Below are 57,396 nucleotides of genomic sequence, written 5' to 3'. Positions count from 1 at the left end.
GCGTTGATCCTTCGATACTCCTGCCAGCCTACCTCTCCCGTTGGCTACAACTGCAATTCGATCGCGGGACCTTCAAGGCCATGTGTCGCCAGTGGGTAAACCAGGCGACGGTAGGGCGGGACGCCCTGTTGCGGCTGGCGGTACCGCTTCCTTCGCTGGCTGAGCAGCGGAGAATCGCGGAGGCGTTGGATCGGGCGGACGATCTGCGAGCCAAACGCCGCGAAGCCCTCGCCCACCTCGACGAGCTAGCCCTGGGCATCTTTCTCGACCTATTTGGATCGTCGGAAACCAATCCGCATGGCTGGCCTTCGATTAGGCTCGCGAACGTTCTAGGCATACCTCTTCGAAACGGTATTTCCCCTGCCACTCGCGGGGAGATTGAGGGGTATGTGCTCACACTTTCTAGCATCACAGGGCAACAATTCAACCCTACGGCAAGAAAGTCAGCGACCTTCCTCGTGCCGCATTCGGCCGCCCAGGTCGTGCACCCTGCCGATTTTTTTATCTGCCGGGGAAACGGTAATATTAACCTCGTCGGTCGAGGCTTTTTTCCTTTACAGGCGATGCCGGACACCGCCTTCCCGGACACGATTATCGCCGCACGGGTCAGAACCGAGCTAGTGCGCCCCGCCTTTCTAGAGCACGTTTGGCGGTCGGCTGGCGTCCGGCGGCAGATCGAGCTCTCGGCGCATACCACCAATGGCACTTACAAGGTCAACCAGAAGGGATTGGGAGGCATCTCATTCTTTTCGCCACCGCTGGAGCTGCAAGATCGGTTCACGGCCCGGGTTGCGGCTGTTGATGCACTTCGTGCCACCTACTCCTCTGGTCTGGCGGAGTTGGATGCGTTGTTTGCGTCGTTGCAGGATCGGGCTTTTCGGGGGTTGCTCTGATGTGAGATGCTCTGGGGCTGTCCACTGTGGGGGGTCGAAGTCCGGTGAGCAACTTCGCGTTCCTGCGGGCCGAGTGGCCCGAGCTGCTTGACGAGGCCCTGCGGGCCGAGCGACTTGCCGTCGCCGATCCGCGGGGCTCGTGTTTCTACGCCCGGCGCACATTGGAACTCGCGCTCGGCTGGCTCTTCGACGCCGACGCCACACTTTCCCGGCCGTACAGGGATGATCTTTCCGCGAAGATCCACGAGCCGACGCTGCGCAACCTGGTGGGCAACGGTCTCCAGACCAAGATGAACGTCATCCGCAGGCAGGGCAACCGGGCCGTGCACGAGCGGACCCCGGTGACGACGAAGGAGTCGGTGCCGGTCCTGCGGGAGCTGTTCCACGTCACGTACTGGATCGCCCGGCACTACACCCGCGACCCGGCGCACGTCCCGGCGGGCGCCCTCGCCTTCGACCCGCAGCTCATCCCCCGACCGGTCCCGGCCGAGGTGCGGCAGCAGACCCAGGCCGAGTTGAAGGCGCTCGCCGACCGGCTCGCCGCCCGGGACGCGGCGCTCGCCGCCGAACGCGAGAAGAGCGCCACCCTCGACGCCGAGCTGGCGCGGCTGCGCGCCGAGATCGCCGCCGCGAAGGCCGCCAACGAGGCCCGTCCCGACGACCACGACTACGACGAGGCGCAGACCCGCGACCTCTTCATCGACCTGCTGCTCAACGAGGCCGGCTGGCGGCTCGACCGTCCGGAGGACCGCGAGTTCCCGGTGACCGGCATGCCCAACACCACGGGCACCGGTTACGTCGACTACGTCCTCTGGGGTGACGACGGCAAACCGCTCGCGGTGGTCGAGGCCAAGCGCGCCCGGCGGGACCCCACCGCCGGCAAGCAGCAGGCCAAGCTCTACGCCGACTGCCTGGAGCGACGGTACGGTCAGCGCCCGGTCATCTTCTACACCAATGGCTACGACACCTGGCTCTGGGACGACACCACCTACCCGCCCCGCCCGGTGCAGGGCTTCCACACCAAAGGCGAGTTGGCGCTGCTGATCCAGCGTCGCGCCATCCGCCGGCCGCTCGCGGACGTACCCATCAGGAACGAGATCGTCGAGCGGCACTACCAGCACCGGGCGATCCGCAAGATCGGTGAGGCGTTCGAGCGGGACCGGCAGCGTCAGGCGCTCCTGGTGATGGCCACCGGTGCCGGCAAGACCCGTACCGTGATCGCCCTGGTCGACGTGCTGATGCGGGCCAACTGGGTCAAGCACGTCCTCTTCCTCGCCGACCGTAACGCCCTGGTCCGGCAGGCGACCAACGCGTTCAAGGAACACCTGCCCTCGGTCGCCACGGTCAACCTGGTCGAGGAGAGGAACGCCGAGGGCCGGGTGTACGTCTCGACGTACCCGACCATGATGGGCCTGATCAACGAGACCGCGAGCGGCGGGCGGCGCTTCGGGCCCGGCTACTTCGACCTGGTCGTCATCGACGAGGCGCACCGGTCGGTCTACCAGAAGTACCGGGCGATCTTCTCCTGGTTCGACAGCCTGCTGGTCGGGCTCACCGCCACCCCGCGCAACGAGATCGACCGCAACACCTACAGCCTGTTCCACCTTGAGGACGGCGTCCCCACCGACCACTACGACCTGGAGGAGGCGGTGAACGAGGACTACCTCGTCCCGCCGCGTGCGGTCTCCGTACCGCTGAAGTTCCAGCGCGACGGCATCCGCTACGACGACCTCAGCGAGGAGGAGAAGGACGCCTGGGACTCGCTCGACTGGGGTGACGACGGGCCGCCGGAGAGCGTCGACGCGGACGCGGTCAACAAGTGGCTCTTCAACGCCGACACCGTGGACAAGGTCCTGGAGACGCTGATGACCCACGGCCACCGTGTGGCCGGTGGTGACCGGATCGGCAAGACGATCGTCTTCGCCAAGAACGAGGCCCACGCGAACTTCATCCAGGAACGGTTCGACCGCGCGTACCCGACGCACACCGGTCACCTGGCCCGGGTCGTCACCCACCGGACGAAGTACGCGCAGAGCCTCATCGACGCGTTCGCGCAGCAGGAGAAGGAGCCGCACATCGCGATCTCGGTGGACATGCTCGACACCGGCGTCGACGTACCCGAGGTCGTCAACCTGGTCTTCTTCAAGATCGTCCGGTCCAAGTCGAAGTTCCTCCAGATGATCGGCCGGGGTACCCGGCTCTGCCGGGACCTCTACGGCCCCGGGCAGCACAAGAAGGACTTCTACGTCTTCGACTTCTGCCAGAACTTCGAGTACTTCAACCAGAACCCCGAGCCGGCACAGGGGAAGCTCACCGAGCCGCTGACCGCGCGGGTGTTCAAGGCCCGGCTCGACCTGATCCACCGCCTCGACCAGCGTCTCCCCACCGACGCCGGCCCGGAAACGGATGCCGACGGGACGCAGGGCGAGGCGGGCCTGCGCTGGGAGCTGGCCCGCGACCTCCACCGCCGGGTGGCGAGCATCCACCTCGACAACTTCGTCGTACGCCCTAAGCGGCGCCTGGTGGAGTACTACGTCGACTTCACGCACTGGCACCGGCTCACCCCCGAGGCGGTGGAGGAGATCGGCAGCAACCTGGCCGACCTGCCCAGCGCGGTGCGGGACGACGACGAGGCGGCGAAGCGGTTCGACCTGATGGTGCTCCGCCTCCAGCTCGGCCAGTTCGACGTGGTGCCCGACTACGAACGACTGCGCCGGCAGGTGCAGGAGATCGCCTCGGCGCTGCTGGAACAGACCAGCATCCCGGCCGTACGCGAACAGCAGCGGCTCCTCGACGAGGTGGCCGGCGACGGGTGGTGGCAGGACGTGACGTTGCTGATGCTGGAGCTGATGCGTCGACGCCTGCGCGGGCTGGTCAGGTTGATCTCGCGGTCCAAGCGGGCCATCGTCTACACCGACTTCAGCGACGAGCTGGGTGAGATCTCGCTCGTCTCGCTGAACGACATCAGGATCGGTACCGACTTCGAGCGGTTCCGCGCCAAGGCCCGGGTGTACCTGCGCGACCACGAGAACCATCTCGCGTTGCAGAAGCTGCGCCGCAACAGGCAGCTCTCCCCCACCGACCTCGACGAGCTGGAACGGATGCTCGTGGCCAGCGGTGGCGGCACCGAGGACATCGACCGAGCCCGCCGCTCGTCCGACGGGCTCGGGCTCTTCGTCCGCTCCCTGGTCGGACTCGACCGGGAAGCGGCCAACGAGGCGTTCAGCGAGTTCCTGAAGGGTCGTACCCTGACCGCCAACCAGATCAGCTTCATCGACCTGATAGTCGACCACCTGACCCGGGACGGGGTGATGGCACCCGAGCGGCTCTACGAGTCCCCGTTCAGCGACATCGCGGCGTACCCGGATCTGATCTTCCCCTCCGCCGACGTGGACCGCCTGGTCACGATCATCGACTCCGTACGGGACACCGCCGCCCCGACGAGTGACGTGGCGTGACCGGGCAACCATGGCATAGTCAGATCGGGTCGGACTAAGACCTTAGCTAACCAGGGAGGTGAAGCCATGTCGGCAGAGGCCGTGCACTACAACATGCACGACGTGAAGACGCACCTGTCTCGCATCATCGAGCGGGTGGAACGTGGGGAGGAGATCATCATCGACCGGGCGGGCACCCCGGTAGCCCGGGTCGTTCCACTGGTCCGTCGAGTCAACCGCACCGCTGTCGGCTCCCTTGCCGGACAGGTGGACCTGTCGGGCGACTGGGATTCGCCGGACACCAACGACGAGATCGCCGACGACTTCGGTATCAGCGCATGACACTGCTGCTGGATACCCACATCGCACTCCGGGGCATTACCGGCGATGCCACCCTGGGCGAGGAGTTCCTTGATCGGCTACGGCCGCCGGCAAGCTCCCAGGGCCGGCTGACCTTGCCGAACAGATCCGGAACATGGGCTTTCGTGAACTACCGGTGACCCACGACCACGCTATCGCTGCCGGCCGCCTTCCCTCTCATCATCGCGACCCCTTCGATCGCATGCTCGTGGCACAAGCGGTGACCGAAGGGCTGACGCTGGTCACCCGCGACGCGTCGATCATGCTCTACGACGTGGACCTCCTCAAAGTGTGAGGGGCGATCGGCGCAGCAGCGGGCACCCGTCAGCGGGGCGTTAAGAAGGGGCCCTTCCTCTACCGAAAACGTTAATAGGGGGCCCTTCCTTACGCCGGCCGAAGGCCGGTGTAAATCGCGATAAGCTGGCGGGTGACCACGTCCGGATGGAAGGTGCGCTCGTAGCGGGCCCGGGCGGCACCGGCGAGCGCGGCGGCACCGGACCGGGCGGTGGGTAGCGCGGCGGCCAGTGCGGCCGGCTCGGCGGGTACCACCCAGCCGGCGGGACCGGCCGGATCGTCCACGCCGACCAGGTAGGGGATGCCACCGAGCGCGGTCCCGAGTACCGGCCGGCCACTGGCCAACGCCTCGATGATCACGGTGGGCAGCACGTCGTGCCAGGTGGAGGTGGCCAGAACCACGGAGCTGGCGTCCAGCGCCGCCCGGACCCCGGCCCGGTCCAGCGGCCCGAGGAAGGTGACGTCGGCCCGTTCGGCCGCCGCCGCCTCGACCAGCGGGCGCAGTTCACCGTCCCCGGCGATCCGCAGCGGCCCGAGTGCGCCGTCCGGGTGCCGGCGCCACGCCGTCAGCAGCAGGTCGAGCCCCTTCTCTGGGGAGAGCCGGCCGAGGAAGAGGAAGCCGTCGCCGAGCGGGGCCGGGGTACCCGGGTCGGGGATGCCGTTCGGCTTGACCACGATCCGCTCCGCCGGGATGCCGTAGTCCTGCAGGTGGGCGGCGATCCCCGAGGTGAGCGCGATGTACCGGTCGACCGACTTCCAGGTCCCCCGGTGCACGGCGAGCGTGGTGGCCATCAGCGCGCTCTGCGCCCGGGAGCCCCGGTAGCAGCGGTGCACGATCGCCGGTACGCCGAGCACCTTGCCCCGGCAGTCCTGGCAGATCATGCCGTCGCGGAAGTAGAGGCCGGAGGAGCAGACCTGCCGGTAGTTGTGCACCGTCTGCACCACCGGCACGCCGTGCTTGTGCGCGGTCCGCACCACCCAGGGCGAGAGCAGCGGGTACGGGTTGTGCAGGTGCAGCGCGTCCGGCCGGTGCCGGGTGATCAGCTCGTCCAGGTCGTGCTGGGCGCGGGGGGCGTAGATCGGGGAGAGCGGCAGCAGCGCCTTGGCGGCGCCGGACATCGACGGGATCTCGTCGGAGCTGCGCAGGAACGGCAGCACCTCCACCCCGGCCGCGCCGAGCTGGGCGATCTCCGCGTCGACGATGGTGTTCTCGCCGGACGGCTGGGCCTGGCGGTACCGGTTGTGCGCCACCACGATTCTCACGGGTCAAAAGGCTACCGTTGGGGGATGCCTGAACTGCCGGAGGTGGAGGCGCTCGCCGGTTACCTGCGTGAGCGCACGGTGGGGCGGCGGGTCGACCGGGTCGAGGTGACGGCGATCAACGCCCTGAAGACGTACGATCCGGACCCGTCGTCGGTCGCCGGTCGGGCGGTGGTGGACGCCCGACGGCACGGCAAGTTCCTCGACGTGGTCCTCGACGGTGGGCTGCACCTGGTGGTGCACCTGGCCCGGGCGGGTTGGCTGCACTACCGGGAGGCGTTCCCCTCGGCCGCTCCGCTGCGGCCGGGCAAGGGTCCGGTCGCCCTGCGGGTACGCCTGGACGACGGCTCCGGCTTCGACCTGACCGAGGCCGGTACGCAGAAGAAACTGGCGGTGTATCTGGTCTCCGACCCGGCCCAGGTGCCCGGGGTGGCGAAGCTCGGCCCGGATGCGCTCACCGCGGACCTGGCGACCTTCACCGAACGGTTGCGCAGCCGCCGGGGGCAGGTCAAGGGCGTACTCACCGACCAGCAGGTGCTGGCCGGGGTGGGTAACGCGTACTCGGACGAGATCCTGCACGCGGCCCGGCTCTCCCCGTTCGCGCTGACCGACCGGTTGACCGATGCGCAGCTCGTGGCGCTGCACGAGGCGACCCGTCAGGTGCTCGGGGACGCGGTGACCCGGTCGGTCGGCCAGCGGGCGGCCGAACTCAAGGGGGAGAAACGTGCCGGTCTGAAGGTGCACGCCCGGACCGGCCTGCCCTGTCCGGTCTGCGGAGACACGGTGCGGGAGGTGTCGTTCGCCGACTCCAGCCTCCAGTACTGCCCCGGCTGCCAGACCGGTGGGAAACCATTGGCTGACCGTAGGTTGTCGCGGCTCGTACGCTGAGTTAGCTTGCCCGCCGCCCGCTGGGGGAACCGCCCAGCTCGCCCCAAACTGCCCAGTACGCCGATCTGGCGAACCCGGCATCCATCGGTATAGTGGCCGGGTCCCCGGTTCCCTGAGTTCCGGCGGAACCGAACAGGATCCCCCACCAACAATGATCAGGCGCGATGTGCCTCAGGTCGGCGTCGGTGCCGGGGCCCCGCGTGGGAAACTGAGACGGTGGGCGGCCCGCGCTCTCACCACTGGTGAGCAGCGTGTGCCATGCGGGAGGACATGGGTGAGGTGACGGCAAGCCTCCAGCGCCCGGTAACCAACACAGGCCGGAGCAAACTCGTGCGGCACGTCGACAGCTTCGAAATCCAGCCGCCGACAGTACCGTCGCCCAACGGCGTACCGAGGTCGGCGTGGGCGCGGGCCCGGCGTCGGGTCTCCCGCTGGCACCGTCCCTACACCTTCGCCCTGCTGCTGCTGGACTTCGCTGCGGCGGCGCTGGCGAGCTGGATCGCGATCCAGCTCTTCGACCAGGCCCGCTCGGGTTTCTACAAGGCGAAGGAGGACCCGACGTGGTTCTACACGGTCGCCTTCGTGCTCCTGCCGCTCGGCTGGTTGATCATACTCTGGGGTAACCGCGCCTACGACCGGCGTTATCTGGGCCTGGGACCGGACGAGTTCAAACGGGTGATCCGGGCGGCCGTCGCGGTGGCCGCCTCGGTGTCGTTCATCGCGTTCGCCTTCAAGGCCGAGTTGTCCCGTTACACCGTGGGTACGGCGCTGGTCGGCGCGATGGTGCTGGTCCTGCTGGGCCGATTCCTGGCCCGGTTCATCCTGCACGTGGTACGAAAACGGGCTGGTCAGGCCGCGCACCGGATGGTACTGATCGGCACCCTCCCCGAGTGCCTTGAGGTCTACACCGCGGTCACCCGCAGCCCGGCCGCCGGGTTGATGCCGGTGGCCATCCACATCACCGACGGGTACGCCGCCGCCCGGGGAATCCAGACCCCGGTACCGGTCTACGCCGGTCGGGACATCCTGGCCCTGGTCCGGGAGGTGGGCGGGGACACGATCGCGGTCTGCGGCTCGGCCAGCGCGGAGCCGGGTGAACTGCGCCGGCTCGCCTGGCAGTTGGAGGGCTCCGGCGTCGATCTGGTGGTCGCCCCGCAGCTCACCGACATCGCCGGTCCCCGGGTACACATCCGGCCGATCGAGGGTCTGCCGCTGCTGCACGTCGAGGAGCCGACCCTGTCCGGGCCGGCCCTGCTGATGAAGAACCTGATGGACCGGGTCGCCGCCGGCCTGGGCCTGCTGGCACTCGCCCCGGTCTTCGTGGCGATCGCGCTGGCCATCCGGATCTCCGACCCGGGTCCGGTCTTCTTCCGGCAGCCCCGGGTGGGACACGAGGGCCGCACCTTCCGGGTGTGGAAGTTCCGGACCATGTACGTCGACGCCGAGGACCGGCTGGCCGGCCTGATCGACCAGAACGAGACCGACGGCATGCTGTTCAAGATCAAGCAGGATCCCCGGGTCTTCCCGGTCGGCCGGTTCCTGCGGGCCAGTTCGCTGGACGAGCTGCCCCAGCTGATCAACGTGCTCAAGGGCGAGATGTCGCTGGTCGGGCCCCGTCCGCTCCCCGCCGACGACGGTGACTTCCTCGGCGACGTACGGCGCCGGCTGCTGGTCCGGCCGGGGATGACCGGCCTGTGGCAGGTCTCCGGCCGTTCCGACCTCTCCTGGGACGAGGCGGTCCGGCTGGACCTCTACTACGTCGACAACTGGTCGCTCGCGTACGACCTGAGCATCCTCTGGCGCACGGTCGGCGTGGTACTGGCCCGCAAGGGCGCCTACTAGACCGGACCCGCCGGTCCGGATGCCGGCCCCACAGGGGTTGGCGAACGTCCCGACACGCGACAGGATCTCAGGCGTGGGAGGCAACCTGTCCGCAGCGGTCGCGGTCGTCGCGCTGGTCAGCGCGCTGACCGCCGCACTCTGGGCGGTGCTCCGGCTGCGCGGGCGGCGCGGCATCGCCACCGCAACCCAGCGCGCCACCTACGACGTACTGCACACCGCCGGGCTCGCCGCCGAGCCGCTGCGTACCGGACTGAGCGCGGCGGGCGCCGCGAAGGCGGTACGCCATCTGCGCACCCTGGTCGGCGCGGCCGGGCTGGCGCTGCTGGACCGTACCGAGCTGCTCGCCCTGGACGGGCGGGGTGGTCACCATGCCGAACAGTTCCGGGCTGCGGCCGGGCGGGCGGTGGCCGCGAACCGCTCGACCGTGCTGCGCGAGTCGGAGCTGCACTGCAACCGGGTCGACTGCCCGGTACGCGGAGCCGTGGTGGCCCCGCTCACCGGGCCGGACGGCTGGCCGGTGGGGGCGCTGGTCGCCATCGCCGACGACCAGCCGGCACCGGGTCTGGTGCAGGCGACGTTGGAGACCGCGCACTGGGCGGGTACCCAGCTGGCCCTGGCCGAGCTGGACTCCTCCCGGGAGCGGCTGGCCCGGGCCGAGGTCCGGGCGCTCCGGGCGCAGATCAGCCCGCACTTCATCTACAACGCGCTGACCGCTATCGCCTCGTTCGTCCGGACCGACCCGGAGCGGGCCCGGGAACTCATCCTGGAGTTCGCCGAGTTCACCCGGTACTCGTTCCGCGCGCACGGGGAGTTCACCACGCTCGCCGAGGAGCTGCGGTCGATCGACCGGTACCTGACCATCGAACGGGCCCGGTTCGGCGACCGGCTCCAGGTGCACCTGCTGATCGCGCCGGAGGTGCTGCCGGTCAGTCTGCCCTTCCTCTGCCTGCAACCGCTGGTGGAGAATGCCGTGCGGCACGGCCTGTCCCGCAAGCCGGGGACCGGCACGATCCGGATCGAGGCCCGGGACGCCGGGGCCGAGTGTCACCTCACCGTCGAGGACGACGGGGTCGGCATGGATCCGGCGGTCCTGGTCAGCGAGCCGGCCGATGTCGGGGACGACGCCGGCCAGCACGTCGGTCTATCCAATGTGGATGATCGGTTGCGGTCGGCCTTCGGGGACCAGTTCGGCCTGGTCGTGGAGACCGGCCTCGGAGCGGGTACGAAGGTGAGCATGCGGGTACCGAAGTTCCATCCCGGCGTACGGGCCGGGTCATGACCGCGTTCCTGCGGGTGCTCGCGGTCGACGACGAGCCACCCGCACTGGACGAGCTTGCGTACCACCTGCGGGCCGATCCCCGGGTGGCCCGGCTGCACACCGCCTCGGACGCCACCGAGGCGCTGCGGGTACTCCGGGACGCCGACGTCGACGTGGTCTTCCTGGACATCCGGATGCCCGGACTGGACGGGATGGAGTTGGCCCGGGTGCTGCGCCGGTTCGCCCGGCCTCCGTCGATCATCTTCGTCACCGCGTACGACGACGGGGCGGCGGACGCGTTCGACCTGGGTGCCACCGACTACGTCCGCAAGCCGGTACGCGCCGAACGCCTCGCCGAGTCGCTGCGCCGGGTGATCGAGGCACGGGTGGTGCCGACCCATCCGGCGGCGCTGGCCCGGGCCGAGGCGGACCCGACCATCCCGGTGGAGTTGGCCGGGACGACCCGGATGCTGCCCCGGTCTGCGGTGCGCTGGGTGGAGGCGCAGGGCGACTACGCCCGGTTGCACACCGCTGACGGGTCGCATCTGGTCCGGGTCTCGCTGGCCACCCTCGCCGAGCGCTGGGCCGACGCCGGGTTCGTCCGGATCCACCGGTCGTACCTGGTGCAGATCCGCCTGATCGCGGAGCTGCGTCTGGTCAACTCGGGTTACGTGGTGGTCGTGGACGGCACGGAACTGCCGGTGAGCCGCCGGCACACCCGGGAGCTGAAGGACAAGCTGGTCCGGGCCGCGAAGCAGGACTGGAACCGCTGATTTTTCCCTCCGGGAATAGTGGGGCGACTCCCGTACCTTGTACGGTTGGCCGTACGAGATGCAGGAGGCCCGCGTGACCGATCAGCCGTTCGATGCCGGTGTCGAGTTCGACCGCCAGGTCGGCGACCTGCTGGCGAAGGACTATCCAGCACTGGCCGGACTGAGTCCGGAGGAGTTCAGCGCCCGGCTCACCCCGCTGCGGGCCACGGTCACCCGGCGGGCCGCCACGATGGTGCCGCCCACCGAGGGGCGGGTCCCGTTCGTGCTGGTGGTGACCCGTGAGCTGGTACCGGTCGAGGAGCGCCTGACCCGACTCACCCTGGCCGGCAAGCGCAAACCCGGCTTCCTGGACCGGCACTACGCCGAGGGGGACCTGGCCCGGTTCGACCCGATCAAGGAACTGGAACTGCCGGACGCCTCGGCGTACCTGCTCTTCGACGTCGACCGGGGTGAGGAGACCCTGAACCTCGCCCCCGACGCGGCCATGGAGGTCATCACCGGTCAGGACCGGACCCCGTTGACCATCGACGAGGGGATCTCCTTCGTCACCCACTTCCCCGCCGCACTGGCGAAGAACAAGTGCTTCTCACTGGTGGGTTCGCGGTGCGGGGACCGACGGGTGCCGGCGCTCTGGATCAGCCAGGGCGCGCCGAAGCTGGGCTGGTGCTGGTACGGCAATCCGCACACCTGGCTCGGATCAGCCTCGGCCGCCGACCGATCCGCCTGACCTACCGCGACTCCGCCACGAAGACACCGCACGCACCCCCGGCCCCGACGGCCTCGCCGCGTTGACCTACGTCGCGTTGACCCACGCCGCGTTGATCATGAAGTTGTTGTCACGACACGCCGGCAAAAGTGGCAACAACTTCATGATCAACGCGAGCGGGGGTAGTCGCCGGGAGGCCGATCCCACGCGCAGTCTGATTCACCACCTGACCAGACCGGTCCGGCGGCTGGGCGGGCTGATCCGGCGCCGGCCCCGACCGCGACCGGCCCCGATGACCTACTGCGACTCCGCCACGAAGACACCCTTGCCCTGACGGCCTTCGAGGAGACCCTCGGCCTGAAGGATCAGAAGGGCTGAGCGCACCGGTTCCGCCGAGACGCCGTAATGGTCGATCAACTCGCGCAGTGAAGGCAGCTTGCCACCGGGCGGGTACTCACCCGAGGCGATGCGGTCCCGGATGTCCTGGGCGATGCGTTGTCGTTCTGGTATGCGGGGCATGTGCGGGCACTCCTGGTAGGCCCCGTGATCTTCCCACGGCGGGCCGGGCAACACCAAGACTTCGCCTGCTAAGCATTACTAGTAGTTGTCTTTGCATGGTTTGCATTGTAGGTTACTCTCTGCGAGCACCTGGTTGCGGAAATCCTGGTAGGCAACCGGCCACGGTCAGGTGCACGCTCCCTGGCACGGGTGACCTTCGGACTCACCCGTGCCAGGCCGGAGCAGTAACCCGATCTTGGTGGGAAGTGGACCCTGGAGGGGCCGTTTGCCGCCAAGATCGCGGAACCAACGATCTCGGGAGAGCACGGGGGACCACGAAACCGGGAGGCCGATCCCATGCGCACGCTGATCCACCACCTGACCGGACCGGTCCGCCAGTTGGCCGGGCTGATCCGGCGACAGCCCCGACCACGACCGGACCCGATGACCTACCGCTCGGCGTCCTACCTGCCACTGCGCCCCTGGCAGGTACGCGGTCGACGGTTCCGTACCGTCCGGCGGGGTCTCGACCCGACCGAGGTGGACGCCTTCCTCGAACGGGTCGCCGACGACCTGGCCGAGTTGTACGGCCAACTCGGCCGCAGCCACGACGAGGCGGTCCGGATCAAGCGTGCGCTCCGCGAGTGGCAGTCCCGGCAGGCCCCGACGATGCACGACCTGGCCCGGCGGTGACCAGCGGAAACGACCGGTACGTCATCCACCTGCCGGTCACCGCGCCCGACCTGCCCCGGGCCCGCATCCTCGCCCGCACCGCCGCCCGGGCCCTGGGGTTCCTCACCCAGCTCGACCCCGGCGAGACCACCGTGTCCCGGGAGGACACTCAGGGCGTACACCATCGGGTCTTCTGTGACCGGTTGCTCGACGGCGGCCGACGTTGCGTGCTCCGGGCCGAGCACCTGACCCCCTGCACCGCCCGGCCGCTGCGCCAGCGGCCAACCGCCACAGGTTGAACCTGGGTCGGCACTGTCCGCAGTGCGCAAGCCAGAAAGCAAACAGCGCCCCAGGCATCGATCACCTAACCTCGTATCACCGGCCGGGCGAACGGCTCGCACGGGGTCGGAGAGGCGGGTCCGCCTGCCTGAGCCGCCCCGCCGGTGCCGGGGTGGCCCGCAGCGGCCACCCCAGGTGCCCTCCGTACCCCATCGCTGACCACCCGTTTCGATACCCGGCCTGAGCAGGCGACACTCGACTGTGGACCGGCCGAAAAGGGGACTACACAGCAGACATCGACAACCTATCCTCGTGGAGCCGACCAGGCGAACGGGGCGCACTGGGGTCGGTGCGGCGGGTCCGCCTGCGTGAGTCGCCCCACCACCTCACACCAAGGACTTGCATGGCTTTCACCAAGCTGGGGCGACTGGCCCTGGCGGCTGCCGTGCTCGGAGCGGTCGTACTGCCGGGTGGATCCCCGGCCCACGCCGCCGACACGGGGGTCATCGCCGGACAGCTCACCACCAGCGCCGGTACCGGCGCTGCGAACGCGACCGTTCACGTCTACCGCGAAGACAACGGCATCATCGACACCGTCGGCTGGACGACCACCGACGAGCAGGGCAACTACCAGATCGGCGGGCTTCGGGCCGCGCCGTACGCGGTGGGCTTCGAACCGCAGGGCGGCCCGACGCAGTTCTACCGGCAGAAACTCGAACTCTGGGACGCCGACTGGGTCAACGTGGCCGACGGTGCCACCACCACGGTCAACGACCAACTCCTGCCCACCGGCGCCATCACCGGCCAGATCCGCACGGCCACCGGTGACCCGGCCTCCTACCTCCTCATCAGCGCCTATGAGGTGAACGAGGGCAACTGGGCGTACGGTTCGACCGACGAGGAGGGCCGTTACCGGATCACGGCCACCCCCGGCACCTACCAGGTCTCCTTCCAGCCCATCCCGGACTCGTACCAGAGCCAGTTCATCCCGGGTCAGATCGAGGAGGAGGCAGGCCAACTCTTCCAGGTCACGGCGGGCGGCGAGGTCGTCGCGAACGACACGGTACTGCCGGTCGGCAGCCTCTCCGGCCGGCTCACCAGCCAGGGCGGCGCCGCCGTAGCCGGCGCGGACGTGGGCGTCATGACGGCCGGCTGGGGCAACGGCGGCTACACCACCACCGACACCAACGGGAACTTCTCCTTCCCGGCGCTCTTCGCCGGCAGCTACCGGGTCAGCTTCAGCCAGGGTGACCGGACCCAGTACTACCAGGGCAAGCTGACCTTCGAGGAGGCGACGCCGGTCACCGTGGCCGGTGGGCAGGAGACCCGGATCACGGAGAGCTGGCTGGCCACCGGGGCGGTCCGGGTAACCGCCGTCGACGCGGTCAGCGGTGCCCCCGTCGCGGACTTCTGTGTGGAGAGCTTCTGTAGCAACGGCACCGGCAAGGCCACCGTCACCGGCCTGCCGCAGGGCAACCACACGCTCTGGGTCTACCCGGAGGACAAGCTGCACTTCGGCGAGGACCTGGCGGTCGAGGTCGTCGGCGGCCAGACCGTCGACGTGACCGTCCGGCTGCGGGTCGGCGCGGCGATCACCACCCGGATCACCGACCGGGCCACCGGGAACGGGGTCGCCAACGTCTGCCTCGACACGTTCCTGCCCAAGCAGGTCCGGCAGCCGGACGGCCGGGGCGACTGCAGTGACAGCACCGGCCAGATCACCGTCGGTCCGCTGGAGCCGGGGCAGTACCGGCTCTTCGCGGTGCCCCGCGGGGACAGCGTCTACGGCCGGCAGTGGGTCGGCGCCACCGGCGGTACCGGCGACGAGCGGCAGGCTGCGGCCGTCCCGACCTGGGCCGGCCGGACCAGCACCGCCCCCGTGGTCAAGCTCGACCGCGCGGGTACGGTGACCGGTCTGGTCACCGACGCCGGTACCGGTGCACCCCTGCCCGAGGTCGGGGTGGACATCGAGTCGCCGGGCACGGACCACGGTGCCTCCGTGGTCACCGGGGCGGACGGCCGCTACCGGCTGACCGGGGTCGGCCCGTACCAGTGGCCGCTGGTCTTCATGCACAAGGGCTACACCCAGTACTCGGGCGGTACGGCTGACCGGTACGCGGCGACCAAGGTCGCGGTGCCGGCCGGTGGCACCGCCACGTACAACCTGGCCCTCCAGCCCGGGGTGAAGATCTCCGGCAGCTTCACCAACCAGGACGGTGCCCGGGTCGAGTACGGCCGCATCGTGGCCCACAACGTCACCACCGGTGATGTCGTCGGCCTCGGCTACGTCGACTACGGGCAGATCAACCTGACCGCCCTCGGCGGACAGTCGGTGTACTTCACCTACGACGTCAGCTTCGGCAACGACGAGTACATCGACGGCCAGTACCCGCTGCCGCCGAGCACGCGAAGCCGTCCGGGTGGGCCGACCCTGGCCACTCCGGGCATCGCGGTACCGACCACGGGTCCGTTCACGGTCAACATCGTGATCCGGACCAACTGACCCGGCCCTTTTCGGCAGGGCCGGTGGTGATCCCGCCGGCCCTGCCGTTCCATTTCGAGCAAAGGACAGCATGACGATCCCGATCCTGCGTCGGGTGGCCATGGCCGCTGCGCTGCTCACCACCGCAGCCGTACTGCCTGGCCTGCCCGCGTACGCCGCCGGAACCGGCACCATCGCCGGTACGGTGACCACCAGCAGCGGCACCGCCGCCCCCGATGTCTCAGTCCAGGTTTATCTGGAGGACAACGACGGAAACATCGGCTGGGCCGGTTGGTCCACCACCGATGCGCAGGGCAGGTACACCGTCGGCTCCCTGTCGCCCGGCTCGTACCTGGTTGCCTTCGATCCGCAGGACGGACCGGAGCAGTTCTACCAACAGAAGTCCGAGCTCTGGGACGCCGATCGGCTCACGGTCAGCGACGGCGCCACCACAACGGCCAACGACCAACTCATGGCCACCGGCGTCATCACCGGCCAGATCCGCAACGCGGCCGGTGACCCGGTTACTGACCTGCTGGTCAGCGCCAGAGAGGTGGAGCAGAGCCACCAGGCGTGGGGAGTGACGGACGCTGAGGGCCGCTACCGGATCGCCGCTTTCCCCGGCACGTACACCGTCTCCTTCGAACCGATCGCCGACTCGTACCAGACCCAGTACGTCCCGGGTCAACTCGACGAGTGGTCGGCCCACCACTTCACGGTCGCCGCTGGCGGGGAGATCGTCGCCAACGACAGTGTGCTGCCGATCGGCAGTCTTTCCGGCCGCTTCACCACCGAGACCGGCGCTGCGGCCAGCGGGGTGGGCACCACGGTATCCACCCTCAACTGGGGTGTGGGGGCACACGCAACTACCGATGTAAACGGCGAGTTCAGCGTGCCCGCCATTCTCGCCGGAAGCTACCGGGTCACCTTCGAGCAGGGCGAACGCCGGCAGTACTACCAGGGGAAGCTGGAGTTCCACGAGGCGACCACGGTCAACGTGGTTGGGGGTCAGCAGACCCGGATCACCGACAGTTGGTTGCCCACCGGCTCGGTGCGGGTCACCGCCGTCGACGCGGTCAGCGGGTCGGTCATCCCGTCCTTCTGCGTCGAGGACGTGTGCAGCAACGGCACCGGGCATGCCACCGTCACCGGCCTGCCGCAGGGCACCCACTACCTGCACGTCTCCGCCGACGATCAGATTCATTTCAACACGGGTTACGAGGGAGTCCCGGCCGAGGTCAAGGGCGGCACGACCGTCGACCTGACCGTCAGGCTCCGGCCAGGCGCGGCGATCACCACGACCGTCACCGACCGGATCACCGGTGCCGGCGTCGCCGATGTCTGCCTCAACGCGTTCCTGCCCAAGCAGGTCCGGCTGGCGGATGGATACGGTTACTGCAGTGACAGCACGGGCCGGATCACCATCGGCCCGTTGGAACCGGGGATGTACCGCCTCTTCGCAGATCCGCAGTCGGACATCTACGGCCGACAGTGGGTCGGCGCCACCGGTGGGACCGGCGACGAGCGGCAGGCCGCACTGGTCGCCACCCAGGCCGGTCGGATCGCCACCGGACCCTCCGTCAAGCTGGACAAGGCCGGCACGATTGTCGGTCAGGTGACCGACGCGACGACCGGCCAGCCGATTTTGAACGCCAGCATCGGCTTGTTCACCGCGCACCCCGGTTCTGGCAGAAGGGACCAGTTGACTGATGCTCAGGGCAACTACCAAATGTCTCGGCTCGGTCCGTACGAGTGGCCGCTGATTTTCGGTCGGCAGGGCTACGCCCCCCACTGGTCCGGCGGAACCGGCAGTCGCTACGCGGCGACGACGGTCAAGGTGACCGCAGGTGGCACCGCCATCCACAACACGGCTCTCACCAAGGGCACTCAGGTGACCGGGACGGTGACTAGTCAGTCCGGCACGAATGCCGACGGTAACTTCGTGATCGCCCACAACGCGGACACCGGGGACGTCACCGGCGGCGACTGGATCGACAACGGGGTGTTCAACATGTCGGTGGTCCCCGGTCAGTCGGCGTACTTCACCTACAACGCGAGGTTCGGGGAGGGGCAGTACTACCAGGGCCAGTACCCGCTGCCGCCGACCACCCGGGGCCGTCCGGGCGGGCCGGCGCTGGCCACTCCGGGGATCGCCGTACCTGCGGTCGGTTCTCTGACCGTGGACATCGTGGTCAACACCAACTGATCGTCCCTGCGGTGGGGTCGGACACCATCCGACCCCACCGTTCACACCATCGCTGAGGACAGCATGACCATCCCGATCCTGCGCCGGGCGGCACTGGTCGCCGCCCTGGTCGCCGCCGCCGTCGTACCCGGTGTGCCCGCGTACGCCGCCGGAACCGGCGCCATCGCCGGCACGGTGACCACCAGCAGCGGCGCAGCCGCGCCCGACGTGGCCGTACAGATCTACCACTACGACAACGGCGACACCGAGGCCGTCGGCTGGACCCAGCAGCGGCAGTTCGTCCCCGGCAAACTGACCTACGAGGCCGTCGGTGTGTTCGACCTCCAGGCCGGCGGCCAGCTCACCGCTGACGACACGGTGCTGCCGACCGGCACCCTGGCCGGGCGGCTCACCACGGCCACCGGCACCGCGTCGGTGGGTGCGGCCGTGACCGCCACCCCGGTCGACGGGCACGACTTCGTGACGGTGCTGACCAACGCGAACGGCGAGTTCAGCCTGCCGCTCTTCGCCACCGGCTACGTGGTCTCCTTCTACCAGGACCGGCTGACCCAGTACTACCCGGGCAAAACAAACCACGCCGACGCCACCGAGGTCCGGGTCCTGGCCGGGCAGACCACCCGGATCACCGACAGCTGGCTGGGTACCGGCTCGGTACGGATCACCGGTGTCGACGCGGTCAGCGGCGCCCCGGTCGCGGACTTCTGCGCCGAGGGTGTGTGCAGCAACAGCACCGGGAAGGTCACGGTCATCGGGCAGCTCACCGGCAGTCAGCGGCTGAACGCCAACCCGGCGGACGTGCTGCACTTCGACACCGACGTGGACGTCCAGGTCCGGGCGGACCAGACGGTCGACGTGACGGCCCGGTTCGCGCCGGGGGCTGCGATCAGCACCCGGATCGTCGACCGGGCCACCGGCAATCCGGTGGCCGGCGTCTGCCTCGATGCCTTCCTACCGAAGCAGGTACGGATCCACGCCGCTGCCGCATACTGCAGCAATGCCGAGGGCCGGGTCACGGCCGGACCGCTGGTCCCTGGCCTGTACCGGCTGTTCGCCACCCCGACATCAGCCACCCACGGTAAGCAGTGGGTCGGTGCCGCCGGCGGTACCGGCGACGAACGGCAGGCTGCGACGGTGGCCGCGGTCGCCGGTCGGATCTCCACGGCTCCGCAGGTCGTGCTCGACCCGGCCGGCTCGATCGTCGGCCGGGTCACCGATGCCGCAACCGGCCAGCCGCTCGCGGGCGTCCGACCCGGCCTGGTCGGCCCGCAGTTCGGCCAGGGCGACCGTGATCCGGTGACCGATCCCCAGGGCAACTACCGGTTGGATCGCCTCGGCCCGTACGAGTGGCCGGTGGTGTTCAGCCGGGAGGATATGGCGACAACCTGGTCGGGTGGCACGGGAGACCGGTACGCCGCGACGAAGGTGAAGGTGCCCCCGGGGGCCAGCACCAGCTACCTCTTTGCGCTGACACGTGGCACGGAGGTCAAGGGCACCCTGAAGAACGCCGCAGGCGTCTCCGCCGCCGGCGGTTATCTGGCGGCGCACAACGCGGTCACCGGTGACATCGTCGGTGTCTCCGTCTTCAGCGATGGGGGCTACTACAGCATGCGACTGGTCGCCGGCCAGTCGGTGTACTTCACCTACAACACGGACTTCGACGGCCGGGCCAGCCGAGGACAGTACCCAGAACCGGCCACCGTACGCTCCACCCGGCCGGGCGGGCCGACCCTGGCCACCGCCGGTTTCCCGGTGCCGTCGAGCGGGCCGCTGACGATCGACATCACCGTCCGGACGGGCTGACCGGGCACGTCTCCCGGAGCGGGGTCGGTGGCACTGTCCACCGGCCCCGCTTCTGTCATCCACCGACATCACCTCGCTATCCACAGGATCCACCAGTTATCCACAGGTTGTGCACATCCGGTGGACAGATATCCACAGCCCCTGTGCAGAACGGTCGTACTTGACAATCGCCGCTGGTCGGTGAGACTCCCTCAGGTGGCCGACCCCACCGATCGCCCGTCCAGCCCGGCGTCCCCGGCCGCCCGGCGGACCCGGGTCGTGCTGGCCGAGGCGGCCCGGTCCGGGACCGGGCCGAGTCGGACCCGCACCGAGCTGGCCCAGCAGACCCGGGTCGGTGAGGCCCTCGTCCGGGGCCTGGTCCGGGCCCAGCTCGCGCTGGCGCTGCGGCTCTCCCTGGTGGTGCTGATCGGGCTCGGCGGGCTGCCACTGCTCTTCGCGGTCGCCCCGGCGGTGGGCCGGGCCCGGCTGCTCGGGATACCGCTGCCCTGGCTGCTGCTCGGCGTGGTGTCCTTCCCCTTCCTGGTCGCCGTCGGCTGGGCGTACGTGCACCTGGCCGAGCGCAACGAGCAGGACTTCACCGACCTGGTCGAACGGCCGGAGCGCTGAGGTGGCCAACCAGTTCGTGGTGCCGGCGCTGGTGGCGGTCACCCTGGTCACCGTCGCGATCGGCTTCTACGGGTTGAAGCTGGCCCGTACCACGTCGGACTTCCTGGTGGCGTCGCGCGCGGTCAGCCCGACCTGGAACGCGGCGGCGATCGGCGGTGAGTACCTCTCCGCGGCGTCCTTCCTCGGCATCGCCGGCCTGATCCTCAAGTACGGCGTGGACGTGCTCTGGTACCCGGTCGGTTTCGCCGCCGGGTACCTCGCGCTGCTGCTCTTCGTCGCCGCCCCGCTGCGCCGCTCCGGCGCGTTCACCCTGCCCGACTTCTGCGAGCTGCGGCTCGGCTCGCGCCGGCTGCGCAAGCTCGCCACCGGGTTCGTGGTCTTCATCGGCTGGCTCTACCTGGTGCCGCAGTTGCAGGGCGCCGGGCTCACCCTGACCACGGTCACCGGGGCGCCGTACGAACTCGGGGCGCTGCTGGTGGGGGTGGTGGTGACGGCGAACGTGGCGCTGGGCGGAATGCGGGCGGTCACCTTCGTCCAGGCGTTCCAGTACTGGCTGAAACTGACCGCGCTGGCCGTACCCGCGATCTTCCTGATCCTGCACTGGCAGGCCGACGGTCGCCCGGCGGTGACCCCGCCCGACGGGCCGACGTTCCGGACCGCGACCACCGTGGTGGTCGAGCAGCCGGCGACCCTCACCCTGGCCGACGGTGCGGTGATCGAGGTACGCCCCGGCGACTCCCTCGCCTTCGACGCCGGTGATCCGGTACCGGAGGTGGCTGGCCTGCCCGGCCCGGACGGACTCGACTGGCTGCTGCCGGACACGGCCGGGGACGGCGACCGGGGGCTCTTCGCCACCTACTCGCTGATCCTGGCGACGTTTTTGGGCACCATGGGGCTCCCGCACGTCCTCGTCCGCTTCTACACCAACCCGGACGGCGGCGCGGCCCGCCGGACCACCCTGGTCGTGCTCGCCATGGTCGGCGCCTTCTACCTGCTGCCCACCCTGTACGGCGTCCTCGGCCGGATCTACACCCCGCAACTGCTGGTCACCGGGCAGACCGACGCGGTGGTGGTGCTGCTGCCCGGGGCCGTACTGGGTGACGGCACGCTCAGCCGGCTGCTCTCCGCGCTGGTCGCCGCCGGGGCGTTCGCGGCGTTCCTCTCCACCTCCTCCGGGTTGCTGACCAGCGTGGCCGGGGTGATCTCCACGGACGTGCTCGGGCGCGGCTCGGTACGCGGATTCCGGCTGGCCACGCTCTTCGCCGGGCTGGCACCCGTGCTGCTCTCCGTCAACGTCAGTGACCTGGACGTCTCCCAGGTGGTCGGGCTGGCATTCGCGGTCGCCGCGTCGAGTTTCTGCCCGCTGCTGGTGCTCGGCATCTGGTGGCGAGGGCTGACCGACCTGGGTGCCGCCGCCGGCATCCTCGCCGGTGGCGGGGCGGCGGTCGGCGCGGTCCTGCTCACCGTGCTCGGGCTGCCGCTGCACGGCTGGCCGGCCACCCTGACCGCCCAACCGGCGGCGTGGACGGTGCCGTTGGCGTTCACCGTGATGGTGCTGGTGTCGGTGGCGTCACGCCACCGGGCGCCGGCCGATGTCGGCGCCACCATGCTGCGCCTGCACGCCCCGGAGGCGCTGCGGCTCTGAGCAGGTAGGCCCGGCCCACCCCGCCGGTGTGCCCCGCGCCCGGATGGGAAGTCAGCAGGCCACAGCGGCAGGAGCGAGGTGACGGAGTTGGCAGCAGAACGGAGACCGGTCGGTACCGAGGGCCCTCAGTCCGTCGGCCCGTGGGGCACCACCGGCGAAATCGACCGGGACCCCCCGTGGGGGGCCGGCGAGGACTCGCCGATGGACGAGGGCAGCGAGGAGACCGCGGTTCCCCCGGGACGACGCGGTGACCGGCGGGCCGGTGCGCGGACCACGATCGCCGACCGGCACGGGTTCGGCCCGGTGGAGCCCACCCGGACCCCCGAGGCCGGACCGGGCGCACCACCCGACCCGGCGCCCTCTCGGCGGACCTTCCCGGACGACCGGGCCGAGGGTGACCTGGCGGACAACGCGCTGGAGGAGCAGACCGGCATGCATCCGGAGGGCCGCCCACCGGCGCGGTAATCTCTCCTGCTCAGGGAGGACGGCAGCTCCTTCCGGCGCCCGAGCCAGGTGCTGCGCAGGGCGGCTACCGTCGGAGCATGACTGGTGCGGAACATCCCGCCCTCGCACTGCGCGGGCTGGTGAAGCAGTTCGACGGCAAGGTGGCCGTGGCCGGCGTCGACCTCGACGTGCCGGCCGGCTCGTTCTTCGGCCTGCTCGGCCCGAACGGTGCCGGGAAGACGACCACGCTCTCCATGGCCGTCGGCCTGCTGCGCCCTGACGCGGGTGGCACGTGGGTGCTCGGCCATGACGTCTGGGTCGACCCGGTGCAGGCGAAGCGCCTGCTCGGGGTGATGCCCGACGGGGTACGCCTCTTCGACCGGCTCACCGGGGCCGAGTTGCTCGCCTACCACGGCCTGCTGCGGGGGATGGACCCGGCCGTGGTGGACCAGCGGGCCGCCGAACTGCTCGACGTGCTCGCCCTCGCCGATGCCGGCCGCACCATGGTGGTCGACTACTCGGCCGGCATGAAGAAGAAGATCGGCCTGGCCTGCGCCCTGCTGCACGGGCCGCGCCTGCTGGTCCTGGACGAGCCGTTCGAGGCGGTCGACCCGGTCTCCGCCGCGCTGATCCGCGACATCCTGCACCGGTACGTGGGCGGGGGCGGCACCGTGGTCTTCTCCAGCCATGTCATGGAGGTGGTGGAGCGGCTCTGCACCCACGTGGCGATCCTGGCCGAGGGAACCATCAAGCGGGTCGGCACGCTCACCGACGTACGCGGCGACCGGTCCCTGGAGGAGGTCTTCGTCGAGGTGGTCGGTGGCCGCACCGCGACCGGTGAGGAGTTGGCGTGGCTGTCGAGGTGACACCGCTGGCCGGGTCGACCGGGCCGGTCGGCTCCGTGCCGCCGGTCGGTTCGACGGAGCCGGTCGGGTCGACGGAGCCGGTCGGCTCGACGGAGCCGGTGCGCCGGGTCGGCGCCGGCCTGTTCGTCCGGCTCAAGCTGCGGGTGATGCGTAACAACTTCCGTGGCCAGGGCTGGCGGATCGCGCTCTACGTCGTCGGCGCGCTGTTCGCCCTCTGGTTCGCGGCCACCGGGTTCTTCCTGCTCGCCGCGCCCGGGCTGGCGGACGGGTCCCAGTTCGCGGTTCCCGCCGCCGCCTTCGGCGGCGGGTTGCTGGTCCTCGGTTGGACGCTGCTGCCACTGGTGCTGTTCGGGGTGGACGAGACCCTCGACCCGGCCAGGTTCGCCCTGCTGCCGTTGACCCGCCGGACCCTGGTCACCGGCATGTTCGCCGCCGCGTTGGTCGGTATCCCGGCGATGGCCGCGCTGATCGCCACCAGCGGTCTGGTGGTGACCGCCTGGTCGCTCGGCGGCTGGTCGGCGGGTCTGGTCACGGTGGTCGGGGTGGTCGCCGGCCTGCTCCTCTGCGTCGCCGCCAGTCGGGCGGTAACCAGCGCGTTCGCCACCATGCTCCGGTCCCGCCGGGTCCGGGACCTGGCGGCGATCCTGCTGGCGGTGCTCGCGGCCCTGCTCGGGCCGCTCCAGATCGCCGTGCTGGTCGCCGTCGAACGGGCGGACTGGGACCAACTGGCCGGGGTGGCCGAGGTGATCGGCTGGACCCCGTTCGGGGCCGCCTACACCGCCGGCATCGATGTGGCGCAGGGCCGGGCCTGGGCCGCGCCGGTCAAGCTGTTGATCACCGTACTGACCATCGGGGCGCTGCTGCTGTGGTGGTCACGGTCACTGGAGTCGGCCATGGTGGGGGCCGCGAGCGGCGGCTCCGCATCGAAGCGCCGGCAGGTCACGGGTACGCCGGTCGCGCAGCTCTTCCCCTGGGCCGCCGGTTGGGTGCGCCGGGACAGGTTCGGCGCACTGGTGGCCCGGGAGGCCCGGTACTGGTGGCGGGACGCCCGGCGGCGGGCCAACCTGATCACCATCGCCGTGGTCGGCGTCTTCGTACCGGTGATGGTGAACGTCGGCAGCCAGGGACTGGTCAGCGGGGAGCAGGGCTTCACGGTCTCCCCGACCACGGTCGCCCTCTCCATGGTGTTCGTGGGGGTGCTCGCCTCGGTGACCCTGGCCAACCAGTTCGGTTTCGATGGCAGCGCGTACGCCGCGAACGTGATCGCCGGGGTACCCGGACGGCTGGAGCTGCGGGCCCGGGCCGTCGCGTTCTCCCTCTACGTGGTGCCGCTGCTGGTGACGATCAGCGTGATAGTCGCGGTGGTGCTGCGGGAACCGGCCTGGATCGGCGTGATGGCGGGGTCCCTCTTCGCCGCGTACGGCGCCGGGCTGGCGATCAACGTGTTCGTCTCGATCCTCGGGGCGTACGCGCTGCCGGAGACGAGCAACCCGTTCGCGGTGAACAGCGGAGCCGGGGTGACGAAGGGTCTGCTGACCCTGGTGTCGATGGTCGCCTCGGTGGCCGTCACCATGCCGATGGTGGTGGCGACCGCCCTGCTCGGCGGGGTCTGGTACTGGCTGGCCCTGCCGGTGGGTCTGGCGTACGGCGTCGGGGCGGCCCTGCTCGGCACGTACCTCGCCGGGGACGTGCTGGACCGGCGGATGCCGGAGCTGCTCACCGCCGTGACACCACGCCGCTGACCGGCCGACCTGGCGCCGCTGACCGGCGGACCTGGCACCGCTGACCGGCGGACCTGGCGCCGCTGACCGGCGGACCTGGCGCCGCTGACCGGCGGACCTGGCGCCGCTGACCGGCGGACCTGGCGCCGCTGACCGGCGGACCTGGCGCCGCTGACCGGCGGACCTGGCGCCGCTGACCGGCGGACCTGGCGTTCGGGTGTCCGGCGGACCTGGCTTTTGCGTGTGGTCGGCGACCTCTCGGCGTCGGCGTACTGGGGACCGGACCACACCGGCCGGTATCCGGAGCCGGCCGGCAAGGAGCGAAACAACCTGCTGACCCGGAAGATCATCGTCAGCGGGTGACCCGGCACGGCACACCACATTCCGTTCATGGAGTCCGCCGCTCCGGCCACCGGGGCGGCGGCACAATGTTTCACGTGAATCCAGAACCGGGCGCGGAGATCCACCACACCGATCCGTTCGCCACCCCGGTCGGTGAACGCTCCCCGGTACGCCGGCTGCGGGGCCGACTGGCTGCGACGGTGACCCTCTGGACCGCGCCGGGCCCGGCCGGGCTGACCGTCTCCTCCACCCTGGTCGCCGAGGGGGAACCGGACCGGCTGCTCGGCCTGGTCGACGAGGAGTCGGACCTGTGGGCTGCGGCTTCGGCCGCCGGCCGGTTCGCGGTGGCCGTGCTCGGCCCGCCGCACCGGCAGCTCGCCGACCGGTTCGCCGGACTCTTCCCCGCCCCGGGCGGGCTCTTCGCCGCCGGCGAGTGGATCCCGACCGACTACGGACCGGTACCGGCCGACGCCGGGGGTTGGGTGGGGTGCCGGCTCGACGGGGCCCGGGAGTACGGCTGGGCGCTGCTCGTGGAGGCGACCATCGAGACCGTCGCCCTCGCCGAGGAGGGGACGCCACTGCTGCACCACCGGGGCCGGTACCGCCAACTGGGCGACTGAACGGTACCGCTCACCGGAGTGACACAGGTCACTCGGCGCAGCAGTCGTGCCGTTCGGCGCACCCGCCGACCCGGCCGCCCGACGGTCTTTCGGGGGCGTCGCCGCAGTCCCTACCGTGCGCGAAACTCCCCACACCTGTTGAAGGTGGTGATTCACGCATGTCTACGGATACCCCGGCATCAGCAGCGGGCACGTCCAACCGGTACGTCGCCGTCCAGGAGTCGGCAGAATTCGCCGGACTACGGAAGACCCTGCGCGGCTTCATCTTCCCGATGACCGTGGCGTTCTTCCTCTGGTACGCGCTGTACGTGATCCTCTCGGCGTACGCGCGGGACTTCATGGGCACCCGGCTGTTCGGCAGCAACATCAACGTCGCCCTGGTCTTCGGGCTGCTCCAGTTCGTCTCCACCTTCCTGATCGCCTGGCTCTACGCCCGGTACGCCAACCGGCGGATCGACCCGGTCGCCGACCGGATCCGCGCCGAGGTCGGGGAGGTGAACCATGAACACGGTCCTCGCGGCTGAGGCCACCAACAGCACCGCCCGTACCCTGACCATCACGCTCTTCGTGGTGCTGGTGGCGGTGACCCTGGTCATCACCATCTGGGCGAGCCGGCAGACCCGGACGGCCACCGACTTCTACGCCGGTGGTCGGTCCTTCTCCGGCTTCCAGAACGGCATGGCGATCGGCGGCGACTACATGTCGGCCGCCTCGTTCCTCGGCATCGCCGGGATCATCGCCCTCTACGGGTACGACGGCTTCCTGTACTCGATCGGCTTCCTGGTGGCCTGGCTGGTCGCGCTGCTGCTGGTGGCGGAGCTGCTGCGCAACTCCGGCCGGTACACGATGGCGGACGTGCTGGCGTTCCGGATGCGGCAACGGCCGGTCCGGACTGCGGCGGCGGTCTCCACCATCACCGTGTCGATCTTCTACCTGCTGGCCCAGATGGTCGGCGCGGGCGCGCTGGTCGCCCTACTGCTCGGCATCCGGCCCGGGACGACCTTCCTGGGCATGGACGCGGACACCGCGAAGGTCGCCACCATCATCCTGGTCGGCGCCCTGATGATCATCTACGTCACGGTCGGCGGGATGAAGGGCACCACCTACGTGCAGATCGTCAAGGCCGTGCTGCTGATGGGCGGCACGCTGGTGATGACGCTGCTGGTCCTGGCGAAGTACAAGTTCAACCTGTCCTCGCTGCTCGGCGACGCCGCCGCCTCGTCCGGCAAGGGCAGCGCCTTCCTCGAGCCAGGGCTACGGTACGGCGTGGAGGTGGCCGGCAACGCCACCCAGACCTTCTACAACAAGGTCGACCTGCTCTCGCTCGGCATCGCGCTGGTCCTCGGCACCGCCGGCCTGCCGCACATCCTGATCCGGTTCTACACGGTGCCGACGGCGAAGGCGGCCCGCAAGAGCGTGCTCTGGGCGATCGGCATCATCGGCACCTTCTACCTGTTCACCCTGGCACTCGGCTTCGGTGCGGCGGCCCTGGTCGGGCGGGAGGCGATCACCGCGCAGGACAAGGCCGGCAACACGGCGGCACCACAGCTCGCCCAGGCACTCGGGGTGGACTTCCTCGGCGGTGAGGTGGGCGGTGCCGCGATGCTGGCGATCATCGCGGCGGTCGCGTTCGCCACCATCCTCGCCGTGGTGGCCGGGCTGACCCTGGCCTCGTCCTCCAGCCTCGCGCACGACTTCTACGCGAACGTGATCAAGAACGGGCAGGCGTCGGAGCGGCAGGAGGTGAACGTCGCCCGGATCTCCGCCTTCGTCATCGGTGCGGTCTCCATCCTGCTGTCGATCTTCGCGCAGAGCCTGAACGTGGCGTTCCTGGTCGCGCTGGCCTTCGCGGTCGCCGCCTCCGGCAACCTGCCGGCGATCCTGTACAGCCTGTTCTGGAAGCGGTTCAACACCTCCGGCGCGGTCTGGGCGATCTACGGCGGTCTGCTCGCGGCCGTGGTGCTGGTGTTCTTCTCACCGGTGGTCTCCGGGGCGCCGACCTCGATGTTCCCGGACTCCGACTGGCAGTGGTTCCCGCTGTCCAACCCGGGCATCATCTCGATCCCGTTCGGGTTCCTCTGCGGCTTCGTCGGCACCCTCCTCTCCAAGGAGAACGACGCCGAGAAGTACGCCGAACTGGAGGTCCGCGCCCTCACCGGCGCCGGCGCCCACTGAACCGTAAGGAAGGGCCCCTTCTTATCGCATTCGGTATAGGAAGGGGCCCTTCCTAACACCCGTGACCGGTGGGCGGTTCCCCATCGCGGTTCTGGGTAGGCTGACGGGCATGAAGGTTGCCCCTCGTTTCGGATCAGGTCACCGCGTTCTCGTCTCCGGTGGGGCCGGCTTCGTGCCGTCACACCTGGTGGACTCGCTGATCGAGCGGGGCTGCACCGTCGTCGCCGTGGACAACTTCGTCACCGGTACCAAGGAGAATGTCGCCCACCTGGCCGACAACCCCCGGTTCACGCTGGTCGAGGCCGACATCTCCGAGGGCCTGCCGGACCACCACCCGGCGGTCGCCGAGCGGTTCGACGCGATCCTGCACATGGCCTCGCCGGCCAGCCCCACCGACTTCGCCACCCTGCCGGTCGAGATCCTGCGGGTCGGCTCGGTGGCCACCCTGCACCTGCTCGACCGGGCGGTGGCCGACGGTGCCCGCTTCCTGATGGCATCCACCTCCGAGGCGTACGGCGACCCGCTGGAGCACCCGCAGCGCGAGACGTACTGGGGCAACGTGAACCCGATCGGCGTCCGGAGCGTCTACGACGAGGCCAAGCGGTTCGCCGAGGCGTCGACCATGGCCTACCACCGGTACCGCGGGCTGGACGCCGCGATCGTGCGGATCTTCAACACGTACGGGCCGAGGATGCGGCCGGACGACGGCCGGGCCATCCCGACCTTCATCAACCAGGCCCTGCGGGGCGAGCCGATCACCGTGCACGGCACCGGCGCGCAGACCCGGTCGATCTGCTACGTCGACGACCTGGTACGCGGCATCCTGCTCCTGCTCGACTCCACCGAGACCGGCCCGGTCAACTGTGGCACCGAGCACGAACTCTCCATGCGGGAACTGGCGGAGCTGATCGTGTCACTCGCCGGCAGCGACTCCGAGGTGAGCTACATCACCCGGACCGCCGACGACCCGGAGAAGCGCCGTCCGGACCTGACCCTGGCCCGCGAGCGCCTCGGGTACGCCCCGCAGGTCGCCCCGGAGGACGGGCTCCGCCGGACGATCGAGCACTTCCGCCAGCGACTGGGGTGACATCGCGCCTGCCGCTGCCAGCCGCCGCGCCACGCGACGACACTCCCGCTACAACCCCGGCCGACACTCCCGCTGCGACCCGGGCCGACGGTGGCCGAGCCTACGTACCCTGAGTTACATGTCAGCGACCACGCCTGCCGGTTCCCCGCTCCCGGACGGCCCGCGCCGTCCGGTGGGTACCTCTGCCGGACGCGCCTCCGTACCGGGGAGCCGGCCGCCGGCCGAGGGCCGGCTCCCCGGCCGTGACCCGCACCCCTCCGCACCGGCTCCGGGCGGCGGCCGGGGTCCGGGCGGTCCCACCAGTCCGGGCGGCCCCGGTGGCCCGGGCGGGCCGGCCGGCCGAGGCGGTCCCCGCCCGCGCTGGGGCCGGATCGGGCTGGTGGCGGGTGTCGCCGTGCTGGTCCTCGCCCTGCTGGGTGGCGCCGGTGCCTGGTTCTACGCCCGGGGTCTCAACGACGACCTGGCCCGGACGGATCCGTTCTCACAGATCACCGGTGGGCGGCCGGCGAAGCAGGTGGAGGGCGCGCTCAACATCCTGCTGGTGGGTACCGACTCACGAGACCCGGACGCCCCGCTGGACAAGGAGAGCCAGTGGCGGGCCGACACGATCATCGTGATGCACATCCCCTCCGACCATAAGTCGGCCTATCTGGTCTCCATCCCCCGTGACCTCTACGTACCCATTCCGGACGGGCCCCAGGCCGAGTGCGGTTCCGGGCAGCGGGCGAAGATCAACGCCGCGTTCGCGTTCGGTGGGCTGCCGCTCGCGGTCCGCACCGTCGAGTGCTTCACCGACGTACGGCTGGACCACGTGATGGCGATCGACTTCGCCGGCTTCAAGGAGGTCACCGACGCCCTCGGCGGTGTCGACCTCACCGTCGAGCGGACCATCACCTCGATCCACCCGCCGCGCCGCAAGTTCACCAAGGGCGTCAACCACATGAACGGCGCCGAGGCGCTGGACTGGATCCGTCAACGAAAGCAGTTCCCGGACGGGGACTTTGCCCGGATGCGGCACCAGCAGGAGTTCCTCCGCGCCCTGATGGACAAGGCGGCCAGCGGCGGCACGCTCACCAATCCCGCGAAGCTGAACTCGTTCCTGAAGGCGACCACCGATGCGATCACCGTGGACCAGGGGTTCTCGCTGGTCGACATGGCGCTCCAGTTCCGGCACCTGCGGGGGGAGAACCTGATCTTCGTGACCAGCCCGCACAACGGCAGCGACATGATCAATGGCGAGTCGGTGGTGGTCTCCGACCGGGCGAAGGCGTTGGCGATGTACCAGGCGATCGCGGCGGACAAGATGACCGACTGGGTTCGCGCCAACCCGCCGGCCGGCCAGTAGCACCCGGCGGGTCAACCCTTGATCCGTCACCGGCCCCCGGCGGGCAATACCTGCCGGGGGCCGGTGACGTACCGAAGCTGATTCATCCGGTCGGGTGCAATGCCCCCCACCGATCGGCCAGAAATTTCTTCCACCATTTTGGCCGGAGACCGGCAACGATCGGCGCAGATGAGAGCGACCGGCAATAGGGCGGTGGAGGCGAGGCGGGTTCTGGCCGAGGGTGGCAAGGCGGAGGAGGAGGTCATGCCGGTGTTGCATGGCCGACGACGACAACGCCGCCAGCCGACGTGCCAGGGCGCGCCGCAGCTCCGCCAGTCCTATTGCCGGTCGCTCTATGAGAAACTGTCCACAGAATGGCGGGCACATGAACTCGCCAGGACCGGTTCCGATCCGTACAGTGGGCAAGCCCCCTGACTGTGCGAGCTGGAGCAGGCATGCCGGTTGACACCCGCCGTCGTCCCCCGTCGATGGATCCCGGCACCCCTGCACGGGCTGCCTCTGCGATACACCCGCCGACCGGCGCCGGGGGCCGCGCCGGAGGTGCCGGCAAGGGCGGACGATCCCGACGCCGGGACCCGCTCTGGGCCCGACTGATGGTGATCGTCGGCGTGGTGCTGATGATGACCAGCGGGGTGGCCATTGTCGGCAGCAAGGCGTTGATCAGCCAGGCCACCGGGGACATCGAGCAGACCAACCTGCTCGGCGACGCCGGAAAGTCCGACGCCGAGGGCGGCAAGGACCTCAACGGCCCGATCGACCTGCTGCTGCTCGGTGTCGACGCCCGGGCCCGGCTGGCCGCCGACGACGTGCGGGCGGACACCATCATCATCCTGCACATCCCGGCCACCCACGACCAGGCGTACCTGATCTCCATCCCCCGGGACACCGAGGCGCACATCCCCGCCTTCAAGAAGACCGGCTACCACGGGGGCGTCGACAAGATCAATGCCGCGTTCCAGGCCGGCGCCCGCAACGGCGGCGGCTGGGAGGGCGGCGCCCAGCTCATGGCGCAGACCATCAAGAAGATGACCGGGGTCAGCTTCGACGGCGCGGCGATCATCAACTTCGGCGGCTTCAAGAAGATCATCGACGCGCTCGGCAGCGTACGGATCTGCGTGGCGCAGGAGACCAAGTCGATGCACATGGTGATGGTCGACGGCAAGCCGATGTGGAACGCGGACGCCAAGAAGACCGGCAAGAAGATGACCCCGGTGGTGCACAAGACGGGCTGCCGGGAGATGAAGGGCTGGGAGGCTCTCGACTACTCCCGGCAGCGCAAGGAGCTCAAGAACGGCGACTACGACCGGCAGCAGAACCAGCAGCAGCTGATCAAGGCGATGGCCAAGAAGGCCACCGAGGGTGGCGTCAACGTGGTCAAGCTCAACCGGCTGATCAAGGCGGCCGGTGAGGCGCTGGTGCTGGACACCGGCGGCGTGCCGATCGCCGACTTCGTCTTCACCATGCGCGGCGTCACCGGCAACGAACTGACCCTGCTCCGCACCAACGGCGGCACCTTCGCCACCGGCGGCTCGGGCCGGGAGGTGCTGAACGAACAGAGCCTGGAGATGTTCCGCGCGGTCAAGGAGGACCGGCTCGCCGAGTTCGTCTACGCCAACCCGGAGGTACTGTCCGACCGCAAGTAGCGGCGCCGGGCATTTCACGAATCACCATCGGGCCGACGAACCGGACCGTAGCCTGACGTGAGCAGGTATCACGTACCAGGCTTCGGGAGGATGTCACGGCCAGGTTCCGACGAGCGACGTCGACGCGTACCGGATCGGGTGCGGACCGCCGACGGACCCCGCGCTGGGCGCGCGGCCTGCTCGCGCTCGGCGTCGCGCTGGTCCTGCTCGCCGGGCTCGGCGTGGTCGGCCTGCGGATGCTCTCCGACCGGTACGACCGCACGGTCGCCCGGGAACTGCTGCTCGACCCGGCCGCCCGACAGGACCGCACCGATGTCTCCGGTCCGCTGACCTACCTGCTCATCGGCTCCGACCGACGGCCGAACAGCAACAGCCCGGAGACCCGGGCGGACACCATCCTGATCGTGCACCTGCCGGCCGGACTGGGCCGGGCGTACCTCATCTCGGTTCCCCGGGACCTGCTGGTCGGCATCCCCGCCGGAGCCGGCTACCCGGGTGGCAACGACAAGATCAATGCGGCGTACCAGCACGGTGGCGGCGGCGAGGGCGGTGCGCGGCTGCTCTCCGTCGCCCTGGCCCGGCTCACCGGCCTCCGCTTCGACGGTGCCGCCCTGATCGACTTCGCCGGAATCCGGAAGGTGGTCGACATCCTCGGCGGGGTACGCCTCTGCCCGGAGACCGAGGTGCGCTCGATCCACACCGGCCACGTCTTTCCCGCCGGCTGCCAGCACCTGACCGGAGCACAGGCCCTGGACCTCGTCCGGCAGCGGTACGACCTACCCAACGGCGACTACGACCGGCAGCGTCACCAGCAGCAACTGCTCCGGGCGATGCTGGACCGGGCCGCCGCGACCGACCTGCGGGGCGACCCGGTCAAGTTCGACCAGGTGCTCCGCGCGGTCGGCTCCTCACTGACCGTGGACACCAACGGGGTACCCCTGGACGACCTGATCCTCGCCCTCCGCGAGCTGGGCTCGGACGCCCTGCTCGGGGTGCAGGTCCCCTCCCACCCGCAGACCATCGACGAGGTTTCCTACGTCCTGCTCGACCAGGGCGCGAGCGGCCTGTTCGAGGCGGTCCGGGAGAACCGGGTCGAACAGTGGGCCCGGACCAACCAACGGTGGGTGAATCCGTCGTGACCGGGGTGGCCCTCTAGGCTTGGTAGCCGTGTTCGGACCAAGGGTGCCCTCCGTTCCTGCCTCCGCTGTCGGCGACGACGCCTACCTGCTCGACGTACGCGAGCCGGACGAGTGGACGGCCGGGCACGCGCCCGGCGCCCACCACCTGCCGATGATGGAGGTGCCAGCCCGGCTCGCCGAGATACCGACCGACACCGAGATCGCGGTGATCTGCCGCTCCGGCGGGCGGTCCGGCCAGGTGGTGGCCTACCTGATGCACAACGGCTGGGAGAACGTCCGCAACGTCGAGGGTGGGATGCACGCCTGGGCGACGGCCGGCCGGCCGGTGGTCACCGACGACGGCCGCCCCGCCCGGGTGCTCTAGGCGTCGGTCGGCCGTGGTGCACGCCCCCCTCGTGTTCGCCCACCGTGGTTCCTCCGCGGACCTGCCCGAGCACACCCTCGCCGCCTACCTGCGTGCCCTCAACGAGGGCGCCGACGGGCTGGAGTGCGACGTCCGGCTGACCCGGGACGGCCACCTGGTCTGCGTACACGACCGCCGGCTGGACCGGACCAGCAACGGCCGGGGTCGGGTCAGCGCCCGTACCCTGGCCGAACTGGAGGAACTGAACTTCGGCTCCTGGCACCCCGGTTGCCCGCCCGACGACGACCCGGACGCGCCGCTGGACGGTTCGCACACCCGGCTGCTCACCCTGGAACGGCTGCTCGACGCGGTCACCGCCGCCGGCCGGCCGGTCCGGCTGCTGATCGAGACCAAGCACCCCAGCCGGTACGGCTCGGCGGTGGAGCGGCGGTTGGTCGAACTGTTGCGCCGGTACGGGCTGGACGCCCCGGGGCCGGACGATCCGGTCCAGGTGACCGTGATGTCGTTCTCCCCGCTGGCGGTACGCCGGATCCAGGAACTCGCCCAGGACCTGCCCACGGTGCTGCTGCTGGAGGTGCTGCCCCGCTGGCTGTGGCTCGGGCGGCTGCCCTTCGGGGTACGGATCGCCGGTCCCGGGATCAACCTGGTCCGGTCCCGCCCACAGCTCGTACCGGCGCTGCGGGCGGCTGGCCACCGGGTCTACGTGTGGACGGTGAACGAGCCGGCCGATCTGGACCTGGTGCTCGAATCCGGGGTGGACGGGGTCATCACCGACCGGCCCGCGCTGGTCCTGCAACGGTTGGGTCGGTAGGGGTGCCAGGCCACGCCGGAACGTACCCGGCCGGTGCCGGGGTGTCCCCGACCGCGCCGAACGGGCAGACTCGGGACATGCCGGAGCGCCCCGACTATGCCGCTCTCCTCGCCGGGCACACCGTCGTCATCGAAATGATCAATTCCGGTGACGCGGGGCTTCCGGTCCTCACCCAGCTGCTCCACCTCACCCAACGGTCGATCGGCGCCGCCGGGACGGCGTTCGTCGAGTACGGCCCGGTTGGTGGGCGGATCATCGCGGCGACCGGGGCCACCCAGTGGGCGCTGGGCCGTCCGGTGCCGCTGGACGACCCGACCGCCGACTGTCTCTTCACCGGTCCCCGGGTCCAGTCGGTACGGGTGGGCGCCCTCAGCGGCGAGCTGGCCGCCGAACTCGACTGCCGGGGTCTCGGCCGGATGATCGTGGCCCGGGCCGAGATCGGCGGGGTGGTGGTGGGCAGTCTGCACGCCCTGCACCCGGGTAGCGACGATCCGGGCGGCCCGGAGCAGTTGACCGTGGTGGCGTACCTGGCGTCCTGCATCGCGCACATGTACGGCGACCAGAGCGGGCTACCGGTACACGGTGACGGGCCGGTCGTCGCGGCCCTCGCGGACGGACTCGCGATCGTCGACCGGGACGGTCAGGTCCGGCTCTGGAACCCGGCGGCGGCCAGGGTCACCGGCCGCCCGGCGGCCCAGGCGCTGAGCCGGCCACTGCCGTTCCCGATGCCCCCCTCCGGGCAGGTACTGGACCACCGGCTGCCGGACGGCCGGTGGATCCGGATCACCTCCGGCGAGCTACCCGCCCCGGGTGTGCACCGGGTGGTCACCTTCCGGGACATCACCGACCAGCAGCAGCGTGACCACGACCAGGACCTCTTCGTCGCGGTGACCAGCCACGAGCTGCGTACGCCGGTCACCGTGATCAAGGGGTACGCCGACACCCTCACCAACCACTGGGATTCGCTGGACGACGCCGACCGGCGCAAGGCGGCCCGGGTGATCGGGCAACGCGCCGACGAACTGGCCCGGCTGGTCGACCGGCTGCTCTCCTCGGCGGCGGAGAGCGGACCCATCGGCAGCGCACCGGCCCTCTTCGACCTCACCGCCGCCCTGCGGGCCGCAGTGGACGACCTTCCTGCGGATCTCCGGCACCGGTTGGCCCTCGGCCTGCCGGCGGATCTGCCCCGGGCGCTCGGTGACCGGCACAGCCTGGCCACCACCCTCACCGAGTTGGTCACCAACGCCGGTAAGTACTCCCCGGCCGGATCCGCCATCGAGATCAGCGCCGAGGCCGACGAACGGACGGTGGCGTTCCGGGTCAGCGACCGGGGCATCGGTGTCCGCCCTGAACACGTCGAGCGGGCGTTCGAACGGTTCTGGCAGGGGGAGTCGGGTGACCGGCGCCGCTACCCGGGCGCCGGCCTGGGGCTCTACCTAGTCCGGCGGATCGTCGAACGACAGAATGGCTGGGTATCCCTCCGCCCACGTCCCGGTGGCGGTACCGTCGCAGAGGTGCGACTACCACGCGGGTGAGCCCGTGGGGAGGGACGACGGTGGCTGCGACGTCGGGTGAGCGTTCGTGGTGCGTGGTGGTGCCCCACCACCCCCGGGGTGCCCGGCTGGCCCGGCACCGGCTCGCCGGCGAGCTGGCCGGGGTCGTGCCACCGGAGTTGCTGGCCGACCTGGTCGCCGTCCTCGCCGAACTGGTCGGCAATGCCATCCGGCACGCCGAGCCGCTGCCCGGCGCGGTGGTCCGGGTGGCGTGGCGGATAGGCCCCGCCGACGCCGGTCCGCTGGTGCGGATCAGGGTGACCGACGGGGGCGCTGCGGCGACACCCCGGATGCGGGCGGCCGGCCCCACCGCCGCCGATGGCCGTGGCCTGCACATCGTCGCCGCGCTCGCGGACCGGTGGGGCGTCGAACGGGACGGGTTGGGGCAGAGCGTCTGGGCGGAGTTCTCGGTGACCGCGCCGGGCAGGGTCGGTACGGAAACGGTCACCGCGCACCCGGTCGCCCCGGCAGTCGTCGCCCCGGACCCGACCGACCCGCGGATCGTCAAACCGGGACCGGTCGCTGCGGGACCGGTCGGCGCAGGAACGGTCGGCGCAGGAACGGTCGGCGCAGGAACGGTCGGCGCAGGAACGGGGGTGCCGCAGAGCGCTGTGCCTCCGGCACCTCAGCAACCGCACCTGGTGCCGGCGCCCTGAACGGGCCTCCGGACGCTTAGGCTGTCTCGCCGTGAGCAAGCGTCGAAAGAACACCCGGTCCGCCACCGACAGCGCGCCCCGGCGCGAGAAGGTGCGGGACATCTTCAATCCGCGACCGTTCGAGGGGCTGGCCGACGAGCCGGAGTGGATCGCCCTGCGCGAGCTGGTACCGGCCGCCTCGGCGCCGCTGCGCCTGAAGCCGGAACTGGTCGAGGAGTACGGCGACCGGCCGGTCACCCTGGCCACCGTGCTGCCGATGGCGGCCCCGGCGATGACCAAGCCGGACGGCCGGGTGCTGATCGGCCTGCAACGGCACGTCCAGTCCGGCGACGTCTCCCGTGACCTCGCCGAGGCGCTGCTCTGCGCGCTGCGGACCGAGCCCGGCCGGCAGGTCACGGTGCCGCCGCTGCCCGGCCCGGGGCCCCGCCTGACCGACGTGCTGGTCGACGGGCCGTTGGAGATCAGCATGCACGACGGTTTCGAGTTCTGGCTCGACCCGGGTGCGACCGACGACCCGTCCGTGCAGGCCTCCCTGGAGCGCGCCAACGCGGCGATCTACCCGACCGTACGGATGACCGGGGCCCGGGCTGCGTACTGGTGCCAGGTGCCGGAGAAGGCACACGTGCGCTGGGTGCTGCCGGACGACGAGGACGCCGCCCTCGACGCGCTGGCCCGGCTGAGTGTCGCCGGCACGCTGACCCTCGGCGAGGGTACGAAGTTCGCCGGCATGTTCCGGGCGCACGGCCGGCTCATCCCGGTCTGGGACCTGCCCGAGCAGACGCCGGCCGGGGAGTGGGAGGGGTCGGTGGCCGAGTTCGCCAAGCGGTACGCCGAGGCGCTGGCCGACCCGAGCGCCCTGGACGCGGCGGGCCGACGTGCCCGGCACGGCCTGCTCGGTCGGCAGCTCACCCTGCGCTGACAACCATAGGAGCATCCCGGCCGGCTGCCCGGGCCGCATCCCGGGTGGCCGGTGGCACCGCTCAGCCGGCGCCGGCCGGCGCCGGCCGGAGTGCTTCCCGCACCACCGGGCAGGACATGCAGCGGGGCCCGCCCCGACCGGAGCCGAGCTCCGATCCGGCGATCTCGATGACCTCGATGCCGGCGCGGGCCAACTGGGCGTTGGTCTCCACGTTGCGCTCGTAGCCGATGCAGAGCCGGGGTGCGATGGCCAGGGTGTTGTTGCCGTCGTCCCACTGCTCCCGTTCGGCGGTGACCGGGTCCAGCCCGGTGTCGATGACCCGGAGCACGTCGAGGTCCATCGCGTCGGCCGCCGCACGCAGGAACGGGGCCGGACCGTCCACCTGCGGCTCGCCGTCGGGTCCGGCGATCACGGTGTACGCCGACAGACTGCCGGCGATGTTGGGGTACATCAGCACGGCGTCGACGTCCACCATGGTGCAGACGGTGTCCAGGTGCATCGTCGCGCGTTCCTGGGCGATCGGCACGACCAGGATGGTGTGGGCCAGTCCGGCCACGAAGACCCGGCGGGCCAGGCGTTCCGCCCCGGCCGGTGTGGTCCGTTCGCCGACCCCGACCGCCACCACCCCGGGCGCGAGCAGCAGGACGTCACCGCCTTCGAGGTGCTCCAGCTCGGGCCGGTAGACCAGCTCCGTCCCGGAGAAGCGTGGGTGGTGCCGGTAGATGGCACCGGTGAGGGTGGTCTCCCGCCGCCGGGCGGGCATGGCGAGGCTGGTGACCCCGGCCCGGTCGCCGACCCAGAACGACGAGTCCCGGGTGAACAGCAGGTTGGGTAGCGGATCGATGACGAAGTCGTGCCGGTCCATCAGGGTGTAGACCAGCCCGCCGGGCCGGTCCCAGCTGGTGTGCAGTTCCTCGTGGGCCAGGCCGGCGATCAGTACGTCGGCCAGGGCTCCCGGGTCGAGGTACGCCAGGTGGTCGGCGACCCGGCGGCGCAGCGTGTCGCCGAGCCGGGGATCGTCGAGCACATGCTCGGTCAGTTCGGCCCGGGCGTCGGCGACGGCGAGCGTCTCGGCCAGCAGGGTACTCAGGTAGAGAACCTCGACACCGTGCTCGCGCAGGGCGCGGGCGAAGGCGTCGTGTTCCTCCTGTGCCCGGCCGACCCAGGGGATGGCGTCGAAGAGCAGCGAGTCGTTGTTCCGGGGGGTCAGTCGGGCCAGCTCGGGGCCGGGCCGGTGCAGCAGGACGGTGCCGAGCCGGCCGACTTCACTGTCGACGTAATGGGCCACCTCAGCAGCGTAGGCCAGGGGGTTGGCACCATCCGGGAAAAGAGGCTTTGGTTGAATACGGCATTCATCCCTACTCACTCCGGCGCTTCAACTTGCAACTTGCTGGGAGTGGCCACGTAGGGTAGTGATGACATAACTTCAAGGGACCTTTTGCCGGAGGTCACGATGACTGTGTTCCCAGCTCGCCGAGCGGTACCCACCGCACGAGCCCTACCCCCCGCCACCGCACCGCGACCCAACGCCGGGTCGGGGCTGCTGGAGCCGGCCCGACCCACCCCACTGGAGTGGGCCCGTCGCCGACGTGCCGAGCGTGGTGCCCGACGGGTGGAGGCAGCCGGTGCCCGGGCCATCGGGCAGTTGGACCACCTCGGACCGTCCTGGCACGTGGTCGAGTGGCCCCGGACCGACCCGGCCGCCCAACTGCTGGATCTGGACCGCAGTGGACAGCACGACCGGGCGGGTTTCCTGGCCATCGGCCCCAGCGGCCTCTTCGCGGTCACCATCGCCGACCACGGCCGCTCCCGGGTGCTGGTCGCCGGGGACGTGGTGCAGATCAACGGGAAGCGCCCGGCGTACGTCGCCGAGGCCCGCCGCGACGCCAAGCGGGCCGGCAAGGCGCTCACCGCCGCCGTAGGGAGGCCCATCCCGGTCACGCCGGTGCTCACCTTCGTCGGTTCGGGCGACATCAGCGTCTACGGCCTGCCCAAGGACTGCCTGGTGGCGACGCACCGCGAACTGGACCGCCTGCTGATCGCGGGCGGCAACCGGATCAGCCCGGCCACCGCCGAGAAGCTCTCCCGGGTCGCGCAGCATCCGTCGACCTGGATGGACGGCTCGTACCGTCCGGCGGCCGACTACCGGTGGTACGAGGACGGCCGAACGGCCGCTGACAAGCGGGCCAGCCACCGGTAACGTCACCGGCGCCACGCTGGCGGGGGGCGTAGCCCGACAGTACGCCGCACTGCCTCCGACCGCCGCCGCCCATCGGCCCGGCCGGAGGCAGGAAGCCGCAGTGTCACGGGGTGGCCCGGTACGGTCACTACCGGCTAGCGTGGAGTTCACCGTTGGTGTGCATAGGAGGCGCGGTGGCCCACGTCGAACTCTCGCTCACGGAAGTGCTCGCGCCAGCGGTCCACTCGCCGACGGAACCCACCGACAGCCTGGCCCAGTGGTCAGCGACCGTACGCCATGCGGCCGAGCCGTGTCTGCTGATCGACCGGGAGACCCGGGTCGACGCGGTGTCGACTGCGGCGTGCGCCCTGCTGGGCCTCGGCACGCCGGCCGAGGTGATCGGGCTTCCCCTGCTCAAGGGAGGGCTGCGGTTGCTCGACTTCACCGCCGCCCGGGCGGAACTGACCGAGCAGGAGGTCGACAAGATCCCCCCGCTGCTCGCCCTCTCCTCCGGCCGGCTCGCCCGGGGTCTGCTCCGGGTCCGGGCCGGTACGCCTGGCGGGCCGGACGCCACGGTGGACGCGATCTCCACCCCGGTGCTGGTACACGGCGCGGTGGCCGGGTCACTCACCTTCTTCTCGGAGGTCTGAGCAGGGCCGGCTGTGGTGATGACCGCACCGGCAGAGGTTGGGGTAGGCCGCTGCTCACCGTAAGGTGCCCTCATGCTGGATATCGCTCTGCTGCCGGACGAGTACGCGGTGTGCCGGATCCCCAGCGGCACGCCGGTGCCGACCGGCCTGCTGAGTGACCTGTCCGGCACCGAGGTCGCCTCCCTGGCTGCCAGCCCGGACGGGTTGTCCCTGATCTGCCCGACCCTGCGGGTGCCGGACGGGGCAACGGTGGAGACCCCCTGGCGGTGTCTGCGGGTGGTCGGCCCGCTGGATCTGGCGTTGACCGGGGTGCTCGCCTCCCTGGTCGCCCCGCTCGCCGAGGCCAGGGTGGAGATTGTCGCCTTCTCCACATACGACACCGACTATGTGCTGGTGCCGGCGGTCCGCCTGGCCGAGGCGATCGGCACCCTGACCAATGTCGGCCATCGGGTGGCCACCTGACCCGCCGATCGACGGTCCTCAGGCTCTACGATGTGTTCGGCCGCGCATCCGGGCCGGCCGAACCATCAAACCTAACGACGCCCACCTATCCCAAGGACCCGGCTCGTGCCGCGTATCACCCCTCGACCGTCACTGCACCGGCTGCTGCTCGTTGGCGTCGTGCTCGGCGTGGCGTTGCCGTCGACCGCCTGCGGCACCCCGCCCGAGTTACGCGAGCCGGCCGGTGGTGCCCTGCCGACCCGGTCCGCGCCGCCGGCCAGTCCCACCCTTCCTGCCGTCCCGGCGCCACCGGCACCGACGTTCACCCTCCCGCCGGTACCCACCCCCGCCGACCAGAACGCCGGCCCGTGCCGCAGCGGGCCGGACGCGGGCCAGGTGATCGGGCTGCTACGCCGCGCCGACGGCCTGCTGCCGGCCGGCGTACGGGCGAAGGTGACCAAGGGTCCGCTCTGCGCCGACGGGTGGCAGTACGCGGTGATCGACGTGACCGGGCACGAGGCGCTGGAGATGGTGTCCCGGGGCCGCCCCGGCGCTCTCAAACTGGTCACCGCCGGCACCGACGTCTGCACCATCGAGGTACGCACCCTGGCCCCGTCCGGCATCCGGGCACTGGCCTGCGACGGCGCCACGGTGACCGGCGCGGGTGCGTAGGCTGGCACCATGCCAGGAACACCGCCCACCCGGTTCGTCTACCTGGGTCCCGAGGGCACCTTCACCGAGCAGGCGTTGCGCACCATCCCCGCCGCCGAGCGGGGCAGTCGTACACCCACCCGCAGCGTCCCCGAGGCGCTGGACGCGGTACGCGCCGGGGACGCCGATGCGGCCGTCGTACCGCTGGAGAACTCGATCGGCGGGGCCGTACCGGTCACCCTGGACGAACTCGCCGAGGGTGCGCCGCTGGTGATCACCCGGGAGATCGTGCTGCCGGTGCAGTTCCTGCTCGCCGCCCGGCCGGGTACCGGGCTGCCCGGCATCCGCAGCGTCGCCGCCCATCCGCAGGCGTCCGCCCAGTGCCGGGGCTGGCTGCGGGACAACCTGCCGGACGCGGTCGTGGTCGACGTGCTCTCCAACGCCGCTGCGGCGATCTCCGCCGCCGAGGGGCAGCACGACGCGGCGATCTGCGCACCGATCGGCGCGTCCCGGCACCGGCTGGCGGTACTCGCCGACAAGATCGCCGACCATCCGGACGCGGTCACCCGGTTCGTGCTGGTCACCCGCCCGGGGCCACCGCCGCCGCCGAGCGGTGACGACGTCACCTCGCTGGCCGTCTACATCGCCCACGACCGGGTGGGCGCGCTGCTCGCGGTGCTGACCGAGTTCGCGGTACGCGGGGTCAACCTGACCCGGATCGAGTCCCGCCCGACCGGTGAGGCGCTCGGCCGGTACGTCTTCTTCCTGGACTGCACCGGCCACGTCGCGGACGTCCGGATGGGCGAGGCGTTGCAGGGGCTGCGCCGGGTCTGTGCGGACGTCCGGTTCCTCGGGTCCTATCCCCGCCACCGGTGGAACACTCCGACGGCGGAGCGACCGGTGCCACCGCCCGCCGGTCTGTCGGACACCGACTACGCCGACGCGGTGGCGTGGCTCGCGCGGCTGCGGGCCGGGGAGCTGTGCTGAGTGGGTGGCGCCCCCGACCCACTGCCGGAGGCGCCACCCGGTGCTCAGCTCAGCAGGCCACCGAGCAGGCCGCCCTGCTGCTCCTGCTGCCCCGAACCGGCCACCGGCGGCTCCTCGGAGGGCTGGACGACCACGAAGCCCTGCCCGGCGAAGCTCATCGTGTACGCCTCGCCGGTACGCCGGCCGAGCAGCGTACCGATGCCGAGCTGCTCGGCCCGGTGGTAGCCGACCTGGAGGTTGGCCGACCAGCAGACCGCCGCCTGCGGGTCGACGTAGGTCGGCGCGTCCACGTTCAGCACCACCGGGGTGCCCTTGGTGGTGATCGCGATCCGGCCGTGCCCGCTGAAGACGCAGTTGAACAGCCCGGCGGAGGACATCATCCCGGCGCCGCTGACCATCTTGATGTCGTACTGGAGGGTGGAGTCGAAGGCGAGCACGCTCGACCCGTTGATGGAGAGGGCGTCGCCCTGCTCCAGGTCGATGATGTGCACGTCCGAGGCGAGATCGGCGAGGAAGACGTCACCGCGGCCGCTGAGCTTCATCAGCGGGACGCCCTCACCGGTCAGCTTCTGCTTGAGGAACTTGCCGAGCCCGCCCGAACCGAGTGCCTGGAACTGCACCTGGCCCTGGTACGCGACCATCGAGCCGACCCGGGCCATGGCCTCGCCGTTCAGCTCGATCTTCAACATCTTGGAGTTCTGCAGCCGCATCCCCGGCTGGGCGGACTCCTTCTCCAGGTTCTCTGCGGAGAACAGCGCGCTGCGCATCTGAATTTGCCTCCCGATCAGCGTAAGTGGCCCGAGGGTAGGCAGGTTGCGCAAGAAGCGGCAACAGCGCTCAGCCCCAGCCGAGGGCGTGCAACCGGTCGTCGTCGATGCCGAAGTGGTGGGCGATCTCGTGCACCACGGTCACCGCGACCTCGTCCACCACGTCCGAGTCGTCGTCACAGATCCGCAGGATGGGATGACGGTAGATGAAGATCCGGTCGGGCAGCACCCCGGCGTAGTCCCAGCCGCGCTCGGTCAGCGCGTGCCCCTCGTAGAGCCCGAGCAGGTCGGGCTCGTCCTCCGGCGGGTCGTCCTCCACCAGGATGACCACGTTGTCCATCAGGCGGAGCAGTTCCTCCGGCACTTCGTCGAGGGCATCGGCGACCAGTTCCTCGAAACGCTCTCGACTCATCTCCACCGGCACATCGACAATTCTGCCCGATCCACCGCCCGCCGGGCGGTGTGTGATCTCTGCCCGACCACCGGCCGCTGTGTCATGATTCGGCGGAGTGCCCCGGCCCACCGGAAGGGCGACCGATGTCCCAGGATCCCCCCGTACCCCGACAGGACAGCCGCGCCGACGGGCCGGTCGTGATGGCCTGGGGTGAGGGCCGCACCGACCGGCCGGAGAGCAGGTGGGCCGCCCTGGTTCGGGACCGGCGGCTGCCGGCGGTACTCGCCGGTCTGGGCGGCGTGGCCGCCTTCGCCAGCCTGGCCGGGGAGTGGTCGGTGATGACCGTACCCAACTCGGGGCCGGAGGCCAGCGAGACGGTCCGGGTACCGGCCGGCGTCTCCGACGTCGGCAACTTCGGTACGGCGTACCTGATCGGGCTGCTCGCCCTGGCCGGCTGCGTGGCGCTGGTCCTGGCCGGCTCCCGGAGTGTCCGGCACAATGCCCGGGTACTGGCCCACACGCTCGCCGGAGGCCTGCTCGTCCTGTTGACCACCGCAGCCCTCGCGCTCGACCAGGCAGCCGAACGGCGACTCTTCTACCCGGCCGACGACGGCTTCCGGATCGACTACGGGCGCGGACTGATGATGGCCTTCGTGGCCACCGCACTGCTCGGTCTCGCCGCACACCGCGCGGGTGTCCACCCCTTCCCGGGACAGGTTGGCGACGCCGGACAGTCGCCGGTGTGGTCCGGCGACGACGGAGACTCCCCGGAAACGTCCGGCGACGAAGCGGCCACGGATGCCGACGACCAGGTCGGTCAGGCGCCGGAGCCAGCCGGAGCCGGCCGTTGGCGCCGCCGTCGGGCCCCGGAGCCGGAGGACGGCCCGGCCGCACCCACCGACCTGACCGTGGAGCCGACCAACCCGTTCGTCCGCCCGGACCCGCCGGCGCCCCGCTGAGGAACCCGCCCGGCAGGCACCGGGCCCGTCCACCTGCCACGCTGCCCGACCGCACCGGTCATCCGGGGTTGCCACCCGGTTCGCCGGAAAGTCATGGTTGGGCCGGTATCCGCGAGGTACGGTTGCTCCCCGTCGTCACGCGCTGACCCTTACCGACGAGCGAGACGGCCGGCGTGTTTGGGCGGCGGGCGAAGGAGGAGCCATGACCCGCCCCGGACTGCCCAAGTTGATCGCCACCGACCTGGACGGCACGCTGGTACGCAGCGACGAGACCGTTTCGGCGTACACCCACCAGGTCCTGGACCGGGTCCGTGCGGCGGGCATCCCGGTGGTGGCGGCCACCGGCCGGGGGCCCCGCCTGACCGAGCTGACCCGCAACGACATCCGGGCCGCCGACTTCCTGGTGATGGCCGGCGGTGGCCGGGTGGTGGACCAGAGCGACCCGACCGGCCCGGTGGTGCTCCGGGACGAGCGGCTGCCCGCCGGGGTGCTGGCCGAACTGATCAGCAAGCTGGAGGTCGAGCTCGGCCCGCTGACCGTGATGGTCGAGGCGCTGGACAGCCACGATGCGCCGCTCTGGGGGGACTTCGACCCGAGTTGGCCGTACCCGGCCCTGTTCGAGAACCGTAGCCGCGCCGACTGCCTCTCCCACGACGTGATCAAGGCGTTCGCCCGTACCACGGACCGCCACGTGGACGAACTGCTGGCCGCCGCCCGGGAGATCGTGCCGTCCGACGTGGCGACCCTCACCCAGGCCGGTCTGGGTTTCATCGAGATCTGCCCGCCCGGGGTGGACAAGGCGACCGGGCTGACCGTGGTCGCCGAGTCGCTCGGGGTCGACCCCGCCGAGGTGCTGGTCTTCGGGGACCAGCCGAACGACCTGCCGATGTTCGAGTGGGCCGGCTGGCACCGGGTGGCGGTGGCGAACGCGCACCCGGCGGTCCGGGCCGCCGCCGACGCGGTGACCCTGCGCAACGACGACGACGGGGTAGCGGTGTTCCTGGATCGACTACTCTCCCGCTGATGGGAACCACTCCGGCCAGCTCACCGCCCATCCCTCGGCTGGTGGCCACCGACCTCGACGGCACGCTCCTGCGCTCGGACCGCACGGTGAGTCCGTACACGGCGGAGGTGCTGGGCCGGATCACCGCAGCGGGTACGCCTGTGGTGCTGGTCACCGGCCGCCCGGTGCGCTGGCTGAAACTGGTGTACGACCAGCTCGCCGAGCCGGTACCGGCGGTGTGCGCGAACGGGGCGGTGGTCTACGACCCGCTCACCGACACCGTGCTGCGCGCCGATCCGCTCTCCCCCGCCCTGCTCGCCGAGGTGGCCCGGCGACTCCGGGCGGCGGTGCCGGGGGTGTGTCTCGCGGTGGAGATCACCGACAGCCGGGAGATGCGGCACGAGGCCCCCTTCCCGTTGCGCTGGGAAAGCGAACCGGACCTCATCCGGGCCATCGGGTCACCGGAGGAGCTGCACGCCGTACCGGCGGTCAAGCTGCTCGCCCGGCCCACCGAACACGAGCCCGAGGTCTTCATCAAGCTGGTGACGGCGACGGTGGCCGGGCTGGCCGAGGCGACGCACTCGACGTACTCCGGTCTGGTGGAGATCTCCGCCGCCGGGGTGACCAAGGCGGCCGGGCTGGCCTGGCTCTGCACCCGGTACGACGTGCCGGCCGACCGGGTGCTGGCCTTCGGGGACATGCCGAACGACGTGCCGATGCTGGCCTGGGCCGGCCAGGCGGTGGCGGTGGCCAATGCGCACCCGATGGTGCTGGAGATCGCCGACGAGGTGGCCCTGCCGAACGACGAGGACGGCGTGGCGGCCTACCTGGACGCGCTGCACTGGTGAGCCCCGGCCCGCGACGAGGGCGGGCCGGGTTCCCAGGCGGTGAGGCGTCGGAGCGTCAGAGGTACTGTCCGGTGCTGTGCGCCTCGCCGGGCGACGGCTGCGGCCCACCCGGCACGCCGGGGATCATCCCGCCCGGACCGCTGGGCAGGGCCTGCCGGCCACCGGAGCGCATCTGTTCGAGCTGCACCCGGGCCGCCATCTGCTGCGCCACCAGGGCGGCCTGGATGCCGTGGAAGAGCCCTTCCAGCCACCCCACCAGCTGCGCGTGGGCGATCCGCAGCTCACCCTCGGTGGGTACGTTCTCCTCGGTGAACGGCAGGGAGAGCCGCTCCAGCTCGTCCCGCAGCTCCGGTGCAAGGCCCTCCTTCAGCTCGACGATCGACCGCTCGTGGATCTCCCGGAGCCGGCCCCGGCTGGCGTCGTCCAGCGGCGCGGCCTTGACCTCCTCCAGCAGCTGCTTGATCATGCTGCCGATCCGCATCACCTTGGCGGGCTGCTCGATCAGTCGGGCCGGGTCCTCACCGTGCATCTCGTCGGTCTGCACGGTGCCGACCGGACGGCCGTCCGGACCGACGACCACCACCGTGCCGGCGCCCTGCCGGTCGGGCTCGTCGTGCTGCTCGGGATTGCGTGGGGCTTCGGTCATACCCCAATCTTGGCGCAACCCGTGGGTCCGCCGCTCGCCGGGAGTCCGACGGGGCGCGCTACCGTCGCGACCATGGCCGCCGACCCCCGTGCCGTGCTCACCCGACCCGCGCCGCCACCGGACGTCACGGTGGCGTACGGCGGACATCCGGACCAGATCGCCGACCTGCGCCGACCCGCCCCCCGGCCCGGTCCACCGCGCCCGCTGGTGATCGTGATCCACGGCGGCTTCTGGCGGTCGGAGTACGACCGCAGCCACACCGGGCCGCTCGCTGCCGACCTGGCCGCCCGGGGCTACCCGGTGGCGCAACTGGAGTACCGGCGGACCGGTACTCCCGGTGGCGGCTGGCCGGGCACCTTCGACGACGTCCACGCCGGGGTGGCCACCCTGCCCGAGTTGGTGACTGCGGCGTTCCCCGACGTGGCGGCCGGTGGTCCGCCGATCCTGCTCGGACACTCGGCAGGCGGCCAGCTAGCGCTGCATGCTGCGGCGACGGAGCCGTCCCGGGTGGGTGGGGTCCTCGCCCTGGCACCGGTGGCCGACCTGGTCGAGGCGTACCGGCTGGATCTGGACGGCGGGGCGGTGGCCGCGCTGCTGGGCGGCGGGCCGGCGGAGGTACCCGACCGGTACGCCGCCGCCGACCCGCAGAGCTGGGTACCGATGAGAACACGTACCGTAATTGTGCACGGAGTACGTGATGAACAGGTCCCGATCCGATTGAGCCAGGCGTATGTAGCGGCAAATCGTGCAGCCGGTGCGGAACCCACCCTCATCGAATTACCGGAGTGCGAACATTTCGGGCTAATTGATCCAACCTCGATCGCCTGGCCCACTGTAACCGGGGCATTAAAGTCCCTGCACAACGATCACTAAGCATTGACGCAGCGTCGCCGGCCAGGTAGAACGCCGAGGGGGCGGCGATCCGGCCCAGCTCAGCGGTGGGAGGATGATCGGTGTCGGAGATGGACCGCAGGCGGGCCCTGAAGCTGCTGGCCGCGCTCGGTACGACGGGTCTCGCCGCTGCCTGCGGCGCCGACCCGGCAAGCGAGGAGACCGCCAGCGGGTCTCCGATCAGAATCGGTCTTATCGCCCCACAGACCGGCGGTTACAAATCCATCGGCGACGAAATCATCAACGGTTTCCAGCTTTTCCTCGACCTCAACGACAAGCAACTCGGCGGCCGGCCGGTGACCCTGTTGACCGCCGACGAGGGCGAGACCGAGCAGACCGGCAAGGACGCCGTCGACGGGCTGCTCAAGCAGGGCGTCCTCGCCCTCACCGGGGTGGTCAACTCCACCACCATGGTCGGCATCCGGGACACCGTCGAGCAGGCCCGGGTTCCCCTGGTCGGCTCGAACGCCTCACCGAAGTCGTTGCAGAGTGTCGTCTACATCTGGCGTACGTCGTACGTGCTGGACGAGCCCGGTCGGGCACTCGGCCCGTACGTCGCCCAGCAGTTGCCCAGGAGCAGCCGGGTGGCCATCATCGCCCCGGACAACCTCGGCAGCCGGGACGCGGTGCAGGGCTTCCGGGAGGGCTTCGGAGCGTCCGATCCGAGGATCGCCAGCGAGACGACCTGGACCGAGTTCCTCACCAACCCCGGCAAGAACGCCTACGTGGCGAGCATCAACCAGGCACTGCGCGACAACCCCGACGCGATCTTCTGCTTCTACGCCGGCCCGGCGGCGGTGCAGTTCATCAAGCAGCTCCGGGCCGCCGGCTACCAAAAGGAGATCTACGCCCCCGGTTTCCTCACCGAGGGGAGCGTGCTCGGCGAGCTGCGCCCGGCCGAGGCGACCGGGATCATGACCTCGTTGAACTACTCCGCTGACCTGAACAACGCCGCGAACCGGAGGTTCGCCTCGGCCTACCGCAAGACCCACAGCACCTCGCCGACCACCTACGCAATGGCGTCGTACGACGCCGCACAGGTGCTCGACAAGGCCATCCGGCTGGCCGGGCCGACGGCCACCTCCCAGCAGGTCAACCTGGCGCTGGGCAAGGTCGGCCAGATCGACAGCCCGCGCGGGCCGTGGCAGTTCAACCAGCCGCGCACCCCGCAGCAGAAGTGGTACCTGCGGAAGGTCCAGCCCGACGGCCGGCTGCTGTCGAACGTCCTGGTCAACGAGCTGGCCACCCTGGGCTGACCCGGCAGACGCCAATGGCCCGGTCCCGGACGGGACCGGGCCATCGGAGCCGGCGGCGGCGTGCCGTGCCGCCGCCCGGCCGGCTCAGTCGCGCAGCCCGGCCGGCTCAGTCGCGCAGCTCGGCGATGCAGCACTTCACGCTGCCACCGCCCTTGCGGACCTCGGTCAGCTCCACCGGGACGGGTTGGTACCCCATTGCGGCCAGCTTGTGTGCCAACCCGGTCGCCTCGCTGTTCAGCACCACGTGGTAACCGTCGCTGACCAGGTTGAGGCCGAAGGCCAGGACATCGGCGTCGTCGGCGAGCACCGCATCGGGGAAAAGCTGGGCGAGCACCCGCTGCGAGGCCACCGAGAAGGCGCCCGGGAAGTAGACGATGTTGCCGTCGTCGAGCGCGGCCAGCGCCACGTCCAGGTGGTAGAAGCGCGGGTCGACCAGGCGCAGCGAGACCACCGGCCGGCCGAGCACCTCCTGGGCCTCGGCGTGCGCGGCGGGATCAGTGCGGAAGCCGTACCCGGCGAGGATCAGGCCGCCGTGCGCGTCCGGCACGTACGCGAAGTCGCCCTCCCCCTCGTTGGTCTCGGTGGGCGCGACGAAGTGCCAGCCCTGCGACTCGTAGAAGGCCCGGTGCCCGGCAGCCTCCGCGGTGCGCTGCTCGTGCTTGAACCGGGCGCCGTAGACGGTGCCGTCGACCACGAAGGCGCCGTTGGCGGCGAAGACCATGTCCGGCAGGCCGGGTTGCGCCGGCAGGACGTGCACGGTGTGGCCGAGCCCGACCAGAGTCTCCCGCAGGCGGTCCCACTGTTTGACCGCCAGGTCCGGATCAACCGGGACAGACATGTCCATCCACGGGTTGATCGCGTACTCGACGCCGAAGTGCTCGGGCGGGCACATGAGATATGTCCGCTTTCGCGGCACTCGCTGCTGGTTCACGAAAACCAAGGGTAGGTACGGTAGAACTTCGGTAACAGCCACAAGCATTGCTTCCGAGAGGCGAAACATTGCAGATAGATGGCGTAGATCAGCGGATCATTGCGTCGCTGGTGGCAGACGCCCGCGCGTCGTACGCGGACATCGGAGCGCGGGTCTCCCTCTCCGCACCGGCGGTCAAACGGCGGGTGGACCGGCTACGGTCGGCCGGGGTCATCAAGGGGTTCACGGCGGTCGTCGACCCGGCGGCGGTCGGCTGGACGACCGAGGCGTTCGTCGAGCTCTTCTGCGCGGGACGGACCACGCCGGCCCAGATCGGGGTGGCCACCCGGCGGCACCCGGAGGTCGTCGGCGCCTACACCGTCTCCGGTGAGGCGGATGCGCTGGTACACCTGCGGGCGGCCGACATCGCCCACCTTGAGGATGCGTTGGAACGACTCCGCGCCGAACCCTTCGTCACCAGCACCCGGAGCACCATCGTGCTGTCCCGGCTGGTGGAGTCGCCGACCGTGGTACCAGCACCAGGCTGAGCCCTGCTGGCGCGGCCCAGTTCGGTCCGGCGGTGGTCGGTCGACGCCGCTCAGCCGGCCGTGCCCGGTCGGTGCTGCTCAGCCCTCCCGGGCCGCGTCGATCAGCTCGCGGGTGACCGCCGCCGCAGCGTCCGGGCGACCGTGCCGTCGGGCGGCCTCCGCCAACTGCTCCCGCCACTGCGGGTCACGCAGCAGGGTGAGCACCTCGTTGCGGAGGTTGTCCGGGGTGGCGTCCGGGCCGGCGAGCACCCGGGCCGCCCCGGCCTCGGCCAGGTGGCGGGCGGTCCGCCGCTGCTCGTCACCGCCGGTCGGGATCAGCGGGATGAACACACACGCCTTACCCAGGGCGGTCAGCTCGGCGACCGTACCGGCGCCACTGCGGGCCACCACGATCGACGCGGCGGCCAGCACGTCCGGCAGTTCGCCGTGCACGTAGTCGACCACCCGGTAACGGTGTACCAGGTGCGGCGGCAGCGCGGCGGCGACCTGGCGCATCCGGTCCAGCGAGTAATCGCCGCACTGGTGCAGTACCTGGCACTCGTTGAGCAGGTCGGGCAGGATCTGCGCGACGAGGTCGTTCACCTGCACCGCGCCCTGGGCGCCCCCGGTGACGAAGACCAGGGGGAGGTCCGGGTCCAGCCCGTGGGCGGCGAAGCCTCGGGCCGGTTCGCCGGCCAGTACCTCGGGCCGGATCGGGTTACCGGTGACCACGGCCCGCTTCCTGGCCCGCGCCGGCAGGTGCTCCACCGACGAGGGGTGACTGAGCAGGATCCGGGTCGCCACCATGGCGAGGATCCGGTTGGCCAGGCCGAGGGTGAGGATCTGCTCGTGCATCACCAGCGGCCGACGGGTGAGCCAGGCGGCGATCCCGATCGGCACGGAGACGTACCCGCCGCTGGAGAAGACCACCGCCGGCCGGTTCCGCACCACGATCAACACGGCCTGCAACAGGCCGAGCGGGATCCGGAACGCGTCCGCGATGTTGCGGCCCAACTCCCGCAGATTCGGGGACCGGCGCAGCTTGCCGGTGGTGATCGCCCGGAAGGGGATGCCCTCCTCTGCGGCGATCCTGGCCTCCAGCCCATGCTCGACACCGACCCAGAGCAGGTCGGGCTCGGTACCCGCCTCGCTGAGCCGGGCGCGCAGGGTACGGATCGTGGTCAGGGCCGGGTAGGTGTGTCCACCGGTACCACCGCCGGTGACCACCACCCGGATCCGGTGCAGCCGCTGGGCGCTGTAGACCGCCATATCGTCACTTTCCGTCGTGCAGCATGAGGGATGCTCAGAGGTACATGCCGGTCCGGTGCTCGCCCGGACCACGGTTGGCCGGCTTGTCCCCCTCGCCGAAGAAGCGCTTGCCGCCGAACTCGCCATGCAACCGGTCGTCCAGTTCGTCGGCCAGCCCGGTCATCACCTGGACGGCGAGCATCAGGTGGGTGGGCTGGAAGTTGCGGCCGAAGACCGGGATGGACGCCCAGACCGTGTCGTCGGCGCAGTACAGCCGGCCGATCGGCATCCGGTTGGTCAGCTCGGAGAGCTTCACGTAGAGCTGTTCGGTCGGCTCGACCTCGGTGAGTACCGGGGAGAAGACGTCCACCAGCGGTGGATTGTCGCGGACCCGGACGAACACCATCGCCGAGCCGGCGCGGATGTTGATGTCCCCGTCCGAGTCGACCTGGAGCTGATCGGCGCCGGACTTCAACATCGTGGAGACGACCATCCGGACCTGCTCCTCCAGCGGGAGCACGTCACCGCTGCCCGCACCGGCCACCCGGGCGGCTGCCAGCGCGTCGTCCAGGTCGGCCCCGATGTCCCGCTGCGGGCCCGCCTCGGGGCGGGCGGTACCGAGCGGCTCCCCGTCCACCGGCTCGCCCTCGGCGTCCTGCACCAGGTACACCAGGAAGGCCGGGTGCGGGGCGCCGAAGACGTCCCGCAGGGTACGGGCGACGACGGCGGCCAGCCGGGTGGCGTCGGTGACCGAGCTGGTCAACCCGAAGTAGTCGCCGGAGCCCTGCACCACCCCGGGCGGCGACCAGCCGAGCGCGACCATGTCGGCCACTGCCGACCGGTCCAGCCGGAAACCCTCTGGGAGCAGGGCGTTGCCGACCGCCCGTGCGACGAGTTGCCCGTCGGCGGCGGCGTCGACACTGACCGCGTAGACGGCGTCACCGGTACCGGAGGCGGTGGGGTCGAGGGTCAGCTCGATCCGGGCACCAGCCGGCAGGCCACGCAGGCAGGCCGCAAGCGCCCGGGCGAACTCCTGCCACGCCTCGGTCACCTTCGCCCGCAGGTCCGCCGTGGTCGGCTCGTCGAGCAGGATCGACTCGTGCTGGCCCGGTTCGCTCCCGGCCGGTCCGTCCGCGGGCAGGGGGTGGTCTGCCGTCATGATCGCCTCCGTCCGTCAGGCACACCCTACCCACGTCACGCGGGCAGCGAATCAGTCCGGACCCGGATCGGACAGTGACCGGCGTAACTTCCGGGCCCGATGGGTGGTCGGCCCCGGTGCTGACCAGCCGGTGCTCCGGGAGCGCCGGCCGGTCAGGACCGGTCGCCGGCCGGCGGGTGCGTGTCGGGCCAGGATGCGGCGAGCGCGGTCAGCCGCGCCGCGGCCTGCACCGGATCGGCGCCCCGACCCACCGCCAGCCCCAGCAGGTACGCACTGACCGGTGCCCCTGGCCGCAGCACCTGGTGCGCAACGTCCCGGGCCAGGTCGAGCACCACCGGTACCGCCGCCTCACCCGGCTCGATACCCAGTTCGGCGCAGGCCGCCGTCACCCACTCGTCCATCAGCGTCAACGTGTCCACTCCTCTGCCCGGCGCAGGTCGTCCTCGGTGTCGCAGTCGAACCAGGGCGGCGGCCCGGCGCCCGCCCAGGGCACGTCGACCACGGTCAGCCCGGCCAGCAGCGACCGCATCGACGCGCCGGCCAGGCTACCGGTGCGCTCCTGTAGGAGCCGGTTCACCGCCGACCGCAGCGAAGCGACCCGCCAGACCCCGCAGAGCGGCTGGCGGCGCCCGCCGGGGTCGGCGTAGCAGACGCCGTCCGGGCCGTCGTCCGCAGCCAGTCGCTCACGCAGTACCGCCACGGCCTCCCCGGTCAGCAACGGCAGGTCGGCGGCGAGCAGGGCCACGGTCCGACTGTCCGGGTCCAGCAGCGCCAGCCCGGCGCCAGCCGCCGCGACCGGCCCGCCACCGGAGGGACGTTCCCTGGTCACCCATACCCCGGCCGGTACCCCGGCGGCCGGCCCGACGAGGATCCTCGGCCACGCGTCGGCCACCGCCGCCAGTACCCGGTCCCGCATCGAGAGCCCACCGACCAGCCGCCCCGGCTTGTCGGTACCACCCATCCGTCGGGCGGCTCCGCCCGCGAGCACCACCGCCGCGTACCCCGTCACGCGATCAACCTAGTCGCGTCCGACCCGGGTGCGCCGCCCTGTCCGTGACCGGACCCGGTACACGGGGCAGGATGGTGGGATGGGACGGGCCACTGACCGGCGCAGCGTGGTGCGGATCGACCTCACCGGACCCCGGCCGTCGGTACGCCGACCCGACACGCTCAGCGTGGAGGAACCGCTGGAGATCCGGGTCGGTCCGGCCGGACCCGGTCGACGGCAGCCGCTCACCGTGACGATGCGTACGCCCGGTGATGATCTCGATCTCGCACTCGGTTTCCTGCTCACCGAGGGAATCGTCCGGACCGCCGACGACGTGCTGACCGCGCAGCTCTGTGCGGGTGCGGAGACCCCCAACACCTACAACGTGGTGGACGTGGTGCTGGCTCCCGGGGTGCCGAACCCCGAGGTGGATCCCACCCGCAACTTCCACACCACCAGTTCCTGCGGGGTCTGCGGCAAGGCGAGCATCGACGCGGTGCGTACCCGGTCCCGGTTTCCGGTCGCGGAGGACCCACTCACCGTCGACGCAGCCGTGCTGGGCGGCCTGCCGGACCTGTTGCAGTCGGCGCAGCGTGCCTTCGAGTCCACCGGTGGGCTGCACGCGGCCGGCCTCTTCACCGCCCCCGGTGAACCAGTGGTGACCAGGGAGGACGTGGGCCGGCACAACGCGGTGGACAAGGTGATCGGGTGGGCTGTGCGGGAGCGGCGGTTACCACTGACGGGTCACCTGCTGCTGGTCTCCGGGCGGGCCAGTTTCGAGCTGACCCAGAAGGCCTGGATGGCCGGGATACCCCTGCTGGCTGCGGTATCGGCGCCGAGCAGCCTCGCCGTCGACCTGGCCGGCGAGGCCGGGATGACCCTGGTCGGCTTCCTCCGGGGCCCGACCATGAACGTCTACACCGGCGCCCACCGGGTCACCGTCTGACCCGTGAGGGGAACGGCCGACGCATGGAACGGTTGACGCACGGGACGGCCGGTCAGCCACGGGGGCGACGGCGGCGATCCGCGCGGGACCGGCGGCGACGCCGACCAGACGCGCCCGCACCGGCACCGGCACCGGCACCGGCTATCTTCGGCCAGCCGTCGAGCTGCGACGGTGGCACCCCGTTCCGGATCAGCTCATCGAGCAGCAGCGCCATCGAGTAGTCGGGCTCGACCGTCAGCGCCCGTTCCAGCGCCACCACCGCCAGCGAGCCCCGGCCCGCGCGCCAGGCCGCGAAAGCGAGCAGGCAGGCCGGGGCGGGCACCAGTTCCGGCTCGGCCCGCTGCACCACGTACCGCCAGAGCGCCAGGTGCCGGTCGTCCCCGTCGGTCAGCTCCCACGCCTGGTCCCGGATCGGCAGGTGGGCCAGGAGCATGGTCAGCCAGGCCACCTCGTCATCGGTCATCGATCCGGGCGCCCGCCCGGGATCCAGCGCGGCCCGCACCGCCGCGTCGCCGAGCGCGTTGAGTTTCCGCTCGTCCAGCGGGCCCTCGTCGAGCAGCCCGATCATCCGCTCCTCGGCGCGTACCGTCGCCTGCCGCATCGCGATCCGGGTGAGACCACCGACCGGGGCGACCTCGGCGGCGAGACTCGCCCGGTCCGGGTACGCCACCTCACCCGCGAAGACTGCAGCGGCGGTCACCTCGCTGCTGCCCGCGTCGTACGGCCGGCCCTCGGGCGGGCAGCAGCCCGGATCGGGGCAGAGGTAGGACCAGTAGCGCCCGTCCGTGACCCGCAGAACGTCGAGTACCCGCAGACCACCGGCTTCCAGGGCGACCCGAACCGCGTCCACCGCCGGGGTCACCCGGTCGGCCGGACCGTAGCCGAGGACGGTGGCCGATCCGGCGTCCTGGCGGAAGATCATGTCGCTGATGTAGCGGGCCGTCTCGCTGCTCGACAGGCCGGCCGCCGGCAGGTCACCCCGGGCGGCGAAGACCACCCGCTTGCCCCGCATCGCCACCACGACCACGCTGTCGGTCGGGTGGAACCCCAGCAGGTACGGCACGGCGGCAATCAGGTCGGCGGGGGAGCGGACGGAGAGCACCGTCTTCTCGGTGGAAGTCATGTCGGCAGCCTGGCCGGCACACCCCGCCGGGCTGAACCCCCGATCGCTGCCTGTGGACGACACGCCGGTTATCCACAGGCACCCAGCGTATTCCTGCCGGTCAGCCACGTTCAGGACCGGAAGTGCAGCTCATGGAGGTCGATGGTGGGCCGCTCCCGGCCGGTTGCCGGAGCCCGGAGATCGAGGGTCAACTCGACCGCCGAGAGCAGGTCGTAGCCGGCCGCGTGCAGGCAACGCAGGGCGGCCACGTTGCGCGCCTCGGGTGCCACGGTCAACCGGGCGATACCCCGTCGCCGGGCCTGTCCGGCGACGTGCCCGAGCAGGGCCCGGCCGATCCCCCGGCCACGATGACGCTCGGTGACCACCACCGGTTCCACCCTGGCCGACCGGCCGACCAGCACGAGTCCGGCCAGTCCCACCACGCCGGCCTGGCGGTGTTCGGCGACCCACACCCCGGAAAGCTCCAGCCGGGTCAGGTAACCGTCGAAGGTGGCGTCCCGGTCCCCGCCGACCACACCCGGTTCGTCGTACAGCTCGCGGTGCTGGCGGGTCAGCTCGCCCCACAGCGCCCGACCGGCGGCGTGGTCCGCCGGCCGGTACGGACGGATCACGCCGTCATCCATGGCTCATCCTTACCCCGGATACCCACCTCATGCCGTCGACTTCGGGACAAACGGCTACCTTGCGCTGATGGACCTGGCGTACCTGCGGGCGCACCCGGCGCACCTGCCGACCTTCCTCACCCACCAGCGGATCCGGGAGACCCCGGTGTCCGGTGGCAGCATCTGCGCCGCCTCCCGGCTCACCCTGGACGACGGGAACTCGGTCTTTGCCAAGACCTGGCCGGAGCAGGCCGGCACCGCCGCACCGGACGGGTTCTTCGCCGCCGAGGCGGCCGGACTGCGGTGGTTGCGGGCAGCCGGCGCGGTACCCGTACCGGAGGTGATCGTCGAGCTGCCGGATCTGCTGGCGCTGGAGTGGGTCGAGCCGGGGGAGCCCACCCCGGAGGCAGCAGAGCAGTTCGGCCGGGACCTCGCCGCGCTGCACCGGGCCGGGGCACCGGCCTTCGGTGCCGACTGGAACGGCTTCATCAGCGCCCTGCCGCAGGACAACACGCCGGATCCGGGCCCGTGGTCGACCTGGTTCGCCACGCACCGGCTGACGCCGTACCTGCGCCGGTCGGTGGACAACGGTGCGCTGACCGGCGCCGTGGTCGACCTGGTCGAGCGGGTGATCGCC

General features: G+C 70.8%; 55 protein-coding genes and 2 pseudogenes (2 of these 57 cut by a window edge). 44 read left to right on the top strand and 13 right to left on the bottom strand.

Annotated elements, in window-relative coordinates:
• The 4 genes and pseudogenes from V6U90_RS06445 to V6U90_RS06430 form a co-directional block, all read left to right on the top strand.
• Positions 1–893: the 3' portion of a restriction endonuclease subunit S gene (locus V6U90_RS06445; protein ID WP_334432016.1), read on the top strand. 304 nt of this gene lie to the left of the window's left edge; the window shows 893 of its 1,197 coding nt (coding positions 305–1,197); its start codon lies beyond the left edge, outside the window; it ends in the stop codon at positions 891–893.
• A 44-nt stretch (positions 894–937) separates the two neighbouring features.
• On the top strand, positions 938–4,351 hold the full coding sequence (locus tag V6U90_RS06440) for a DEAD/DEAH box helicase family protein (protein WP_334432014.1): 3,414 nt from the start codon (positions 938–940) through the stop codon (positions 4,349–4,351).
• 66 nt (positions 4,352–4,417) lie between these two features.
• The gene (locus tag V6U90_RS06435) at positions 4,418–4,672 is read left to right on the top strand and encodes a type II toxin-antitoxin system Phd/YefM family antitoxin (protein ID WP_334432012.1); all 255 of its coding nucleotides are present in this window, start codon (positions 4,418–4,420) and stop codon (positions 4,670–4,672) included.
• A pseudogene (locus V6U90_RS06430) lies at positions 4,669–4,985 on the top strand (type II toxin-antitoxin system VapC family toxin). The gene V6U90_RS06435 and the pseudogene V6U90_RS06430 overlap by 4 nt, the downstream one beginning before the upstream one ends.
• 89 nt (positions 4,986–5,074) lie before the next feature.
• On the opposite strand, the gene V6U90_RS06425 reads toward V6U90_RS06430, so the two are convergent.
• Positions 5,075–6,247, bottom strand: a complete 1,173-nt coding sequence (locus V6U90_RS06425; RefSeq protein WP_334432010.1) for a glycosyltransferase — start codon at positions 6,245–6,247, stop codon at positions 5,075–5,077.
• A gap of 24 nt (positions 6,248–6,271) precedes the next feature.
• Here V6U90_RS06425 and V6U90_RS06420 point away from each other — a divergent pair, with 24 nt between their 5' ends.
• From V6U90_RS06420 to V6U90_RS06400, 5 genes are all read left to right on the top strand, one after another.
• Complete coding sequence (locus tag V6U90_RS06420) at positions 6,272–7,132, top strand: Fpg/Nei family DNA glycosylase (RefSeq protein ID WP_334432008.1); 861 nt, start codon at positions 6,272–6,274, stop codon at positions 7,130–7,132.
• 270 nt (positions 7,133–7,402) lie between these two features.
• The gene (locus V6U90_RS06415) at positions 7,403–8,974 is read left to right on the top strand and encodes a sugar transferase (protein WP_334432079.1); all 1,572 of its coding nucleotides are present in this window, start codon (positions 7,403–7,405) and stop codon (positions 8,972–8,974) included.
• A 73-nt stretch (positions 8,975–9,047) separates the two neighbouring features.
• Positions 9,048–10,253 carry a sensor histidine kinase gene (locus V6U90_RS06410; protein ID WP_334432006.1) on the top strand — a complete coding sequence of 402 codons (1,206 nt, stop codon included), beginning with the start codon at positions 9,048–9,050 and terminating at the stop codon, positions 10,251–10,253.
• Positions 10,250–11,005 carry a LytR/AlgR family response regulator transcription factor gene (locus V6U90_RS06405; protein ID WP_334432004.1) on the top strand — a complete coding sequence of 252 codons (756 nt, stop codon included), beginning with the start codon at positions 10,250–10,252 and terminating at the stop codon, positions 11,003–11,005. Before V6U90_RS06410 ends, V6U90_RS06405 begins: the two co-directional genes overlap by 4 nt.
• 73 nt (positions 11,006–11,078) lie before the next feature.
• Positions 11,079–11,732, top strand: coding sequence for a DUF5701 family protein (locus V6U90_RS06400; protein ID WP_334432002.1), 654 nt, complete (start codon positions 11,079–11,081; stop codon positions 11,730–11,732).
• Between the two features lie 276 nt (positions 11,733–12,008).
• Here V6U90_RS06400 and V6U90_RS06395 read toward each other — a convergent pair whose 3' ends face one another.
• Entirely contained in the window at positions 12,009–12,230 is a 222-nt protein-coding gene (locus tag V6U90_RS06395) for a winged helix-turn-helix domain-containing protein (RefSeq protein ID WP_334432000.1), read from the bottom strand.
• Between the two features lie 423 nt (positions 12,231–12,653).
• Between V6U90_RS06395 and V6U90_RS06390 the strand changes: the two genes are divergently transcribed.
• The 22 genes and pseudogenes from V6U90_RS06390 (at position 12,654) to V6U90_RS06285 (ending at position 37,584) form a co-directional block, all read left to right on the top strand.
• Positions 12,654–12,902, top strand: a complete 249-nt coding sequence (locus V6U90_RS06390; protein ID WP_334432077.1) for a DivIVA domain-containing protein — start codon at positions 12,654–12,656, stop codon at positions 12,900–12,902.
• Entirely contained in the window at positions 12,899–13,180 is a 282-nt protein-coding gene (locus tag V6U90_RS06385; RefSeq protein ID WP_334431998.1) for a hypothetical protein, read from the top strand. Before V6U90_RS06390 ends, V6U90_RS06385 begins: the two co-directional genes overlap by 4 nt.
• A 383-nt stretch (positions 13,181–13,563) precedes the next feature.
• Positions 13,564–15,663, top strand: a complete 2,100-nt coding sequence (locus V6U90_RS06380) for a carboxypeptidase regulatory-like domain-containing protein (RefSeq protein WP_334431996.1) — start codon at positions 13,564–13,566, stop codon at positions 15,661–15,663.
• 70 nt (positions 15,664–15,733) lie between these two features.
• A complete protein-coding gene (locus V6U90_RS06375; RefSeq protein ID WP_334431994.1) occupies positions 15,734–17,848 on the top strand; it encodes a carboxypeptidase-like regulatory domain-containing protein in 2,115 nt (704 codons plus the stop codon).
• Positions 17,849–17,911: 63 nt separating this feature from the next.
• Entirely contained in the window at positions 17,912–19,648 is a 1,737-nt protein-coding gene (locus V6U90_RS06370) for a carboxypeptidase regulatory-like domain-containing protein (protein ID WP_334431992.1), read from the top strand.
• Positions 19,649–19,843: 195 nt separating this feature from the next.
• The gene (locus V6U90_RS06365; RefSeq protein WP_442933536.1) at positions 19,844–20,254 is read left to right on the top strand and encodes a hypothetical protein; all 411 of its coding nucleotides are present in this window, start codon (positions 19,844–19,846) and stop codon (positions 20,252–20,254) included.
• A 1-nt stretch (position 20,255) separates the two neighbouring features.
• The gene (locus tag V6U90_RS06360; RefSeq protein ID WP_334431990.1) at positions 20,256–21,899 is read left to right on the top strand and encodes a sodium/solute symporter; all 1,644 of its coding nucleotides are present in this window, start codon (positions 20,256–20,258) and stop codon (positions 21,897–21,899) included.
• 201 nt (positions 21,900–22,100) lie between these two features.
• Complete coding sequence (locus tag V6U90_RS06355; RefSeq protein WP_334431988.1) at positions 22,101–22,364, top strand: hypothetical protein; 264 nt, start codon at positions 22,101–22,103, stop codon at positions 22,362–22,364.
• Between the two features lie 77 nt (positions 22,365–22,441).
• On the top strand, positions 22,442–23,209 hold the full coding sequence (locus V6U90_RS06350) for an ABC transporter ATP-binding protein (RefSeq protein WP_334431985.1): 768 nt from the start codon (positions 22,442–22,444) through the stop codon (positions 23,207–23,209).
• Positions 23,210–23,307: 98 nt separating this feature from the next.
• Positions 23,308–24,951, top strand: coding sequence for an ABC transporter permease (locus tag V6U90_RS06345; protein WP_334432073.1), 1,644 nt, complete (start codon positions 23,308–23,310; stop codon positions 24,949–24,951).
• A gap of 407 nt (positions 24,952–25,358) precedes the next feature.
• The gene (locus V6U90_RS06340) at positions 25,359–25,892 is read left to right on the top strand and encodes a flavin reductase family protein (protein WP_334431983.1); all 534 of its coding nucleotides are present in this window, start codon (positions 25,359–25,361) and stop codon (positions 25,890–25,892) included.
• A gap of 158 nt (positions 25,893–26,050) precedes the next feature.
• Positions 26,051–26,416: a DUF485 domain-containing protein gene (locus tag V6U90_RS06335; RefSeq protein WP_334431980.1), complete on the top strand. Its 366-nt coding sequence runs from the start codon at positions 26,051–26,053 to the stop codon at positions 26,414–26,416.
• Positions 26,394–28,067: a solute symporter family protein gene (locus tag V6U90_RS06330; protein ID WP_334431978.1), complete on the top strand. Its 1,674-nt coding sequence runs from the start codon at positions 26,394–26,396 to the stop codon at positions 28,065–28,067. Before V6U90_RS06335 ends, V6U90_RS06330 begins: the two co-directional genes overlap by 23 nt.
• A 109-nt stretch (positions 28,068–28,176) precedes the next feature.
• Positions 28,177–29,154 carry an NAD-dependent epimerase/dehydratase family protein gene (locus tag V6U90_RS06325; protein WP_334431976.1) on the top strand — a complete coding sequence of 326 codons (978 nt, stop codon included), beginning with the start codon at positions 28,177–28,179 and terminating at the stop codon, positions 29,152–29,154.
• A 118-nt stretch (positions 29,155–29,272) separates the two neighbouring features.
• Complete coding sequence (locus V6U90_RS06320; protein WP_334431974.1) at positions 29,273–30,499, top strand: LCP family protein; 1,227 nt, start codon at positions 29,273–29,275, stop codon at positions 30,497–30,499.
• Positions 30,500–31,092: 593 nt separating this feature from the next.
• Positions 31,093–32,142, top strand: a complete 1,050-nt coding sequence (locus V6U90_RS06315; RefSeq protein WP_442933535.1) for an LCP family protein — start codon at positions 31,093–31,095, stop codon at positions 32,140–32,142.
• 221 nt (positions 32,143–32,363) lie between these two features.
• A complete protein-coding gene (locus tag V6U90_RS06310; RefSeq protein WP_442933534.1) occupies positions 32,364–33,281 on the top strand; it encodes an LCP family protein in 918 nt (305 codons plus the stop codon).
• Between the two features lie 28 nt (positions 33,282–33,309).
• Entirely contained in the window at positions 33,310–33,645 is a 336-nt protein-coding gene (locus V6U90_RS06305; RefSeq protein ID WP_334431969.1) for a rhodanese-like domain-containing protein, read from the top strand.
• Between the two features lie 16 nt (positions 33,646–33,661).
• A complete protein-coding gene (locus tag V6U90_RS06300) occupies positions 33,662–34,456 on the top strand; it encodes a glycerophosphodiester phosphodiesterase (protein WP_334431967.1) in 795 nt (264 codons plus the stop codon).
• A 77-nt stretch (positions 34,457–34,533) separates the two neighbouring features.
• A complete protein-coding gene (locus V6U90_RS06295; protein ID WP_334431965.1) occupies positions 34,534–35,991 on the top strand; it encodes a sensor histidine kinase in 1,458 nt (485 codons plus the stop codon).
• A 53-nt stretch (positions 35,992–36,044) separates the two neighbouring features.
• Positions 36,045–36,488 (top strand): annotated as a pseudogene (locus V6U90_RS06290) (ATP-binding protein); the annotation flags it as partial.
• A gap of 208 nt (positions 36,489–36,696) precedes the next feature.
• Entirely contained in the window at positions 36,697–37,584 is an 888-nt protein-coding gene (locus V6U90_RS06285; RefSeq protein ID WP_334431963.1) for a DUF5926 family protein, read from the top strand.
• Positions 37,585–37,645: 61 nt separating this feature from the next.
• On the opposite strand, the gene V6U90_RS06280 is transcribed toward V6U90_RS06285, so the two are convergent.
• Positions 37,646–38,872 carry an arginine deiminase gene (locus V6U90_RS06280; protein WP_334431961.1) on the bottom strand — a complete coding sequence of 409 codons (1,227 nt, stop codon included), beginning with the start codon at positions 38,870–38,872 and terminating at the stop codon, positions 37,646–37,648.
• Between the two features lie 165 nt (positions 38,873–39,037).
• Here V6U90_RS06280 and V6U90_RS06275 point away from each other — a divergent pair, with 165 nt between their 5' ends.
• From V6U90_RS06275 to pheA, 5 genes are all read left to right on the top strand, one after another.
• Complete coding sequence (locus V6U90_RS06275; RefSeq protein ID WP_334431958.1) at positions 39,038–39,784, top strand: hypothetical protein; 747 nt, start codon at positions 39,038–39,040, stop codon at positions 39,782–39,784.
• 173 nt (positions 39,785–39,957) lie between these two features.
• The gene (locus V6U90_RS06270; protein WP_334431956.1) at positions 39,958–40,413 is read left to right on the top strand and encodes a hypothetical protein; all 456 of its coding nucleotides are present in this window, start codon (positions 39,958–39,960) and stop codon (positions 40,411–40,413) included.
• Positions 40,414–40,485: 72 nt separating this feature from the next.
• Positions 40,486–40,875, top strand: a complete 390-nt coding sequence (locus tag V6U90_RS06265) for an ACT domain-containing protein (RefSeq protein ID WP_334431954.1) — start codon at positions 40,486–40,488, stop codon at positions 40,873–40,875.
• 144 nt (positions 40,876–41,019) lie between these two features.
• Positions 41,020–41,526 (top strand): hypothetical protein, encoded by a 507-nt coding sequence (locus tag V6U90_RS06260; RefSeq protein WP_334432069.1) that lies wholly within the window; start codon positions 41,020–41,022, stop codon positions 41,524–41,526.
• Between the two features lie 9 nt (positions 41,527–41,535).
• Positions 41,536–42,492 (top strand): prephenate dehydratase, encoded by a 957-nt coding sequence (gene pheA / locus V6U90_RS06255; RefSeq protein WP_334431952.1) that lies wholly within the window; start codon positions 41,536–41,538, stop codon positions 42,490–42,492.
• A 44-nt stretch (positions 42,493–42,536) separates the two neighbouring features.
• Here the strand turns inward: pheA and V6U90_RS06250 are convergent, their stop codons facing one another.
• The gene (locus V6U90_RS06250; RefSeq protein WP_334431949.1) at positions 42,537–43,259 is read right to left on the bottom strand and encodes an AIM24 family protein; all 723 of its coding nucleotides are present in this window, start codon (positions 43,257–43,259) and stop codon (positions 42,537–42,539) included.
• A 70-nt stretch (positions 43,260–43,329) separates the two neighbouring features.
• Positions 43,330–43,677 carry a metallopeptidase family protein gene (locus V6U90_RS06245; RefSeq protein ID WP_334431947.1) on the bottom strand — a complete coding sequence of 116 codons (348 nt, stop codon included), beginning with the start codon at positions 43,675–43,677 and terminating at the stop codon, positions 43,330–43,332.
• Between the two features lie 119 nt (positions 43,678–43,796).
• Here V6U90_RS06245 and V6U90_RS06240 point away from each other — a divergent pair, with 119 nt between their 5' ends.
• The 3 genes from V6U90_RS06240 to V6U90_RS06230 all read left to right on the top strand — a co-directional run bounded on the left by V6U90_RS06240 (position 43,797) and on the right by V6U90_RS06230 (position 46,463).
• Positions 43,797–44,612, top strand: a complete 816-nt coding sequence (locus V6U90_RS06240; RefSeq protein ID WP_334431944.1) for a hypothetical protein — start codon at positions 43,797–43,799, stop codon at positions 44,610–44,612.
• A 202-nt stretch (positions 44,613–44,814) separates the two neighbouring features.
• Positions 44,815–45,636, top strand: coding sequence for an HAD family hydrolase (locus V6U90_RS06235; protein ID WP_334431942.1), 822 nt, complete (start codon positions 44,815–44,817; stop codon positions 45,634–45,636).
• Positions 45,636–46,463 carry an HAD family hydrolase gene (locus V6U90_RS06230; protein WP_334431940.1) on the top strand — a complete coding sequence of 276 codons (828 nt, stop codon included), beginning with the start codon at positions 45,636–45,638 and terminating at the stop codon, positions 46,461–46,463. Before V6U90_RS06235 ends, V6U90_RS06230 begins: the two co-directional genes overlap by 1 nt.
• A 55-nt stretch (positions 46,464–46,518) precedes the next feature.
• Here the strand turns inward: V6U90_RS06230 and V6U90_RS06225 are convergent, their stop codons facing one another.
• Positions 46,519–47,109: a bacterial proteasome activator family protein gene (locus V6U90_RS06225; protein ID WP_334431938.1), complete on the bottom strand. Its 591-nt coding sequence runs from the start codon at positions 47,107–47,109 to the stop codon at positions 46,519–46,521.
• A 72-nt stretch (positions 47,110–47,181) separates the two neighbouring features.
• Between V6U90_RS06225 and V6U90_RS06220 the strand changes: the two genes are divergently transcribed.
• Both V6U90_RS06220 and V6U90_RS06215 read left to right on the top strand, forming a co-directional pair.
• Positions 47,182–47,982, top strand: coding sequence for an alpha/beta hydrolase family protein (locus V6U90_RS06220; RefSeq protein ID WP_334431936.1), 801 nt, complete (start codon positions 47,182–47,184; stop codon positions 47,980–47,982).
• An 80-nt stretch (positions 47,983–48,062) separates the two neighbouring features.
• Positions 48,063–49,256 carry an ABC transporter substrate-binding protein gene (locus V6U90_RS06215; RefSeq protein ID WP_334431934.1) on the top strand — a complete coding sequence of 398 codons (1,194 nt, stop codon included), beginning with the start codon at positions 48,063–48,065 and terminating at the stop codon, positions 49,254–49,256.
• A gap of 106 nt (positions 49,257–49,362) precedes the next feature.
• On the opposite strand, the gene ddaH is transcribed toward V6U90_RS06215, so the two are convergent.
• On the bottom strand, positions 49,363–50,196 hold the full coding sequence (gene ddaH, locus V6U90_RS06210) for a dimethylargininase (RefSeq protein ID WP_334431932.1): 834 nt from the start codon (positions 50,194–50,196) through the stop codon (positions 49,363–49,365).
• Between the two features lie 59 nt (positions 50,197–50,255).
• On the opposite strand from ddaH, the gene V6U90_RS06205 reads away from it, so the two are divergent.
• Positions 50,256–50,714, top strand: coding sequence for an Lrp/AsnC family transcriptional regulator (locus V6U90_RS06205; RefSeq protein ID WP_334431930.1), 459 nt, complete (start codon positions 50,256–50,258; stop codon positions 50,712–50,714).
• A 78-nt stretch (positions 50,715–50,792) separates the two neighbouring features.
• On the opposite strand, the gene V6U90_RS06200 is transcribed toward V6U90_RS06205, so the two are convergent.
• The 4 genes from V6U90_RS06200 to mobA all read right to left on the bottom strand — a co-directional run bounded on the left by V6U90_RS06200 (position 50,793) and on the right by mobA (position 54,109).
• Positions 50,793–51,962, bottom strand: a complete 1,170-nt coding sequence (locus tag V6U90_RS06200; RefSeq protein WP_334431928.1) for a UDP-N-acetylglucosamine--N-acetylmuramyl-(pentapeptide) pyrophosphoryl-undecaprenol N-acetylglucosamine transferase — start codon at positions 51,960–51,962, stop codon at positions 50,793–50,795.
• A gap of 34 nt (positions 51,963–51,996) precedes the next feature.
• The gene (locus tag V6U90_RS06195; RefSeq protein WP_334431926.1) at positions 51,997–53,100 is read right to left on the bottom strand and encodes a T3SS (YopN, CesT) and YbjN peptide-binding chaperone 1; all 1,104 of its coding nucleotides are present in this window, start codon (positions 53,098–53,100) and stop codon (positions 51,997–51,999) included.
• Positions 53,101–53,252: 152 nt separating this feature from the next.
• Entirely contained in the window at positions 53,253–53,510 is a 258-nt protein-coding gene (locus tag V6U90_RS06190; RefSeq protein WP_334431924.1) for a DUF6457 domain-containing protein, read from the bottom strand.
• Positions 53,507–54,109, bottom strand: coding sequence for a molybdenum cofactor guanylyltransferase (gene mobA / locus V6U90_RS06185; RefSeq protein ID WP_442933533.1), 603 nt, complete (start codon positions 54,107–54,109; stop codon positions 53,507–53,509). Before mobA ends, V6U90_RS06190 begins: the two co-directional genes overlap by 4 nt.
• Positions 54,110–54,188: 79 nt before the next feature.
• Between mobA and fdhD the strand changes: the two genes are divergently transcribed.
• Entirely contained in the window at positions 54,189–55,034 is an 846-nt protein-coding gene (gene fdhD, locus V6U90_RS06180; protein ID WP_334431922.1) for a formate dehydrogenase accessory sulfurtransferase FdhD, read from the top strand.
• A 52-nt stretch (positions 55,035–55,086) separates the two neighbouring features.
• On the opposite strand, the gene V6U90_RS06175 is transcribed toward fdhD, so the two are convergent.
• Together V6U90_RS06175 and V6U90_RS06170 are read right to left on the bottom strand one after the other, a co-directional pair.
• Positions 55,087–56,157, bottom strand: coding sequence for a DUF4192 domain-containing protein (locus V6U90_RS06175; protein ID WP_334431919.1), 1,071 nt, complete (start codon positions 56,155–56,157; stop codon positions 55,087–55,089).
• Positions 56,158–56,267: 110 nt separating this feature from the next.
• On the bottom strand, positions 56,268–56,780 hold the full coding sequence (locus V6U90_RS06170) for a GNAT family N-acetyltransferase (RefSeq protein ID WP_334431917.1): 513 nt from the start codon (positions 56,778–56,780) through the stop codon (positions 56,268–56,270).
• A 67-nt stretch (positions 56,781–56,847) separates the two neighbouring features.
• On the opposite strand from V6U90_RS06170, the gene V6U90_RS06165 reads away from it, so the two are divergent.
• Positions 56,848–57,396: the 5' portion of a fructosamine kinase family protein gene (locus tag V6U90_RS06165; RefSeq protein ID WP_334431916.1), read on the top strand. 345 nt of this gene lie beyond the right edge of the window; 549 of the gene's 894 nt are visible here — the first part of the coding sequence; the start codon lies at positions 56,848–56,850; its stop codon lies beyond the right edge, outside the window.

It is taken from the genome of Micromonospora sp. CPCC 206060 (genome assembly GCF_036906895.1).
Classification (GTDB): domain Bacteria; phylum Actinomycetota; class Actinomycetes; order Mycobacteriales; family Micromonosporaceae; genus Micromonospora.
This window is presented reverse-complemented; position numbering and strand designations above follow the sequence as displayed.

Excerpts from the sequence above, each read along its gene's own strand:
- V6U90_RS06330 (WP_334431978.1), top strand. The coding sequence starts at position 26,394 with ATGAACACGGTCCTCGCGGCTGAGGCCACCAACAGCACCGCCCGTACC.
- V6U90_RS06435 (WP_334432012.1), top strand. The coding sequence starts at position 4,418 with ATGTCGGCAGAGGCCGTGCACTACAACATGCACGACGTGAAGACGCAC.
- V6U90_RS06200 (WP_334431928.1), bottom strand. The coding sequence starts at position 51,962 with ATGGCGGTCTACAGCGCCCAGCGGCTGCACCGGATCCGGGTGGTGGTC.
- V6U90_RS06250 (WP_334431949.1), bottom strand. The coding sequence starts at position 43,259 with ATGCGCAGCGCGCTGTTCTCCGCAGAGAACCTGGAGAAGGAGTCCGCC.
- V6U90_RS06220 (WP_334431936.1), top strand. The coding sequence starts at position 47,182 with ATGGCCGCCGACCCCCGTGCCGTGCTCACCCGACCCGCGCCGCCACCG.
- V6U90_RS06395 (WP_334432000.1), bottom strand. The coding sequence starts at position 12,230 with ATGCCCCGCATACCAGAACGACAACGCATCGCCCAGGACATCCGGGAC.
- pheA (WP_334431952.1), top strand. The coding sequence starts at position 41,536 with ATGCCAGGAACACCGCCCACCCGGTTCGTCTACCTGGGTCCCGAGGGC.
- V6U90_RS06315 (WP_442933535.1), top strand. The coding sequence starts at position 31,093 with ATGGTGATCGTCGGCGTGGTGCTGATGATGACCAGCGGGGTGGCCATT.
- V6U90_RS06275 (WP_334431958.1), top strand. The coding sequence starts at position 39,038 with ATGACTGTGTTCCCAGCTCGCCGAGCGGTACCCACCGCACGAGCCCTA.
- V6U90_RS06380 (WP_334431996.1), top strand. The coding sequence starts at position 13,564 with ATGGCTTTCACCAAGCTGGGGCGACTGGCCCTGGCGGCTGCCGTGCTC.
- V6U90_RS06335 (WP_334431980.1), top strand. The coding sequence starts at position 26,051 with ATGTCTACGGATACCCCGGCATCAGCAGCGGGCACGTCCAACCGGTAC.
- V6U90_RS06175 (WP_334431919.1), bottom strand. The coding sequence starts at position 56,157 with ATGACTTCCACCGAGAAGACGGTGCTCTCCGTCCGCTCCCCCGCCGAC.
- V6U90_RS06420 (WP_334432008.1), top strand. The coding sequence starts at position 6,272 with ATGCCTGAACTGCCGGAGGTGGAGGCGCTCGCCGGTTACCTGCGTGAG.
- V6U90_RS06405 (WP_334432004.1), top strand. The coding sequence starts at position 10,250 with ATGACCGCGTTCCTGCGGGTGCTCGCGGTCGACGACGAGCCACCCGCA.
- V6U90_RS06295 (WP_334431965.1), top strand. The coding sequence starts at position 34,534 with ATGCCGGAGCGCCCCGACTATGCCGCTCTCCTCGCCGGGCACACCGTC.
- V6U90_RS06390 (WP_334432077.1), top strand. The coding sequence starts at position 12,654 with ATGACCTACCGCTCGGCGTCCTACCTGCCACTGCGCCCCTGGCAGGTA.
- V6U90_RS06195 (WP_334431926.1), bottom strand. The coding sequence starts at position 53,100 with ATGACGGCAGACCACCCCCTGCCCGCGGACGGACCGGCCGGGAGCGAA.
- V6U90_RS06320 (WP_334431974.1), top strand. The coding sequence starts at position 29,273 with ATGTCAGCGACCACGCCTGCCGGTTCCCCGCTCCCGGACGGCCCGCGC.
- V6U90_RS06240 (WP_334431944.1), top strand. The coding sequence starts at position 43,797 with ATGTCCCAGGATCCCCCCGTACCCCGACAGGACAGCCGCGCCGACGGG.
- V6U90_RS06340 (WP_334431983.1), top strand. The coding sequence starts at position 25,359 with ATGTTTCACGTGAATCCAGAACCGGGCGCGGAGATCCACCACACCGAT.
- V6U90_RS06415 (WP_334432079.1), top strand. The coding sequence starts at position 7,403 with ATGGGTGAGGTGACGGCAAGCCTCCAGCGCCCGGTAACCAACACAGGC.
- V6U90_RS06170 (WP_334431917.1), bottom strand. The coding sequence starts at position 56,780 with ATGGATGACGGCGTGATCCGTCCGTACCGGCCGGCGGACCACGCCGCC.
- V6U90_RS06225 (WP_334431938.1), bottom strand. The coding sequence starts at position 47,109 with ATGACCGAAGCCCCACGCAATCCCGAGCAGCACGACGAGCCCGACCGG.
- fdhD (WP_334431922.1), top strand. The coding sequence starts at position 54,189 with ATGGGACGGGCCACTGACCGGCGCAGCGTGGTGCGGATCGACCTCACC.
- V6U90_RS06355 (WP_334431988.1), top strand. The coding sequence starts at position 22,101 with ATGGACGAGGGCAGCGAGGAGACCGCGGTTCCCCCGGGACGACGCGGT.
- V6U90_RS06325 (WP_334431976.1), top strand. The coding sequence starts at position 28,177 with ATGAAGGTTGCCCCTCGTTTCGGATCAGGTCACCGCGTTCTCGTCTCC.
- V6U90_RS06265 (WP_334431954.1), top strand. The coding sequence starts at position 40,486 with ATGCTGGATATCGCTCTGCTGCCGGACGAGTACGCGGTGTGCCGGATC.
- V6U90_RS06235 (WP_334431942.1), top strand. The coding sequence starts at position 44,815 with ATGACCCGCCCCGGACTGCCCAAGTTGATCGCCACCGACCTGGACGGC.
- V6U90_RS06375 (WP_334431994.1), top strand. The coding sequence starts at position 15,734 with ATGACGATCCCGATCCTGCGTCGGGTGGCCATGGCCGCTGCGCTGCTC.
- V6U90_RS06370 (WP_334431992.1), top strand. The coding sequence starts at position 17,912 with ATGACCATCCCGATCCTGCGCCGGGCGGCACTGGTCGCCGCCCTGGTC.
- V6U90_RS06230 (WP_334431940.1), top strand. The coding sequence starts at position 45,636 with ATGGGAACCACTCCGGCCAGCTCACCGCCCATCCCTCGGCTGGTGGCC.
- V6U90_RS06350 (WP_334431985.1), top strand. The coding sequence starts at position 22,442 with ATGACTGGTGCGGAACATCCCGCCCTCGCACTGCGCGGGCTGGTGAAG.